At 38.1% G+C, this 57671-nt stretch carries 49 protein-coding genes and 5 pseudogenes (2 of these 54 running past the window's edge); 23 read left to right on the forward strand and 31 right to left on the reverse strand.

All coding sequences use genetic code 11. The annotated features are described in order from the left end of the window. On the forward strand, positions 1–557 hold the 3' portion of the coding sequence (gene djlA, locus ACU5DF_RS20320) for a co-chaperone DjlA (RefSeq protein WP_045103009.1). Its footprint begins 289 nt before the window's first position; 557 of the gene's 846 nt are visible here — the last part of the coding sequence; its start codon lies off the left edge, out of view; its stop codon occupies positions 555–557. Positions 558–602: 45 nt separating this feature from the next. On the opposite strand, the gene ACU5DF_RS20325 is transcribed toward djlA, so the two are convergent. The 5 genes from ACU5DF_RS20325 to leuA all read right to left on the reverse strand — a co-directional run bounded on the left by ACU5DF_RS20325 (position 603) and on the right by leuA (position 6311). Then, positions 603–1382 carry a DUF547 domain-containing protein gene (locus ACU5DF_RS20325; protein ID WP_446713979.1) on the reverse strand — a complete coding sequence of 260 codons (780 nt, stop codon included), beginning with the start codon at positions 1380–1382 and terminating at the stop codon, positions 603–605. A gap of 161 nt (positions 1383–1543) precedes the next feature. Then, positions 1544–2146 (reverse strand): 3-isopropylmalate dehydratase small subunit, encoded by a 603-nt coding sequence (leuD, locus tag ACU5DF_RS20330; RefSeq protein WP_045103007.1) that lies wholly within the window; start codon positions 2144–2146, stop codon positions 1544–1546. Between the two features lie 11 nt (positions 2147–2157). Beyond that, on the reverse strand, positions 2158–3573 hold the full coding sequence (gene leuC, locus ACU5DF_RS20335; protein WP_446713980.1) for a 3-isopropylmalate dehydratase large subunit: 1416 nt from the start codon (positions 3571–3573) through the stop codon (positions 2158–2160). A 15-nt stretch (positions 3574–3588) separates the two neighbouring features. Next, the gene (leuB, locus tag ACU5DF_RS20340; RefSeq protein ID WP_045103005.1) at positions 3589–4680 is read right to left on the reverse strand and encodes a 3-isopropylmalate dehydrogenase; all 1092 of its coding nucleotides are present in this window, start codon (positions 4678–4680) and stop codon (positions 3589–3591) included. A gap of 83 nt (positions 4681–4763) precedes the next feature. Then, a complete protein-coding gene (gene leuA, locus ACU5DF_RS20345; protein ID WP_446713981.1) occupies positions 4764–6311 on the reverse strand; it encodes a 2-isopropylmalate synthase in 1548 nt (515 codons plus the stop codon). A gap of 481 nt (positions 6312–6792) precedes the next feature. On the opposite strand from leuA, the gene ACU5DF_RS20350 reads away from it, so the two are divergent. Genes ACU5DF_RS20350 through ACU5DF_RS20360 form a run of 3 tightly spaced genes read left to right on the forward strand, consistent with a single transcriptional unit; the run spans position 6793 to position 11847 of the window. After that, positions 6793–7440 (forward strand): TetR/AcrR family transcriptional regulator, encoded by a 648-nt coding sequence (locus ACU5DF_RS20350; RefSeq protein ID WP_446713982.1) that lies wholly within the window; start codon positions 6793–6795, stop codon positions 7438–7440. Next, on the forward strand, positions 7427–8746 hold the full coding sequence (locus tag ACU5DF_RS20355) for an efflux RND transporter periplasmic adaptor subunit (protein WP_045103002.1): 1320 nt from the start codon (positions 7427–7429) through the stop codon (positions 8744–8746). Before ACU5DF_RS20350 ends, ACU5DF_RS20355 begins: the two co-directional genes overlap by 14 nt. Then, positions 8743–11847: an efflux RND transporter permease subunit gene (locus tag ACU5DF_RS20360; protein WP_446713983.1), complete on the forward strand. Its 3105-nt coding sequence runs from the start codon at positions 8743–8745 to the stop codon at positions 11845–11847. Before ACU5DF_RS20355 ends, ACU5DF_RS20360 begins: the two co-directional genes overlap by 4 nt. Before the next feature lie 33 nt (positions 11848–11880). On the opposite strand, the gene ACU5DF_RS20365 is transcribed toward ACU5DF_RS20360, so the two are convergent. After that, entirely contained in the window at positions 11881–12639 is a 759-nt protein-coding gene (locus ACU5DF_RS20365; RefSeq protein WP_446713984.1) for a DUF481 domain-containing protein, read from the reverse strand. A gap of 179 nt (positions 12640–12818) precedes the next feature. Between ACU5DF_RS20365 and ACU5DF_RS20370 the strand changes: the two genes are divergently transcribed. The 4 genes and pseudogenes from ACU5DF_RS20370 to pgi all read left to right on the forward strand — a co-directional run bounded on the left by ACU5DF_RS20370 (position 12819) and on the right by pgi (position 18416). Then, positions 12819–14216 carry a replicative DNA helicase gene (locus tag ACU5DF_RS20370; protein ID WP_045102999.1) on the forward strand — a complete coding sequence of 466 codons (1398 nt, stop codon included), beginning with the start codon at positions 12819–12821 and terminating at the stop codon, positions 14214–14216. Positions 14217–14225: 9 nt separating this feature from the next. Continuing rightward, on the forward strand, positions 14226–15308 hold the full coding sequence (gene alr / locus ACU5DF_RS20375) for an alanine racemase (protein ID WP_045102998.1): 1083 nt from the start codon (positions 14226–14228) through the stop codon (positions 15306–15308). Positions 15309–15320: 12 nt separating this feature from the next. Beyond that, positions 15321–16545, forward strand: a pseudogene (locus ACU5DF_RS20380) (BamA/TamA family outer membrane protein). Positions 16546–16763: 218 nt separating this feature from the next. Further along, positions 16764–18416: a glucose-6-phosphate isomerase gene (gene pgi / locus ACU5DF_RS20385; RefSeq protein WP_446713985.1), complete on the forward strand. Its 1653-nt coding sequence runs from the start codon at positions 16764–16766 to the stop codon at positions 18414–18416. Positions 18417–18828: 412 nt separating this feature from the next. Here the strand turns inward: pgi and ACU5DF_RS20390 are convergent, their stop codons facing one another. Further along, positions 18829–19290, reverse strand: coding sequence for a chemotaxis protein CheX (locus ACU5DF_RS20390; RefSeq protein ID WP_045102995.1), 462 nt, complete (start codon positions 19288–19290; stop codon positions 18829–18831). A gap of 26 nt (positions 19291–19316) precedes the next feature. After that, positions 19317–19766 carry a zinc uptake transcriptional repressor Zur gene (gene zur, locus ACU5DF_RS20395; protein WP_446713986.1) on the reverse strand — a complete coding sequence of 150 codons (450 nt, stop codon included), beginning with the start codon at positions 19764–19766 and terminating at the stop codon, positions 19317–19319. 190 nt (positions 19767–19956) lie between these two features. Between zur and dusA the strand changes: the two genes are divergently transcribed. The 6 genes from dusA (at position 19957) to ACU5DF_RS20425 (ending at position 26567) form a co-directional block, all read left to right on the forward strand. Further along, on the forward strand, positions 19957–20943 hold the full coding sequence (gene dusA / locus ACU5DF_RS20400; protein WP_446713987.1) for a tRNA dihydrouridine(20/20a) synthase DusA: 987 nt from the start codon (positions 19957–19959) through the stop codon (positions 20941–20943). Between the two features lie 111 nt (positions 20944–21054). After that, positions 21055–21750 carry a TIGR04219 family outer membrane beta-barrel protein gene (locus ACU5DF_RS20405; RefSeq protein WP_446713988.1) on the forward strand — a complete coding sequence of 232 codons (696 nt, stop codon included), beginning with the start codon at positions 21055–21057 and terminating at the stop codon, positions 21748–21750. A 144-nt stretch (positions 21751–21894) separates the two neighbouring features. Further along, positions 21895–22125 carry a hypothetical protein gene (locus ACU5DF_RS20410; RefSeq protein ID WP_446714285.1) on the forward strand — a complete coding sequence of 77 codons (231 nt, stop codon included), beginning with the start codon at positions 21895–21897 and terminating at the stop codon, positions 22123–22125. A gap of 134 nt (positions 22126–22259) precedes the next feature. Beyond that, a complete protein-coding gene (locus tag ACU5DF_RS20415; protein WP_446713989.1) occupies positions 22260–24083 on the forward strand; it encodes an assimilatory sulfite reductase (NADPH) flavoprotein subunit in 1824 nt (607 codons plus the stop codon). Next, positions 24083–25813 (forward strand): assimilatory sulfite reductase (NADPH) hemoprotein subunit, encoded by a 1731-nt coding sequence (gene cysI / locus ACU5DF_RS20420; RefSeq protein WP_446713990.1) that lies wholly within the window; start codon positions 24083–24085, stop codon positions 25811–25813. Before ACU5DF_RS20415 ends, cysI begins: the two co-directional genes overlap by 1 nt. Continuing rightward, a complete protein-coding gene (locus ACU5DF_RS20425) occupies positions 25806–26567 on the forward strand; it encodes a phosphoadenylyl-sulfate reductase (RefSeq protein WP_446713991.1) in 762 nt (253 codons plus the stop codon). The genes cysI and ACU5DF_RS20425 overlap by 8 nt, the downstream gene beginning before the upstream one ends. A gap of 63 nt (positions 26568–26630) precedes the next feature. Here the strand turns inward: ACU5DF_RS20425 and ACU5DF_RS20430 are convergent, their stop codons facing one another. Further along, positions 26631–27134 carry a DUF2780 domain-containing protein gene (locus ACU5DF_RS20430; RefSeq protein WP_446713992.1) on the reverse strand — a complete coding sequence of 168 codons (504 nt, stop codon included), beginning with the start codon at positions 27132–27134 and terminating at the stop codon, positions 26631–26633. A 111-nt stretch (positions 27135–27245) separates the two neighbouring features. Beyond that, complete coding sequence (gene bamJ / locus ACU5DF_RS20435) at positions 27246–27866, reverse strand: BamJ family beta-barrel-assembly machinery protein (protein ID WP_045102987.1); 621 nt, start codon at positions 27864–27866, stop codon at positions 27246–27248. A 139-nt stretch (positions 27867–28005) separates the two neighbouring features. Here bamJ and ACU5DF_RS20440 point away from each other — a divergent pair, with 139 nt between their 5' ends. Beyond that, positions 28006–28665: a LysM-like peptidoglycan-binding domain-containing protein gene (locus ACU5DF_RS20440; protein WP_045102986.1), complete on the forward strand. Its 660-nt coding sequence runs from the start codon at positions 28006–28008 to the stop codon at positions 28663–28665. A gap of 23 nt (positions 28666–28688) precedes the next feature. On the opposite strand, the pseudogene ACU5DF_RS20445 reads toward ACU5DF_RS20440, so the two are convergent. Further along, positions 28689–29021: pseudogene (locus ACU5DF_RS20445) on the reverse strand (EamA family transporter); the annotation flags it as partial. Positions 29022–29119: 98 nt separating this feature from the next. Between ACU5DF_RS20445 and ACU5DF_RS20450 the strand changes: the two are divergent. Continuing rightward, positions 29120–30241 carry an ISAs1 family transposase gene (locus ACU5DF_RS20450; protein ID WP_446711344.1) on the forward strand — a complete coding sequence of 374 codons (1122 nt, stop codon included), beginning with the start codon at positions 29120–29122 and terminating at the stop codon, positions 30239–30241. 20 nt (positions 30242–30261) lie between these two features. Here ACU5DF_RS20450 and ACU5DF_RS20455 read toward each other — a convergent pair. The 12 genes and pseudogenes from ACU5DF_RS20455 to ACU5DF_RS20510 all read right to left on the reverse strand — a co-directional run. Next, positions 30262–30786, reverse strand: a pseudogene (locus ACU5DF_RS20455) (DMT family transporter); the annotation flags it as partial. 19 nt (positions 30787–30805) lie between these two features. Continuing rightward, entirely contained in the window at positions 30806–31258 is a 453-nt protein-coding gene (locus tag ACU5DF_RS20460; protein ID WP_446713993.1) for a GNAT family N-acetyltransferase, read from the reverse strand. 60 nt (positions 31259–31318) lie between these two features. After that, positions 31319–31894 (reverse strand): Crp/Fnr family transcriptional regulator, encoded by a 576-nt coding sequence (locus ACU5DF_RS20465; RefSeq protein ID WP_045102983.1) that lies wholly within the window; start codon positions 31892–31894, stop codon positions 31319–31321. A 22-nt stretch (positions 31895–31916) separates the two neighbouring features. Further along, a complete protein-coding gene (locus ACU5DF_RS20470; RefSeq protein WP_045102982.1) occupies positions 31917–33671 on the reverse strand; it encodes a bifunctional lysophospholipid acyltransferase family protein/GNAT family N-acetyltransferase in 1755 nt (584 codons plus the stop codon). Between the two features lie 3 nt (positions 33672–33674). Then, positions 33675–34130 (reverse strand): hypothetical protein, encoded by a 456-nt coding sequence (locus tag ACU5DF_RS20475; RefSeq protein ID WP_446713994.1) that lies wholly within the window; start codon positions 34128–34130, stop codon positions 33675–33677. A gap of 53 nt (positions 34131–34183) precedes the next feature. Next, a complete protein-coding gene (locus ACU5DF_RS20480) occupies positions 34184–34639 on the reverse strand; it encodes a YHS domain-containing (seleno)protein (RefSeq protein ID WP_446713995.1) in 456 nt (151 codons plus the stop codon). 10 nt (positions 34640–34649) lie between these two features. Continuing rightward, positions 34650–35399: an NRDE family protein gene (locus tag ACU5DF_RS20485; RefSeq protein WP_446713996.1), complete on the reverse strand. Its 750-nt coding sequence runs from the start codon at positions 35397–35399 to the stop codon at positions 34650–34652. Beyond that, the gene (locus tag ACU5DF_RS20490) at positions 35399–35941 is read right to left on the reverse strand and encodes a DinB family protein (protein ID WP_045102978.1); all 543 of its coding nucleotides are present in this window, start codon (positions 35939–35941) and stop codon (positions 35399–35401) included. Before ACU5DF_RS20490 ends, ACU5DF_RS20485 begins: the two co-directional genes overlap by 1 nt. Before the next feature lie 9 nt (positions 35942–35950). Further along, on the reverse strand, positions 35951–37081 hold the full coding sequence (locus ACU5DF_RS20495; protein WP_446713997.1) for a D-alanine--D-alanine ligase: 1131 nt from the start codon (positions 37079–37081) through the stop codon (positions 35951–35953). A gap of 4 nt (positions 37082–37085) precedes the next feature. Further along, complete coding sequence (locus ACU5DF_RS20500; RefSeq protein WP_446713998.1) at positions 37086–37670, reverse strand: DedA family protein; 585 nt, start codon at positions 37668–37670, stop codon at positions 37086–37088. A 403-nt stretch (positions 37671–38073) separates the two neighbouring features. Beyond that, positions 38074–40053: a 2',3'-cyclic-nucleotide 2'-phosphodiesterase gene (gene cpdB, locus ACU5DF_RS20505; protein WP_446713999.1), complete on the reverse strand. Its 1980-nt coding sequence runs from the start codon at positions 40051–40053 to the stop codon at positions 38074–38076. A 111-nt stretch (positions 40054–40164) separates the two neighbouring features. Then, a complete protein-coding gene (locus ACU5DF_RS20510; RefSeq protein WP_446714000.1) occupies positions 40165–42432 on the reverse strand; it encodes an EAL domain-containing protein in 2268 nt (755 codons plus the stop codon). A 194-nt stretch (positions 42433–42626) separates the two neighbouring features. On the opposite strand from ACU5DF_RS20510, the gene cysD reads away from it, so the two are divergent. Genes cysD through cysC form a run of 4 tightly spaced genes read left to right on the forward strand, consistent with a single transcriptional unit; the run spans position 42627 to position 47447 of the window. Then, positions 42627–43604 carry a sulfate adenylyltransferase subunit CysD gene (gene cysD / locus ACU5DF_RS20515; RefSeq protein ID WP_446714001.1) on the forward strand — a complete coding sequence of 326 codons (978 nt, stop codon included), beginning with the start codon at positions 42627–42629 and terminating at the stop codon, positions 43602–43604. Positions 43605–43632: 28 nt separating this feature from the next. After that, a complete protein-coding gene (gene cysN / locus ACU5DF_RS20520) occupies positions 43633–45069 on the forward strand; it encodes a sulfate adenylyltransferase subunit CysN (RefSeq protein ID WP_446714002.1) in 1437 nt (478 codons plus the stop codon). Positions 45070–45090: 21 nt separating this feature from the next. Continuing rightward, positions 45091–46818, forward strand: coding sequence for an SLC13 family permease (locus ACU5DF_RS20525; RefSeq protein ID WP_446714003.1), 1728 nt, complete (start codon positions 45091–45093; stop codon positions 46816–46818). Positions 46819–46832: 14 nt separating this feature from the next. Beyond that, positions 46833–47447, forward strand: a complete 615-nt coding sequence (gene cysC, locus ACU5DF_RS20530; protein ID WP_446714004.1) for an adenylyl-sulfate kinase — start codon at positions 46833–46835, stop codon at positions 47445–47447. 61 nt (positions 47448–47508) lie between these two features. Here cysC and ACU5DF_RS20535 read toward each other — a convergent pair whose 3' ends face one another. The 7 genes and pseudogenes from ACU5DF_RS20535 to ACU5DF_RS20565 form a co-directional block, all read right to left on the reverse strand. Further along, entirely contained in the window at positions 47509–48384 is an 876-nt protein-coding gene (locus ACU5DF_RS20535; RefSeq protein WP_045102971.1) for a TIGR03899 family protein, read from the reverse strand. Between the two features lie 337 nt (positions 48385–48721). Beyond that, entirely contained in the window at positions 48722–49207 is a 486-nt protein-coding gene (locus ACU5DF_RS20540; RefSeq protein WP_045102970.1) for a DUF3299 domain-containing protein, read from the reverse strand. An 8-nt stretch (positions 49208–49215) separates the two neighbouring features. Beyond that, a pseudogene (locus tag ACU5DF_RS20545) lies at positions 49216–50476 on the reverse strand (ABC transporter permease). Continuing rightward, positions 50473–51160 (reverse strand): annotated as a pseudogene (locus ACU5DF_RS20550) (ABC transporter ATP-binding protein). Before ACU5DF_RS20550 ends, ACU5DF_RS20545 begins: the two co-directional pseudogenes overlap by 4 nt. A 36-nt stretch (positions 51161–51196) precedes the next feature. Continuing rightward, positions 51197–51859 (reverse strand): zinc uptake protein ZrgA, encoded by a 663-nt coding sequence (gene zrgA / locus ACU5DF_RS20555; protein WP_446714005.1) that lies wholly within the window; start codon positions 51857–51859, stop codon positions 51197–51199. Between the two features lie 50 nt (positions 51860–51909). After that, positions 51910–52200, reverse strand: coding sequence for a DUF2607 family protein (locus ACU5DF_RS20560; protein WP_045102967.1), 291 nt, complete (start codon positions 52198–52200; stop codon positions 51910–51912). A gap of 67 nt (positions 52201–52267) precedes the next feature. Then, positions 52268–52819, reverse strand: coding sequence for a YtfJ family protein (locus ACU5DF_RS20565; RefSeq protein WP_446714006.1), 552 nt, complete (start codon positions 52817–52819; stop codon positions 52268–52270). Positions 52820–53095: 276 nt separating this feature from the next. On the opposite strand from ACU5DF_RS20565, the gene ACU5DF_RS20570 reads away from it, so the two are divergent. Next, positions 53096–53305, forward strand: coding sequence for a stringent response modulator YtfK (locus ACU5DF_RS20570; protein ID WP_045103363.1), 210 nt, complete (start codon positions 53096–53098; stop codon positions 53303–53305). Positions 53306–53338: 33 nt separating this feature from the next. On the opposite strand, the gene msrA is transcribed toward ACU5DF_RS20570, so the two are convergent. Beyond that, positions 53339–53923 carry a peptide-methionine (S)-S-oxide reductase MsrA gene (gene msrA / locus ACU5DF_RS20575; RefSeq protein ID WP_446714007.1) on the reverse strand — a complete coding sequence of 195 codons (585 nt, stop codon included), beginning with the start codon at positions 53921–53923 and terminating at the stop codon, positions 53339–53341. 113 nt (positions 53924–54036) lie between these two features. Between msrA and tamA the strand changes: the two genes are divergently transcribed. Beyond that, complete coding sequence (gene tamA, locus ACU5DF_RS20580) at positions 54037–55758, forward strand: autotransporter assembly complex protein TamA (protein WP_446714008.1); 1722 nt, start codon at positions 54037–54039, stop codon at positions 55756–55758. After that, on the forward strand, positions 55755–57671 hold the 5' portion of the coding sequence (tamB, locus tag ACU5DF_RS20585) for an autotransporter assembly complex protein TamB (RefSeq protein ID WP_446714009.1). It continues 1878 nt past the right edge of the window; only the first 1917 of its 3795 coding nucleotides appear in the window; it begins with the start codon at positions 55755–55757; its stop codon lies off the right edge, out of view. Before tamA ends, tamB begins: the two co-directional genes overlap by 4 nt.

A 57671-nucleotide genomic window follows, 5' to 3' on the forward strand; every position in this document is an offset into this window, starting at 1 on the left:
AACAAAAACGTGAAGCTCAAGAGGCATTTCGAGAAGGAAAAGAAAGTGACTTTCCATTGCGAGATACGCTACGAAATATCCGCTCAATTACCGGTGGACGTTATGATTTATTGCAGTTCTTTTTAGAGTTACAAATTGCTGCCGCGATTGCTGATGGGGATATTCACCCTAGTGAACGTGATGTATTACATATTGTCGCTGAAGAGTTAGGTTTTACTGCTGAGCAATTAGAGAAACGTTTGAAGATGCAAGAAGCAGCGTTTCGCTTCCAGCAAAGTGGTGGCTTCTCAGGCCAAGGAAAGGGTTCTCATCAAGGGCAATGGCAACAGCCTAACTCGGCTGATCAGCTAAAAGATGCTTATAATTTATTAGGCGTAAGTGAAGATGCTGATGCTAAAACCATTAAGCGCGCTCACCGCAAGTTGATGAATGAACATCACCCTGATAAGTTGGTAGCAAAAGGTTTACCGCCTGAGATGATGGATATGGCAAAAGAGAAAGCTCAAGAAATCCAAGGTGCTTATGATTTAATTAAAAAAGCAAAAGGAATTAAATAATTTAAATTTGGAAATAAATTGAGCTTCTCAATATTTATTTTGTATTTATTTTTTATTTAGCTTCCAGTCATAATCATATCGAATGTCGCCTTTGAATGTTTCTAATTCAGGGCGATATTTTTTTAAGTGTTCAAAAAGTTTTGCTTGTGTACCGAAATCAGTAATAAACCATTCGTAGATGGAAGATAAAATAAGAGTATCTTTATTTATATCAGTCCCTTTTTTACTATTGATGAATTCCTTTGCTGCTTTTTCAAGTAACTGCTCACTGTTTCTTGAAGTAAATGCTTTTAGTTGTAAATTAGGGCAGCCTAAACTCGCGCAGTTAACGGCGTAGTGAGTTCTAGGATCGTTCCATATTGGACGAAGGATCCTATGTTCAATATCGTTCAACGTTAATGTTTTTCCCGCCACAGTAACGACTTCTTCCCCCCAAGGTCCAAAGCTAAATAATCCACCCAATTTTGTAATCGACTTAATTGGATAGTTATCTAAAATGATTTTTACAGTAATGGCGTTATAAAGATTTACCCAATAAGCGTATTGTTCTGCTTTTTTATACTCTCTTGGATCGATGCGTCGCATTTGACGTAAATAACTGTTTAAGATCTGTTCATCTGCATCTGCGATATTTTCGTAATCAAAAAGTGTGAATTCCCCTTTAGTGACTAGATATTTATCGAGTGTTTGTTGCCAGTATTGGTGTGAAATGGTGGTGGCGTTTTTTTCATTGCTTACATCCCAATAATCCCATAATTCAGATTTTGGTGCAGAGAACGCATTGAATGAGAAAAGCAAAAGTAACGAGGAAATAAGGGTTTTCATAAAAGGTACCTGACTTTTGTTTACTAATAATTATTTAGTATAGATTGCCTGTGTTTTATAGACAAAAAAGAGGTTGATACGTTCATATCAACCTCTCATCATTTCCTGAATCCTGAATCCTGAATCCTGAATCCTGAATCCTGAATCCTGAATCCTGAATCCTATTTTAAGAAACTCGGGATCTTCGCTTCATACTCTGAAATTTTATCGGCATGTTGCAACGTCAAACCAATATTATCTAAACCATTCAATAAACAGTGGCGACGGAATTCATCAATCTCAAAGCTGTATTGTTTATTGTTAGCAGTTACTAACATAGCTTCTAAATCAACGTTAATTTCAGCACCTTCGTTTGCTTCAACGAATTGGAAAATTTCATCCACTTCCGTGTCAGTTAAACGAACAGGGATCATCTGGTTATTGATTGAGTTGCCATAAAAAATATCCGCAAAACTTGGTGCGATCATGACTTGGATACCATAATCAGCTAATGCCCAAGGAGCGTGTTCACGAGATGAACCACAGCCAAAATTCTCACGAGCAAGGAGAATGCTAGCGCCTTGGTAGCGTGGTGCATTCATCACAAACTCAGGGTTTGCTTGCTCACCAGCATCATCAAGAAAACGCCAATCATGAAATAGGTGCTTACCAAAACCAGTGCGGTTTACTTTTTGTAGAAACTGCTTTGGAATGATTGCATCGGTATCAATGTTTGCCGTATCTAAAGGAACGACTAGACCTGTATGTTGCTTAAAACCTGACATAGTAAATTCCTTTATGCTTGTACTGTAACAGTTCGAATATCAACAAAGTGACCTGCAATTGCCGCTGCTGCTGCCATTGCTGGGCTAACTAGGTGAGTTCGACCATCGCGGCCTTGGCGACCTTCAAAATTACGGTTAGATGTTGATGCACAACGCTCTTGTGGACCTAAGCGGTCGTTGTTCATAGCAAGACACATTGAACAACCTGGTAGGCGCCATTCAAAGCCAGCTTCTTTAAAGATCACATCTAGACCTTCTTTTTCAGCTTGTGCTTTTACTTGCTCTGAACCCGGAACAATTAACGCTTGAACATGAGCTGCAACTTTATTGCCTTTGGCAACGGCTGCTGCTGCGCGCATGTCTTCGATACGTGAGTTAGTACAAGAGCCAACAAACACTTTATCTACATTGTAATCAGACAGTGATTTTCCTGCTTCAAGACCCATGTAAGCTAATGCTTTTTCAGCTGATGCTTTTTCTACTGGGTCAGAAAAACTCTCAGGTGCAGGTATTGGTTGATCAACGGCGATTACTTGACCTGGATTTGTGCCCCAAGTTACTTGAGGTTTAATTTCAGAGGCTTCAAGTGTTACTACCGCATCAAACTCTGCATCTTCATCTGTTTTTAGTGACGACCAGTATTCAATAGCTGCGGTTAAATCTTCCCCTTGAGGTGAGAATTTACGATCAGTAATGTAATCAAACGTGGTTTGGTCTGGAGCAATTAAACCGGCCTTTGCACCTAGTTCAATTGCCATGTTACATACCGTCATACGACCTTCCATTGTAAGGTCGGTAATCGCTTCACCACAGAATTCAACCACATAGCCAGTACCGCCAGCAGCTGTCGTTTTACCTATGATCGCAAGAACGATATCTTTTGCCGTAATGCCTTCGGCTACTTTACCTTTAACTTCGATTTTCATGGTTTTAGCACGCGCTTGTTTTAGCGTTTGTGTCGCTAATACGTGCTCAACTTCAGAGGTACCAATACCAAATGCTAACGAACCAAATGCGCCATGAGTTGCTGTGTGTGAGTCACCACAAACAATCGTCATGCCAGGCAGAGTAATGCCCAGTTCAGGTCCCATTACATGCACAATACCTTGGTATTTATGGTTTAAATCATAAAGGGTAACGCCAAATTCTTCACAGTTTTTAGACAGTGTTTCCATTTGGATACGAGCCATTTCACCAGAGGCATTAATGTCTTTGGTTTGTGTCGATACGTTGTGATCCATGGTTGCGAAAGTTTTACCTACTTGGCGAACTTTACGACCTTTTTCACGTAGACCATCAAATGCTTGTGGTGATGTTACTTCGTGCACCAAATGACGATCGATGTATAAAATTGGGTTTTCGCCTTCTGCAGCTACAGCAACATGGGCGTCGTAAATTTTTTCGTATAATGTTTTTGCGTTAGACATTGCTTCTTCCTTGAATTACGAATTCAAAATATATTCAGCGATTTTATCGCCCATTGCTGAGGTAGTTAGTGCAGGTTTATCACCGGCAAGATCTGCAGTTAATTCACCTGCTGACAGCGCTTTAGATACGGCAGCTTCAATACTTTGTGCTGCTTCTTCTTCACCTAGGCTGTAACGTAACATCAGTGCCGCAGATAAGATCTGAGCAACTGGGTTTGCGATGTTTTTACCTGCGATATCTGGTGCCGAACCACCTGCTGGTTCATACAGACCAAAGTTGCTCTCATTCAGGCTTGCAGAAGGAAGCATACCCATTGAGCCTGTGATCATCGCGCACTCATCAGAGATGATGTCACCAAAGATGTTTGAACATAGCATGACGTCAAACTGAGAAGGATCTTTGATTAACTGCATGGTCGCGTTATCAATGTACATGTGGCTTAGTTTTACATCTGGGTAATCTTGAGCGACTTCTTCTACCACTTCACGCCATAGGATAGAGCTTTGTAGAACGTTGGCTTTATCAATTGAATAAACGTTTTTATTACGTAGACGAGCCGATTCAAAGGCAATTTTTGCAATGCGTTCGATTTCGTAGCGGTGATAAATTTCAGTATCGTACGCTTTCTCTTGAGGGCCTTCGCCTTCACGACCTTTAGGTTGACCAAAGTAGATACCACCAGTCAACTCACGTACAACAACAATATCAAAACCGTTACCAGAAATATCAGCGCGTAGTGGAGAGAAATTTTCTAGTCCTTTATGGATTTGCGCAGGACGAAGATTACAGAACAGTTGGAAATGTTTACGTAGAGGAAGTAGGGCACCACGCTCTGGTTGATCGTTAGGTGGTAAGTTTTCCCATTTAGGACCGCCAACGGAACCAAATAATACGGCATCTGATTCTTCACAGCCTTTGACTGTGCTCTCTGGTAGCGGACAACCATGGTTATCAATCGCGATACCACCTACATCGTGTTGTTCACGAGAGAATGAAATTGCGTGTTTTTTCTCAATTGCATCTAGAACTTTATGTGCTTGTTCCATCACTTCAGGGCCAATTCCATCGCCTGGTAAAATTGCAATTTTGTATGTTTTATTCGTCATGTTAATCCTTTAATCTTTTTATTTAATTTGGTTAATCAGAGAAGTTTTTTCTCCTCTCTGATTTTCAATTCTTTTAGTTGCTTTTAAACTGCCGCAATTTTCTTTTGCTTAATTTCAGCAATTTGATCAGCACGGTGAATGCTATTGATTACGTGAAGTAGCGCTTGACCAGAGGCTTCGATAATATCGGTAGCTAAACCAGTACCGTGATACTTACGACCTTTATAGTTTGCGATGATATCTGCTTGGCCTAAACCATCTTCACCTTCGCCTTTAGCGGTTAAGTCAAACTTATCTAGGACAATTTCATAGCCTGTTAGTTTATAGATACATTGATAAAGAGCATCAACAGGGCCATTACCGACAGCGGCTTCACATTTTTCTTCATCACCACAAAGTAGCTTGATACTGGTTGTCGCCATTACACTGCCAGATTGCACGCTTAGGTAGTTCAACTTATAGAAATCGTCTTCATCACGTAAGTTCGCAAAATGCATTAGGGCTTCTAAATCGTAATCAAATACTTGGCCTTTACGATCCGCCAGCTTCACAAAATCTGCATATAGCGTGTCTAGATTGTATTCTTCATCTTTATAACCCATCGCATCCATGTGGCTCTTAACCGCAGCTCGGCCAGAACGACTGGTTAGATTTAATGCTTTGTTTTTAAGACCAATTGATTCAGGTGTCATGATCTCATAAGTGTTTTTATTCTTAAGCATACCGTCTTGGTGAATGCCTGAGGAGTGGCTAAAGGCGTTTGCGCCTACGATAGCCTTATTACTCTGAATTGGCATATTACAAAGCTGACTTACCAATTTACTGGTACGATGAATCTCGTCGTTTTTAAGGCCCGTATGAACACCTAAGTATTCAGAACGAGTCTGTAAAATCATCGCAATTTCTTCTAAAGAACAGTTACCTGCACGCTCACCAATACCATTAATTGTTCCTTCAACTTGACGCGCTCCCGCTTGAACCGCAGCAATAGAGTTAGCAACAGACATTCCTAAGTCATCATGGCAGTGTACAGAGATGATTGCTTTATCGATGTTTGGAACACGGTTAAATAATTGCTGAACAATACTGCCAAATTCATCTGGAATGGTGTAGCCAACCGTGTCTGGAATATTAATCGTATTTGCGCCAGCGTTAATCGCGGCTTCTACCATGCGACATAAATTATCAATCGGTGTACGACCTGCATCTTCACAAGAGAACTCGACATCATCTGTGTATTTACGTGCGTGTTTAACTGCTTTCACGCCCATTTCAACCACATCATCGTAGCTACGACGTAATTTGTCCTGAACATGAACGGTAGAAGTAGAAATAAAGGTATGAATTCGGAACGCTTCTGCGACTTTTAACGCTTCAGCAGCTGCATCAATGTCTTTAGCTACGGCGCGGGCAAGTCCACAAATACGGCTGTTTTTAATATGTTTGGCAATGGTTTGAACTGATTCAAAATCACCTGGAGAAGAGACTGGAAAACCAGCTTCAATAACATCAACACCTAGACGCTCAAGCGCATAAGCAATCTGCAATTTTTCTTTTACGGTTAAACTTGCTGATAGTGCTTGTTCGCCATCACGTAAGGTGGTGTCGAAGATTATGACTTGATCGCTCATGGGCTTGCTTCCTTGTGTATGTCATGCGCTTTAATGACGGTTATCCATAAAGAAAACCCGCCATGTTCAGCGGGTTTTAAAATTTGGTTTATGGCTTCTTTTGTTCCACAACCTACCCGCGTGAGATGTTCACGATCAGGAGGAGGTTTAGAAATAAAGAAGATACTGTTTTCATTTGAAATACATTCCATAAAAATAATTAACAAATTAATATCGTACTCAGCTCATATCGTCAACCTTTAAATAGGTTTTTTACCTAATATGAATGTTTTTCTATCTAAATGTTACAAAAAGAGAAAGGAAACGATTGCTGAGGTGAATCTAGATGAAAAAAACAGCAGATTTTTTAATGCATAGAATTAATTAATCAAATGATTAAATGTGAATGAATTAAAACATTAGCGCAAAAGTTGAACTTACCTATAATTAATCGAATGATTAATAAACGTATTAATTTATACATGTAAAAAAGGTGTTATTAATGATTAAGTCGCTAGGTAGGCCAAAAGGTGAATCAGAAGTTAGAGAAAGGCTAATTTATCATGCCCGTGAGTTATTTACTTCAATGCCTTATAACAAAGTATCGACGCGACTTATTGCAAATAATGCAAAGGTAAATATTGCGATGATCCGTTACTACTTTGGTAATAAAGAAGGGTTGTTTGAAGCTATGTTTAAAGAAACTCTTGCTCCAGTGCAAAAACAACTCGCCATCTTAATGGATAACAATACAGAGCAAGACCTTATCGAATTAATGAGAACGTATTATCGGGTTATGATGAAAACACCTACTTTTCCTAAATTAATATTAAGGACGATGGAAGCAGATGCTGAACATCAGAATTTATTGCAGAATATTATTTTAAATACGTTAAAACCGATGCAATCAATGCTGATTGATCCTGTGTTTCATAGCGATATTTTTAAAGATGGTATTGATCCAATTAAAGCTCGACTGTCGTTTATTAGTTTAATGGTTTTTCCTTTTTTGGCTCCGACTAAATTGTTAACTATGCATGGTGTTCAATTAGATGAAGCCTTTTTATCTGATTTATTAGAGCACAATATCCGTTTATTAAGCGAAGGCTTATTACAGAATGACAGAGATATCCCATATGAAAATAAATAGAAAATTACTTTTTTTTCCAGTTGTTGCACTTGGGATTTTTACCCTTGTATTAGTGACTAAATTACGTCCATCAGCAGAGGTTAAACCCTTAGAGGATCGATCAAAAATCGTCAAGGTTATTTCATTAGAGCAGAAAGGTGTTGCTCCTCTAGTTATAGGCTTTGGTAAGATAAATCCAAAATTTGAATGGAAAGCCATTGCCGAAGTCTCGGGTAAAGTCGTTTATCGTCACCCTGATTTAAATAAAGGCAACGTACTAGTAGCAGGTACAGAGGTGCTTCGTATTGATCCGCTAGATTATGAATTAAAACTTGCACAAGCAGAGGCGGATCTTAGTTCTAGTAAAACCCAATTAGCGAAAGTGGATTTAGAAGAGAAAAACATCCGAAATACGTTAAAAATAGAAAAAAATCGTTTGGCGATCAGTAAAAAAGAAGTCAGTCGAAAAATAAATCTACAAAAGAAAGGGCTGACGTCGCAATCAGATTTAGATCAGCAGAACCAGTCTTATTTAGCGCAACAAAAAGTCGTTTTAGATATTCAAAACCAAATATTATTATTACCTGATGAGCGAAAAGTCGCACAAGCCATGGTAAAAGTGAATCAAGCGAAATTGGAAGAAGCACAGCGATCTTTAGAGAAAACATCGATAACTTTACCTACTGATGTGCGTATTTCTGATGTGGATATTGAAGTTGATCAAGTGGTTAATTTACAGCAAACAATGTTTATTGCTCATGGTATTAAGACGATGGAGATGGAAGCGCAAATCTCTATTCATGATATGCAAACCTTAGCGCAAAGTGTTAAATCATTTGAGTTGGGTGAGCAAGGAATACCAAACATTGATTCGCTGCCTCTTATTGCTAATATCCAATTAAGTAGTGGTCGTTTTAATGCTGAGTGGCAAGCAAAAGTTGTACGGATCAGTGAGACGGTTGATCCAAACCAAGCGACTGTTGGGGTTATTTTAGAGATTGAACAGAATTATCGTGATTTAAAACCCAATTCATTACCGCCCTTAGTCAATGGTATGTTTGTTAAAGCCATTATTGAGGGGGAGGCGTCATTACAGTGGACTATTCCTGAGAGTGCACTGCATGGAGATAAAATCTATCTGCTAGATAAGCAAAACAAGTTGGTGATCTTACCTGTTAATATTGAATATCGTCGAGATAATAATGTCATTATTTCTGGGGATATAGAGCAAGATGATCGGCTAATTTTAAATGATCTTCTTCCTGCTATAAATGGAATGCAGCTTCGTTTACTTGACCCTAAAAAAGATCAGGAGCCTGCTAAATGATTAAATTTTTTGCTCGTCATCCTACAGCAGCCAATTTATTAATGCTCTCTTTATTACTGCTTGGCTTGGTGTCGTTATCACAACTCAAACGTGAAACTTTTCCTGAATTTAGTCCTCCTTATATTTTAGCTGGGGTTGTTTATCCAGGCGCCTCTCCTCAAGAAGTAGAAGAAAGTATCTGTATTAGAATGGAAGATGCAGTTGATGGTTTAGGGAATATCGAAGAAACCAAATGTGAAGCCATTGAGGGTTCTGCTCGTTTAGTCATAAAGCTTAACGAAAAAGCTGATATCGGACGAATGTTGGTGGATGTTCAAACTCAAATAAATTCTATTAATGATTTTCCCAAAGAAATTGAATCACCAGTGGTGCAAGAACTTGATTGGAATGAACCTGTAGTTGATGTTGCGATTACAGCAGATACCACGTGGCCAGAATTAAAAGCATACGCTGAGAAATTGAAACAAAGTTTAAAGCTTGATTATGATGTGTCTTTAGTTGAAGTGAGTGGGTTTTCAGATCATCAATATCGAGTAGAGCTTAATGAAAGTGCGATTCGTCAATTGGGCCTTAATGTCAGTGACATTGCTAATAAATTAGCACAGCAAAATGTGAAATTACCTAGTGGAAGTGTTGAAACCCCAGAGAAGAATTTTTTAATTCGCTTTGATGAGAGAAAAACCACCCCTGAAGAACTAGCAAAAACAGTGATGGGATCGTCTGAAAATGGAGCTCTGATCCGCCTTGGAGATACTGCGACTATTACCGATCGTTTTGAGTTAGATGAGCAAAAAGTGTTATTTGATGGTAAACCATCAGCGATGCTTAAGATCAGTAAAAATAAAGCTGATGATGCTTTAAGAATTAAAGATCGCGTTACTGAGTTTGTTGAATATCAGCAATCGATAGCACCTGATGGTGTGATGCTAGAAATGACCAACGATCTGTCTTCATTATTGTGGGATCGTCTAACCATGATGGTGAAAAATGGTTGGCAAGGGATCATTCTTGTATTTTTAACCATGTGGCTATTCTTCACTTTCCGCTACTCTTTTTGGGTTGCTGCTGGTCTTCCCGTTGCCTTTCTTGGTGGCTTGTTTTTAATGGCGAGTTTAGGGCTCTCTATCAATATCATGTCTCTTGTTGCTCTACTTATGGCGATAGGGATCATGATGGATGATGCGATTGTAATTGCTGAGTCCATTGCCTCTCATTTAGATCGAGGACAGAGCATTGATGATGCTGTGTATAACGGTGTCAGTAAGGTCTTTCCTGGAGTACTCTCTTCATTTCTAACTACGGTCTGTATTTTTGGTAGTTTAATGTTTTTACAAGGAGAGATGGGGGCGGTACTGAAAGTTGTTCCTCAGGTGCTTATTTTAGTGCTGTCATTGAGCTTGGTTGAAGCTTTTTTAATTCTACCAAATCATTTGAGTCACTCTTTACATAAAGCAAAAAAAGAGCAGCCAATCTCAGGTTTTAAAAAGAAAATCTTAGATCGTTTTGAACGTTTTAGAAATGTCACTTTAGTAAAAGCGGTAACAAAAGTAGTGGAATGGCGTTACGCCTTTTTAGGGGCAGTGATCGCAACCTTGTTGATCTCTTTTTCTCTTATTTCTGGTGGTGCACTGAAGTTTGTTGGCTTTCCTGAATTAGACGGTGATATTGCAGAGGCTCGAATTATTTTACCCCCTGGCTCATCGCTTTCTCAAACAGAGTTAGTGGTGGATAAGATAGTGACAGCCGCTGAAAAATTAAATATGGAGTGGAGTGATAAATACGAAGAGGGTCAGCCTCTTATTGAGCATATTACTCAACAATTTAATACCAACGCAGATGCCAATGAATCAGGGCCACACTTAGCAACGATACGATTGGACTTATTAGGTGCAGAAAAACGAAATACCTTAATTGATGATTTCATCGATGCATGGCGTGAAGAAGTAGGCGATCTGGCTGAACCAATAACCATGGTGTACAAGCAGCCTACTATGGGGCCGGGTGGGCGAGCGATTGAAATTCGAATGATGGATGATGATCTTCATACTTTAAAATCAGCCTCGATTGATATCCAAGCTTATTTAAATGAGTTTGCTGGTGTTTATGGTGTCCTTGATGATATGCGAATGGGTAAAGAAGAAGTGTTAGTAAAACTTCGTCCAGGAGCGGAAACCTATGGTGTGACAGGCCAACTGATAGCAAATCAATTGCGTGCGGCGTACTTTGGACAAACGGCTGACGAGATCCAACTTGGCGTAGAAAATATTGAAATTCAAGTGCGCTTAAATAAAGAGCAAGCAGGTAATTTACATACTTTGGAGAACTTTCCAATTATTCTGCCTACTGGAGGCCAAATACCTTTAGCTTCTGTGGCCACTTTGGATTTTCAACGTAATTATGTTCGAATTCAGCGAATTAATGGGTTAAGAACCTTAAGTGTGTTTGGTGATGTTCATGCCTCTCAAGTTAGTTCTACTGAAATATTGAATCAATTTAAAATAGAACTAGCTCCTGAGTTATTGAAAAAATACCCAGGACTACGTTTTGATTTTGAAGGGGAAGCGAAAGACACCGCCGAAACCGGACAATCAATGGGCACCGGTTTTATGCTGGGCTTATTTGGTGTGTTTGTTATTTTAAGTTTTCAGTTTAGAAGCTATCTTGAACCGTTTGTCGTAATGCTCGCGATCCCGTTAGCACTGATCGGGGTACTTTGGGGTCACTTATTACTTGGCCACCCGTTAAGTATGCCAAGTATTATGGGATTTGTCTCATTGGCAGGGATTGTGGTGAATGACTCAATCTTATTGGTGCAATACATTCGACACCATGTGGATGAGGGGGATTCTGTTTATGAATCGGTAGTGAAAGCGAGCCAAGAAAGATTTAGAGCGGTATTTTTAACTTCAATCACAACAGCAGCAGGGTTATTACCTCTGTTGTTAGAAACCAGTATTCAGGCTCAGGTTATTCAGCCGCTAGTGGTCTCAATTGTGTTTGGTATTTTTACTTCAACGTTATTGGTGTTGTTTATGATCCCTGCAGCTTATGCGATTCTGGCTGACTTTGGATTAGTAAAGAAGCATGAAGCTTTGCATTAATACGGCTTTAATATCAGATTACAAGTTCTCTTATTAGAAAGAAAAGAGCAGATTAATACTCAAGACTGAATCTGTTTGACTAAGCCCTGGAGGTACACGATCAAGATACTGTTGAGATTGTGCTATTTTTAGGGCTATCTCATCAGTAATATTATTCGTGGCACTTATTTCGGAATCCACACGAGTATTACTTGTTCCTGTTGTGATTGTTACTTCTCCCGCAAGCGTTAAATTATCTAATACCTGCCAAGATAAATTGATATTTCCTCGCAAAATCACTTCTTTGACCGTTTCAGGGAAGATCAAATCATCATCATCAATTTCATCTAAATTTGGATTCTGATAACGATAACCAGGGCCTAGCTCTAACTCAAGCAGGAGATCGTCAGTATTACTTGCTTGATAACCCATACCACCAGAGAGGGTATAATCATTAAAATAAGCACTATATTGAGTGTTTAGGCCTTTAAAGTTGGCATATAAATAATAATCAGGGCTTATTTTATAGTCACTTTGCAGGTTAATACTGAGTTGGTCTTTATCTGCTTCTCCATTTTTTTCTGATAAATAATATTTTACCTCCCCCGTATGACGGTGTTGCCCAGATGTATAGCTGCCTTCAAATCGACTATTGAGTGACTGGGAATCACTGTTACCACTATTTGATTGGTAGCCAAATTCTACTTGGCTTTCCCATGGTGAAGGGAGGGACATATCCGTGTTTTCAATGTCGCTTGCATAGGCAGATGTACTGATTGCGATCAGCCCTGTAAGTAATATTTTCTGTAACACGTATCAACCTTAAAAAAAAAGATAGCAGCTAGTATAAGTATTTTATTACATTCATGAGTTAAATTTGAGTCAAAATCTTTATTTTTAGAATGGTTAGGTTGCTATAGAAGGATTGTTATTTCATCCATGTTTCTTTTGGTTATAATGTAGAGCTAAATTTAGGATGGTGAAAAGTAGTAATGGCTGATAATCGAAATCAAAACCGCAAACATGATGCACAAGTTGATGCATTAAAAGTACCACCGCATTCATTAGAGGCAGAGCAATCAGTACTTGGTGGCCTACTACTTGATAATGAGCGTTGGGATTCTGTTGCAGAAAAAGTGGTCGCGGGTGATTTTTATAGCCGACCGCACAGACTGATTTTTGAGTCACTTAAGTCCATCCTAGAAAATAGTATGCCTTTGGATTTAATTACCTTATCTGAGCATCTTGAACGTCATGAAAAATTAGACTCTGTTGGTGGCTTTGCCTATCTAGCCGATCTTGTAAAAAACACCCCAAGTGCGGCAAACATTAATGCGTATGCAGATATTGTTCGTGAACGTGCCATGGTTCGTAATTTGATTGGTGTTGCGAATGAAATTGCTGATGCAGGTTATGATCCTCAAGGACGAACGTCTGAAGATTTACTTGATATGGCAGAGAGTAAAGTATTTGCCATCGCAGAAGAGCGTACTACTGAGAATGAAGGCCCACAAACTGTAGACACGATTCTTGAGCGGACATTAGAACGAATTGAGCTTCTATACCAAACACCACAAGATGGTGTCACAGGTGTATCCACTGGTTTTACTGATTTAAATAAGAAAACTGCAGGTTTGCAAGGGTCAGATTTAATTATTGTTGCAGCACGTCCATCGATGGGTAAAACCACCTTTGCGATGAACTTATGTGAAAATGCCGCAATGGATCAAGATAAACCAGTGCTTATTTTCTCGCTAGAGATGCCCGCAGAACAATTGATGATGCGTATGTTGGCATCTATGTCTCGTGTAGATCAAACCAAAATTCGTACTGGGCAATTGGATGATGAAGATTGGGCGCGTATTTCGTCTACTATGGGTATTTTGACCCAAAAGAAAAATATGTTTATTGATGACAGTTCAGGGCTGACTCCAACAGAGCTGCGTTCGCGTGCTCGTCGTGTTGCCCGTGAGTCGGGTGGTTTGAGCATGATCATGATAGATTATCTTCAACTAATGCGCGTTCCTGGAATGCAAGATAATCGTACTCAAGAGATTTCAGAAATATCTCGTTCTTTAAAAGCATTAGCGAAAGAATTGAATGTTCCAGTTGTAGCTCTGTCTCAGTTGAACCGTTCCCTGGAGCAACGTGCTGATAAACGCCCAATTAACTCGGATCTTCGTGAATCGGGAGCGATCGAGCAAGATGCCGATTTAATCATGTTTATTTACCGTGATGAGGTTTATAACCCAGAGAGTAACCGTAAAGGGATTGCTGAGATTATTTTAGGTAAACAACGTAACGGCCCAATTGGTTCAGTCAGTTTGACATTCCAAGGTCAGTTCTCACGTTTTGATAATTACGCAGGACCTGCGTTTGATGATGAATAAGGCTAGATCATGAGTTATATGAAAGCGGCCTCAGCGCAAATTAATATGTCTGCGTTAATCCATAATTTGAAGAAAATTAAACAACAGGCACCCCATAGCAAAGTGCTTGCTGTTGTAAAAGCAAATGGGTATGGCCATGGATTGCTAAATATAGCAAAGAGTGCTAATGATGCTGATGCTTTTGGTGTCGCTCGTATTGAAGAGGCATTACAACTTCGTGCTGGTGGTATTGTAAAACAAGTTCTCCTGCTTGAAGGGTTTTATTCTGCCGGTGACTTACCTATTTTAGTGACTAATAACATTCAAACTGCGGTTCATTGCAAAGAGCAACTTGAAGCGCTTGAAGCGGCAGAATTGGAAGGTCCTGTCGTTGTTTGGTTGAAAGTAGATTCAGGAATGCATCGTTTAGGTATTCGTCCTGAAGAGTATCAAGAGTACGTTGAGCGTCTTCATGCTTGTAAAAATGTCGCTAAGCCGCTGCGTTACATGAGCCATTTTGGTTGTGCTGATGAACTTGAAAGTTCAGTAACAATTGAGCAAATTGATACCTTCATGTCATTAACTAAAGGGTGTAAGGGAGAGCGTTCATTAGCGGCTTCTGCTGGATTACTTGCTTGGCCTGATAGTCAATTAGATTGGGTTCGTCCTGGTATTATTATGTATGGTGTTTCTCCATTTGCTGGACAATCAGCACAAGAACTAGGTTATTTGCCTACCATGACTCTTACCTCTCATTTGATCGCAGTACGTGATGTTAAAGCAGGTGAGAGTGTTGGTTATGGTGGAATATGGACGAGTCAGCAAGATACTAAAATTGGTGTGATTGCCATTGGCTATGGTGATGGCTATCCGCGAACAGCACCTAATGGTACTCCAGTATTTGTCAATGGACGCAAAGTTCCAATTGCAGGTCGAGTCTCAATGGATATGTTAACGGTTGATTTGGGACCAGAAGCTCAAGATAGCGTGGGTGATGAAGCTACTTTGTGGGGAAAAGAACTTCCCGCTGAAGAAGTTGCAGAGCATATTGGAACCATAGCTTATGAATTGGTGACTAAATTGACGTCACGAGTGAAGATGCAATATACCTAAATGAGGCCATAATTGAGTTCATTTTTTTTAAAAAGCGCTACTGGACTAGCGCTTTTTCTTATTTCACCGTTTTCAGGCATTAACACTGTAATGGCCGAAAATAGTATTTGGCCTACTTCTTTACCTGAGACAGCAATGGTTCCTTTTATGTTCTCATCAGAGAGCCTAGGCACTACGGTGGGTGTTGCTGGTGTAATGAAAGGAGTCGGCCAGCCTCAAGCTTCTTTATTTGCCGCTGGGTTTTATTCGACAAAAGGTTCCTACATGAGTTATTTATCGGCCAATAATGTACAAATTGGTCACTCATGGTTAGTTGGAGCAAATGCTTATAATGCCAATTTTAAAGATATGGATTATTACATTGGCTCGGCAGGGAATAATGATTCATCAGTTAATGACCGATTATTTACAGATAGCCTAGAAGCACAATATCATTTGAGTGCAAATTACGTACTACCAATTGGTAATGGTGAAAAAATAGGTGCGCAAGCCGCTTATCTTCCTGAACGTAAAGTTAAAAATTACAACCCATTTGAAAGTGGTGTGAGTAGCATTGAGTTCAGTCCTTTCTATTATTCTCGTCACTTATCTAATGTCTCGAATTGGAATGAGCCTGGTTCCAACTGGGGAATGAAAGTTAACCTTGATTGGGATAATCGAAATAGCGTGAGAAACACCACTCATGGAGCTCGTACTGAACTTGATATTACCTATTCTCCAGAAACCAACTCTCAAGAAAGATGGTGGACATGGGAGTTTCAACAGAGTGCATTCTTTGATTTAGGTAATTTAGGTGAGGTAATTAATAAACAAGTTGTGGCCTTAGATTTTTATGTGGCAGATACTCCTAGTTGGCAAAATGAGCAACATTCTGCCCCAGAATATGCAGGAATAAGGTTAGGCGGTTTATATCGTTTACGTAGTTTTGGTGGTGGTCGTTTTCATGGTCGTTCAGCCATTCATTATTCAGCAGAATATCGAGTTATGCCGGATTGGCAGCCATTAGAAGAGTGGCCTATTTTTAATCTTTATGATGTGCCTTGGTGGCAATGGGGTCGCGTTTGTAGATGTCGGACGGGTTGCAAATGATTTCTCGTTATCGACATTACATGAAGATATGAAGTGGAGTGCAGGCGGTGCGATACGTTTTCAAGTTGAAGGGATTGTGGTACGAACAGAAATGGCATGGGGAAACGAAGAAAGTTTATTTAGAGTGATGATTAATCAACCATTCTAATTCTTTTCGCCACAATAATGATCTCAACACTAGAGTTCTGTTGCCTTGATAGTGATAATGTTCACTTATAGAAGTTTTAATGTGACCTAACTCAAAAAGGGTGAGCGTAGTTTTGGTCATAATATATAAAGTTCACCATATTTTTTAGATTCGTATAAACGGGGAGTTCAGAAATTTATTTTTGAACCAACAAACCTACTACACGGGATATTTTTACCATGTTAAAAAACATCAACCCAACAGAAACTCAAGCGTGGGCAGACTTAACTGCACACTTTGAAACAGCACAAAATTTCAGCCTATCTGATCTATTCGCTGCGGATGCACAACGTTTTGATAAATTTTCAACAACGTTTGGCCAAGACATTCTAGTGGATTTCTCTAAGAACTTAGTTACTGAAGAGACAATGAAAAAACTGTTCGCACTAGCTGAACAAACTGAATTGTCTTCAGCAATTAATGCGATGTTTAACGGTGAGAAAATCAATAAAACCGAAGATCGTTCAGTTCTTCATACAGCACTTCGTAACCGTAGCAACACTCCGGTAATCGTTGATGGTGAAGACGTAATGCCTGCTGTTAATGCAGTACTAGAAAAAATGAAAGGCTTCACAGAGCGTTTAATTTCTGGTGAGTGGAAAGGTTACACAGGTAAAGAAATTACAGATATCGTAAACATCGGTATTGGTGGCTCAGATCTTGGTCCATATATGGTTTCTGAAGCATTAGCACCATATAAAACACGTTTAAACATGCACTTTGTTTCAAACGTTGATGGTACACACATTGTTGAAACTCTGAAGCCATTGAACCCTGAGACAACGTTATTTTTAATCGCATCTAAAACATTCACAACACAAGAAACAATGACGAATGCACACAGTGCTCGTGATTGGTTCTTAGCTGAAGCTGGCGATCAAGCCCATGTTGCTAAACACTTTGCTGCACTATCAACTAATGCACCATCAGTGTCTGAGTTTGGTATCGATACAGATAATATGTTTGAGTTCTGGGATTGGGTTGGCGGTCGTTATTCTTTATGGTCAGCAATCGGTCTTTCAATTGCACTAGCGGTTGGTTTTGATAACTTTGTTGAGCTTCTTGAAGGTGCTCATGAAGTGGATAATCATTTTGCTAATACGGATCTTGAAAATAACGTGCCTGTTATTCTTGCACTTATTGGCCTATGGTATAACAACTTCCACGGTGCTGAATCAGAATCAATTCTTCCATACGATCAGTATCTACACCGTTTTGCTGCGTACTTCCAACAAGGCAACATGGAATCAAATGGTAAATGTGTAGACCGTAACGGTAACCCTGTTGATTACCAAACGGGTCCAATCATTTGGGGCGAACCTGGTACAAATGGCCAACACGCGTTCTACCAATTGATTCACCAAGGTACAAAATTAATTCCTTGTGATTTTATTGCGCCTGCAATCAGCCATAACCAAGTGGGTGATCACCACCAGAAACTGATGTCTAACTTCTTCGCACAAACAGAAGCGTTAGCATTCGGTAAAACAGAAGAGACTGTTCGTGCTGAATTTGCAGCCGCTGGTAAAACAGAAGCAGAAATGGCAGAGCTAGTTGCGTTTAAAGTATTTGAAGGTAACCGCCCAACAAACTCAATTCTTGTTAAGCAAGTAACACCTAAAACACTAGGTAACTTGATTGCAATGTACGAGCACAAAATTTTTGTACAAGGTGTGATTTGGAATATCTTCAGCTTTGACCAATGGGGCGTAGAACTTGGTAAGCAATTGGCTAACCAAATTCTTCCTGAGCTAGCTGACGATAAAGCCGTGACTTCTCACGATAGCTCAACAAACGGCTTAATCAACGCATTTAAAGCATACAAAGCTTAATACCAATCGTAGTAAATAATTGAACATCCTAGCTGGTTAAAATGCTCGATAACTGCGTTGAAATTTTTGATTGTAGAATAACTACTTATCGAAAAGTTTCGCCTTGTTCTCAAGCATTTTCCCTACGCTATTTCTGAACACTTACTTACTGTGATTGGGATTAATACAAAAGAGCTGACTTTGGTCGGCTCTTTTTGTATCTATCGCTTTGATTTATTACAGGTAATAAAAAAGGTTGATACCTAAATATCAACCTCTTATCATTTCCTGAATCCTGAATCCTGAATCCTGAATCCTGAATCCTGAATCCTGAATCCTGAATCCTGAATCCTGAATCCTGAATCCTGAATTTTATTTCTTGCTTTTGCTCTTATAGAAGCGCAGCGTTCTAGTCTCTAGTCTCTAGTCTCTGTTACTCAAAACAGATCTCAATAAATGCATTACCCCACTCAGAAGTAAAAGGCATGATAATAATCGCGCCATCGCATTTATGAGTAATTGTATGGCCTTTACCTGAAACAACCATTGGGGTTGCCATATCAAACTCAAAGCCACTTTCTGAAAGAATACGCTTAGCACCACCGGTGACCATATTAGTGATTTCTCCCACCATATCCGTCACTTCTTCATTAATGCTGTTTGGGCGCTCACCTAGCATATTCTGCATTATTTGTAGAGCTAGTGGTTCGTCAAAAGTAATCGACATTGAGCCTTTACTCTGAATGCCAACCATGCCAATTAAGCCAGATACATCACCACGAGCAATCTCATCTTTCTTAATACGAGGTTTCTGTGGTTTTAATTCCATAGAGGCCATCGTCTTAAGTACATTGATCAGTGAAGCTAAGAATGGGTTTACAAATTCAGCGCGCATGGTAGGTAACGTCCTTAAGTAATATTTTAATTTTTATCTTTGTAATCTAAACAAGAACTACAAGTGCCATGAGTTTCAACGATATGGTTCTCAATTACAAAACCGATTTTCTCAGCCTGTTGAGTAAGTTGTTCTGTAATTTTTATATCATGATATTCAATAACATCATCACAAGTTCGGCAAATGAACAGTTGTGAAAAATGAGCCCGTTCACCAATGACACAACAAGATATATAGCTATTTATAGATTCGACCTTATGAACGAAACCCTGAGTGACCAAAAAATCTAATGCACGATAAATGGTTGGAGGCTTTGCCTGAGGTTCTATTTTTTTTAATTGTTCTAAAAGATCATAAGCACTGATAGCTCCTTGGTGAGAGGTTATCAGCTCTAAAACCGTTAATCGCTGTGGAGTAAGTCTGACCCCACGTTGTTGGCAAAGTTGCTCAACTTTTTGTTTTTGCGTACGATTCACTGGTTGGATATCTTATTAATTAAACAGATAAATCAGTTTATCATAAGTCGATATCTTTTTTCTTTATTCTTTTAAAGAATAATTGTCTGTTTAAAGTTAGCAGTATACTGAACTAAAAGAAGTAATAGGATAGCTGTTTATATTCTGCTTATGTTAGAATTGAGGTCTTGATCACTGAAAGAATGTACCTATGAGCTCTTATCCATTACAACGTTTCTCTGTCGCTCCTATGCTTGATTGGACTGACCGCCACTGCCGTTATTTCCATCGTCAATTATCAGAGCATGCTTTGTTGTATACAGAGATGATTACCACAGGTGCCATTATTCATGGTAAAGGTGATTTCCTAGCTTACAATGAAGAAGAGCATCCTGTTGCATTACAACTTGGTGGTTCTAATGTAAAAGATTTAGCGCATTGTGCAAAATTAGCGGCTGAGCGTGGGTATGATGAAATTAATCTCAATGTAGGTTGTCCATCTGATCGCGTTCAAAATGGTCGTTTTGGTGCTTGCCTAATGGCTGAACCTGAGCATGTTGCTGAGTGTATTGCTGAAATGAAAGCCGTTGTTGATATTCCGGTAACAGTGAAAACACGTATTGGCATTGATGATCAAGACAGTTATGAGTTTTTAACTAAATTCGTATCAACAGTTCATGAGAAGGGTGGTTGTGATCAATTTACCATTCATGCTCGTAAAGCGTGGCTGAGTGGCTTAAGCCCTAAAGAAAACCGTGAAATTCCACCGCTTGATTACCCTCGTGCGTATCAAATTAAAAAAGATTTCCCTCAATTAGTAGTTGCTGTTAATGGCGGTATTAAAACACTGGATGAAGCGAAAGAACATTTAGCTCATCTAGATGGTGTGATGATTGGTCGTGAAGCTTATCAGAGTCCTTACTTATTAGCAGAGGTTGATCAGCAACTTTTTGGTAGTGATAAACCTGTGAGAAAGCGCAGTGAGATTGTCGAATCAATGTATCCATATATTGAACGTCAATTAGAGAATGGTGCACATTTAGGGCATATTACACGCCATATGTTAGGTTTATTTCAAAGTATGCCAGGTGCTCGCCAGTGGCGTCGTTATATTAGTGAAAATGCACATAAACCAGGAGCTGGTATTGAGGTGGTGCAAACAGCATTAGCCAAGATCCCAACAGAGTTAGATGTCTAAAATTCAAGCTACGTATCGATAAGATAAAAGTAGAGAAAAAATAAATATATAAATTAAATAGTTTATGATGATAATCATGAACTAAAATAGCGTCGCAAATGGAGACTACGCATGAACAAATTATCCTTAGCCACTGTTATTGCTTCTGCTGCCTTATTATTGGCTGCACCAGCGTATTCAGAAGAGCAGGAATTTACTACTAAAATTGAGATCGATGCGTGGTTCCCAGATGCAAAAGTGGGCTCAAAAGAAACTGCAGTTCGTAGAAATGATGTTGATGCATCACAAGCATTTTCTGTTGCTTTTGAACACCCATACCCAATTTTGCCGAATGTAAAAGTACGTTATACGCCTGTTCGTTCAGAGCGTTTTGAATATGATCAGATTGATTACACAGGTTATTATAAATTATTAGAGACTAATGGCCTTCAATTTGATGTCGGTTTAACATTGACACAATTCACTAATGGTGAATTTAATAAAAGCGGTTCTGTAGATAACAGTAAACCTGTGAACCAAAGTTTTGATGAAACTGGCATTAATATGTATGCAGATGCATCGATCCATATTCCAAAAACGCATTTTCATATTTTTGGCCAATATGATTTTGGTAGTGGTAGTGGTACGCGAACGATGGATGGTCAAGCAGGGGTTAAATATATTCTTCCTGTTGATGCTGTCGATGTTGAATTTAAAGTTGGTTATCGAGTGATGGATCATGAGTTTGGTTATTTTGAAGAGTTTGATAGCAACCAAGCAAATGTAATGGTAGATGGTTGGTTTGCTGGATTTGCATTTGATTTCTAACCACGACTAAAGTCAGTATTGAGAATAGCGATGCAGGAAACTGAGTCGCTATTTTTTTATTTAAAATTTGCTCAATTAAAGTTTATTGACCATTCTTATATAATGGATATTACTATGATATTCATATTTGGTAAGGATGCAGGTATGACAACATTAAGTGAATTAAAATTAATGTACCAAGAAGATCAGCTAATTGAAGCTGTGATTGAACCAACGATGGCTGAAGGTGCTTGGATTGTAGAGTTTCGCCATATACGTGGAGGCTTAGTTTTACTTACTGATCTTAAAGGGGGGGAGATGAAATATAGAGATTTAGAATCCGCTTCAAAGAGTGCATTATCTGTTGGATTTAATCAGGTGAGAATTAATGATTAATTACCGTTAAGGCATAAATTCAGTAACGCAAACATTTCTTTCTTCCAAAAAGTTATAAAACATACTTATCTATTCTTTCTTGTTATAGGAAAGAGTCGCTAATCTAGCATGACGCAATGAATAGGGATGTCGTCATGTTATTAAAGGAACTCTCCGCACTCGCTAGTCCACTTAATGATCAACAAATAGGTCAATTACAGCTAGCGGCTTCAGAATTATCTTCACAACAACTTGCTTGGGTTAGTGGTTATTTTTGGGGTGTCAGCCAAACCTCTGGTGCAGCACAACCAATTAGCCAAGCCGCAGAGGCGGTATCAAGTGAGCCTGCAGGTAAGTTATCAATTATTTATGCCTCACAAACAGGTAATGCTAAAGGGGTTGCTGAAGCGCTGAAAACAGAAGCTTCTGCCTCTGGGATCAGTGTTGAGCTGTTTGATGCCAGTGACTATAAAGGTAAAAACCTCGCCAAAGAAACTCACGTTATTATTGTTGCATCGACCAATGGTGAGGGGGAAGCCCCGGATAATGCGATTGAACTGCATGAATTTCTTCAATCTAAAAAAGCCCCTAAATTAGATAACCTAAAATACGCTGTAATTGGTTTGGGGGATTCAAGCTATGAATTCTTCTGCCAAACAGGTAAAGATTTTGATGCGTACTTATCTAAGAAAGGCGCAACGCCATTTATTGAGCGTATCGATCTTGATGTGGATTATGAAGCTCCAGCAGCTGAATGGCGCAAGCAAGCCTTAGAGAAAGTAAAAGAGACCTTATCAACAGGTGATGATTCTAAAAATGGACAGGTAGTGCAATTACCAGTTGGTCAAGCCGCACATAGCCACTCTCAATATTCAAAACAAAACCCTTATACGGCAACGTTATTAGCAAGCCAAAAAATAACGGGGCGAGATTCAGGTAAAGACGTTCGTCATATCGAAATTGATTTGGAAGATTCAGGTTTAACTTATCAACCGGGTGACGCACTTGGTGTTTGGTTTGAAAATAATTCAGAGTTAGCCGCTGCAATCTTAAAACAAGTAGGTCTAACAGGTGAAGAGCAAGTTGATGTGGATGGAGAATCTATTTCTCTGCAAAAAGCCTTAATTGAAAAATATGAAATCACTTCGGCAAACCCACAGCAAGTGGCTAAATTTTCAGAGTTATCAGGCAGTAAAAAACTAGAAAAATTGGCACAAGATAAAGATAAATTACGTCACTATGCCGGTAACACTCAAGTCATTGATCTACTATCAGAAAAGAAAACTAAATTAACTGCAGAGCAACTAGTTAGTTTACTTCGTCGCTTAACTCCTCGTTTATATTCTATTGCTTCAAGTCAAAGTGAAGTGGATGAAGAAGTGCATTTAACCGTTGCTGTTGTTGAATATCAACAAGGTGATGAGACTCGATTTGGTGGTGCCTCAAGCTTTCTATCTCATCGTCTAGAAGAAGGCGATGAAGTAAAAATATTTATCGAACACAACAATAATTTCAAACTTCCTCAAGATGATAATGCCCCTGTAATCATGATTGGCCCAGGTACCGGTATCGCGCCATTCCGCTCATTTGTACAAGAGCGTGACAATCGTGATGCAGAAGGTAAAAACTGGTTATTCTTTGGTGATAGAACCTTTACACAAGATTTTTTATACCAAGTTGAATGGCAGAAATATCTGAAATCAGGCGTTGTAAATCAATTAGATGTTGCATTCAGTCGTGATCAGCAAGAAAAAGTCTATGTACAGCATCGTATCCTAGAGCATTCAGCACAAGTATGGCAGTGGCTGCAAGATGGCGCTTATATCTACGTGTGTGGTGATGCAACTCGAATGGCAAAAGATGTACATGACGCGTTAATTACCATTGTTGAACAGCAAGGAAAGAAGAACAGAGAAGAAGCAGAGCAGTTTGTAAATGATCTGCGTAAGGCGAAACGTTACCAAAGGGATGTGTACTAATGAGCGAACAAATTGAAGTAAAAACAATCTTATCAGGCACAGAGCTTGGCCCATTAGCAGATAACGAGCGTCTAAAGCGTGAAAGTCAAAATCTTAGAGGAACGATCGTAGAGGATCTTCAAGATCGCATTACGGGTGGTTTTACCAAAGATAATTTCCAATTGATCCGCTTTCACGGCATGTATCAGCAAGATGACCGAGATATTCGAGCTGAGCGTGCAAAGCAAAAATTAGAACCTCTACATAACGTAATGCTTCGCGCACGTATGCCGGGTGGAATTATTACTCCAAAGCAATGGCTAGCGATTGATAAGTTTGCAGAAGAAAATACCTCTTATGGCAGCTTGCGTTTAACCACGCGTCAAACGTTTCAGTTTCACGGAGTTTTAAAACCAAACATTAAATTAATGCATCAAACATTGAATAGCATTGGTATTGATTCAATAGCAACCGCGGGTGATGTAAACCGAAATGTTCTTTGTACTACGAACCCTGTGGAATCTGAGTTACACCAAGAAGCTTACGAATGGGCTAAAAAAATCAGTGAGCATTTATTACCAAAAACTCGTGCCTATGCTGAGATTTGGTTGGATGGTGAGAAGTTAGAAAGCACGGATGAAGAGCCTATTTTAGGCAGTAACTATCTTCCTCGTAAATTTAAGACAACCGTGGTTATCCCACCGCAAAATGATGTAGATGTTCATGCCAATGATCTTAATTTCATTGCGATTGCTGATAACGGAAAACTGGTTGGTTTTAATGTGCTTGTGGGTGGTGGTCTTGCGATGACCCATGGTGATACCGCAACTTATCCTCGTAAAGCGGATGATTTTGGTTTTGTTGCTCTAGAAAAGACACTAGAGGTAGCTGCTGCGGTAGTGACGACTCAACGAGATTGGGGTAACCGTTCAAATCGTAAAAATGCAAAAACAAAATATACGTTAGATCGTGTGGGTGTTGACGTCTTTAAAGCTGAAGTCGAAAAACGTGCTGGTATTCAATTTGAAGCAAGTCGTCCTTATGAGCTTACAGAACGTGGTGATCGAATCGGCTGGGTAGATGGCATTGATGGTAAGCATCATCTTGCATTATTTATCGAAAATGGCCGTTTATTAGATTACCCGGGTAAGCCATTAAAAACAGGTGTTTCCGAGATTGCTAAGATCCACCAAGGTGATTTTAGAATGACAGCCAACCAAAACTTAATTGTTGCTGGTGTGCCTGCTGAGCAAAAAGATCAGATAGAGAAAATTGCTCGTGAGCATGGTTTGATTGATGATGCTCACTCTGAACAACGCAAAAACTCAATGGCGTGTGTCGCTTTTCCTACCTGTCCATTAGCGATGGCAGAAGCCGAACGTTTCTTGCCTGAGTTTGTGACTGAAATCGAAGATGTACTTAAAAAACATAAACTGCCAGAAGAAGATAATATTATTTTCCGTGTCACGGGCTGCCCAAATGGTTGTGGCCGTGCAATGCTTGCTGAAATAGGTTTAGTCGGTAAAGCGCCGGGACGTTATAACTTCCATTTAGGCGGTAACCGCAGTGGTACTCGTGTACCTAAAATGTATAAAGAGAACATTACAGATCGTCAGATTTTATCTGAGATAGATGAACTTGTTGGTCGTTGGGCAACTGAACGTCAAGGCAATGAAGGCTTTGGTGACTTTACTATTCGAGCTGGCATTGTAGATGAAGTGATAGTGTCAAAAAGGGACTTTTATGCCTAAATTGCAATTATCAGAGCTGTTGTCATTAACGAAAGTTGAGCAAATTTTACGCTTATCTGAAGTTAATACAGAGCTTGAAACGCTGACCGCTCAAGAGCGAATTTTGTGGGCGTTAGAAAACTTAGAAGGAAACCCTGCGGTCTCCTCAAGTTTTGGAATTCAAGCAGCAGTGATGTTGCAATTAGTCACTGATGTAAAAGCGGATACTCCGGTTATTTTGACCGACACAGGCTATCTGTTTCCTGAAACCTATCAGTTTATTGATGAGCTAACTAAGCGTCTTCACTTAAATTTGCAAGTATTTACAGCAGATGAAAGCCCTAATTGGCAAGAAGCACGTTATGGGAAATTGTGGGAAAAAGGAATTGATGGTCTTGAGCAATACAATAAATTAAATAAAGTTCAACCAATGCGTCGAGCGTTAGATCACTTAGAAGTGGGTATTTGGTTTTCTGGTTTGCGCCGTGATCAATCTAGCTCTCGTGCAAACCTTCCTATTTTAAGCATTCAAAATGGTGTATTTAAATTTTTACCTGTGCTTGATTGGACAAATAAAGAGGTGCATTTTTTCTTAAAAGAACATGATTTACCTTATCACCCTTTATGGGAACAAGGTTATTTGTCGGTAGGTGATACGCACACTACTCAAAAATGGGAACCGGGAATGAGTGAAGAAGAAACACGATTTTTTGGTTTAAAGCGAGAATGTGGATTACATGAAGATAATGGGGAGCTAGGTGGTTCAGGAATTTAATTGCTATTACATAACATAAAAAAAGCAGCCCAATAATGAGGCTGCTTTTTATTTAGATTTAGTTTATTTCCAAAGCGCACTCAAAGAGTTAACCAAGCCTGAACTTGCATTTTGAGAGCTTAAGTATTGAGTGACTAGAGGAGTAATCAATGAGATTAATGACGGATCAAGACCTAAGCTTTTAAATGCACTTTGAACACCATCCATATTGGTGATTAAAGAAGTTAATCCTGTAGAGTCTAACGCTGAAACTCCAGGAATTAGTTGGCCTAACTCACTTTTATTATCAGAAGACAGTTTATTTTGAGCCACAGAAAGTAAAGCTCCAATACCACCAACCGCTTGTTCTGAAGTTAATGACAGCTCATTTTGAACCTTATCAGCTAATGTAGATTCATTACTTGATTGATTGTAGAGAGAAAGAGCGGCATTTAATGCAGGTCCAATTAATGCGGCACTGCTTGATTGAGTTGAAGTTGATGCTTGTGTTGAACTTGAATTGCCATCAGTTGATTTACATGCAACTAGAGCTAAGCTGCTTAATGCGATAATAAGTACTTTTTTCATTGTTATTTCCCTTAACATTATTTTAAACTTCTTAACATTCTGTCGAGTGTACGATATAAAAAAAGCGATGCCTAGAGGCATCGCTTTTTTATTTTAATCTTTTAAGAAAGATTAAACGATTTCTAGTAATTCTACTTCAAATACTAGTGCAGCATATGGAGGGATTGCAGCGCCAGCGCCACGTTCACCGTATGCAAGGTCTTGTGGGATAGCAAGCTTCCACTTAGAACCTACAGGCATTAGTTGAAGAGCTTCAACCCAACCAGCGATAACGCCAGTTACAGGGAATTCAGCAGGTTGACCGCGCTCTACTGAACTGTCAAATACAGTACCGTCAGTTAGCATACCGTGGTAGTGAACACGTACTGTTTTATCAGACGTTGGGATTTCGCCAGTGCCTGCAGTTAGTACTTCATATTGAAGACCAGACTCAAGTACAGTCACTTCTGAACGAAGAGCGTTATCAGCTAGGAAAGCTTCGCCGTCAGCAGCAGCTGCTTTAGACGCTTCCGCACGAGATTCTTCAGCACGCATGTGAAGTGCTTGAAGTGCTTCGTTGATAGCATCAACTTCGATTTCTGGCATGTCGCCAGTTAGTGAAGTTGCGATACCTTTAGCGATAGCTGCAACGTTTAGGCCTTCAAGACCAGATTGTGCAAGTTGTTGACCCATTTGAAGGCCAATGCCGTAGCTTGCTCTTTGCTCTACTGTTTCTAATTTAACTTCAGACATGCTGTCTCTCTTTCTTTATATGGTATAAACGAAAGACTAAAGGATACAGAGATCTAAGCTTAAGGTAAACTTTTGTACTTCTTTGTACTCTGATATTAGAATAAAACGTGAGCTAACTAGTTTCGCATAAGGCGATGGTATGAATGAAAAGAAAAAAATGAATATAAAACGGCCAAATTTTTCTGAGTCATTGGAAGGATTAAAGAAAAAGTGCGCACCTCTTATTGAAGTAGTCGCACCTTATTGGTCGCGTTTACCTAAATTTCATCAAACAGCGTTGCGAGTTTTAATTCCTGTCACTTGTGTTTTAGTCTTATTACCACATGGTACGACAGAAGAGACTGATAGTATTCAGCCTACAATGATCCCTGCGGATGAAATGCAAAGGCAGAGTATAAGTTTGAATCTAGAAGGTCTAAGTGAGCAAGAGGGTAATCTTAATGAAACCTCTTCATCTTATGATACTGCTCAAGAGAAAAAAATAGCTAAGTTGGTAGAAAAAACTAAGCCGATAGAAAAAGCCCCATCATCGATTCAGGGTAATTGGCAGAATTATAAGATTAAAGCCGGTGATACGCTCTATCAAGTATTTAGAAAAAATAATTTACCATTAACAGAATTAAATAAATTGGTTAAAATTGAAGGTACAGATAAGCCATTAAGTAATATAAAAAAAGGCCAGCTGTTTCGATTTAAATTGGATTCACAAGGTGATCTAGACATTGTGCAAATCGAGCGAGATGGCCAAGCGGTCACGTATTTTCGACTTTCCGATGGCAACTTTGGGCGCAGTAAATAACTGCCACCAAGCTTTTTATATTACTATCTTCCTCTTACTTTCTTTAACCAAGTTTTAGGCATAAGAGGGAGAATGATTAATGCAATGCCTATTACGGTTAATAAATCAGGCACCTCATCAAACCATATTACTCCAAATAGAACGACAAAAATTAGCCCTGAATATTCCGCTAAAGATATTTGGGTTGCAGGTGCTTTCTTATAGGCCATGGTTGCTAGACCATTGTAACTAATAATAAAGGTAGCACTTAATGCAATCCAAAAAATTTCATTGTAATTTAATGATTGCCAGTAAAACCAAGCTAACCCTCCCGAAACAGGTAGAGATAATAATGTGGTCCAAAATAGGGTGGTGATCCAGGGCAAGATCACGAATGTTTTTTAATCAATTAAACGATCGATTTGACGATCAGATTTACCTGTGATCATATACCTCCTTTAACGAGGAGAATTCGATGCACATTGACCATTTTAAAGAACACTTTCATGAAATAACAGACCAAAGACAAGGTGCAAAAGTAACCTATTGCCTTTTTGAAGTTCTATTCGGCTCAATGTGTGCTGTTATTGCAGGAGCAAAAGGCTGGTTTGATATTAGAGAATACATTCTTGGTCATCACGCTTGGTTTGAACGTAATGGTATGTTTTTAAATGACATTCCTGTCGATGATACGATTGCTAGGATTGTTTCAAATATTGAACCAGAGCAATTTCATCAATGCTTCGTCTCTTGGATGTCTTCAGTGCATTCTTTAACTCAAGGCCAAGTCGTTGCTATTGATGGCAAGACACTTCGTGGCTCTTATGATCGAGACGACCGCTCAAGTACTATCCATATGGTGAGTGCTTACGCCTCTTCAAACAAATTGGTTTTAGGGCAGTTAAAAACAGAGCAAAAAAGTAATGAAATAACAGCTATTCCAGAGCTTATTAAGATGCTTGATATTAAAGGCGCATTAGTGACTATTGATGCCATGGCATGCCAAACGGCAATAGCCAAAGTCATAATAGATAAGGGCGCAGACTACTTATTAGCAGTAAAAAACAATCAAGGCTCGCTACGCAAATCTGTTGAAAAAGCATTTTCAAATCAACGCTCTACAGTAAACAAACTCATTAACCTTGAGCAAGGTCATGGCCGTATTGAATCACGTCAAAGTTATGTATTACCAAGTACAGCTCTAGAAGGTAACTTTTCTCGTTGGAAAGGCTTAAAAAGTATCATCATGATTGAAAGCTTTCGTGCCATTAAAGGAAAACAGCCCAGTCTAGAATATCGTTATTACATTAGCTCAAAAGAATTAAGTGCAGAGCAAGCAGCAGTGGCGGTCAGAGAGCATTGGGGGATCGAATCAATGCACTGGGTACTCGATGTCAGCATGAATGAAGATGCTTGCTCTATATTCAAAGATAATGGTGCCGAAAACCTTTCCTGCTTACGACACATGAGCTTGAACATGCTCAGAGCTGAGCCCACAAAACTGAGTATCGTGGGTAAACAAAAGCGATGCATGATGAATACTTCAATGCTTGAATCTGTTTTAACGGCAGGTTTTTTCTCAGAGGTTAAAATTTAACCACTCATGCGGTTGCCCTGGGTGGTGATCACCGATTGTTCATTAGGGATTTTTCGAATCAAAATATTATATGATGCTAAAGTCATTGCTGTTCCGAGTGCAAAAATTGCTGCCCAATGGAATTGAGAGGGGCGTAAAATAATAATAACACCAATAAATCCAATCACGGTTTGAAGTACTTTTTTAGCTGAAGGTCTTTCATTAAATAACAGCATGGAAAGCGGGATCATCAATAATGGAGCGGTATAAAAAACGGCATTGGCAGTAGCAAGAGATAAATAAGTAATCGATACCACCATGCAACAACTGCCAATTAAGAGAATATGAGATCTTAATACCGTTATTTTTGGATTACTTAAACTTCTTGATGTCGAAGGTTGACGAGCCCAAAAAGGAAAAAGAAGAGTGAGAGAGACCAGTTGGCGCAGAAAAATATATTGAAAAGGTGAAACTCCACCATCAAGAATTTTTACTGCTACATCTGACAGAGATGCCAATAAATTACCTAATACAAGTAAGATAATTGCGAGGTTGACTGGCGTCATCATTGATTTCATTTTCGTATTATTTAGCTAGTCGCATATCGACATGAGGGATATCATCCTCAAGATACATATCAGAAATCACGTTAAAACCATGCTTTTGATAAAAGTGACTTAAATGTTCTTGAGCGCCAATATCAATCGTTTCCCCAGGCCACAATTGCTCACATTGTAATAATGCTTCTGATAATAATTGATGACCTAAACCATTACCTCTGGCTGTTTCTTTTGTTGCTACGCGCCCAATGCTAGGGTTTGTATAACTAACTCCTGCTGGAAGTAGACGAGCACAAGCGACTATTTCATTATTTTTAGTCCCAATTAAATGATAGACGCCTTTATGGCAATCTTTACCATCTAATTCAGGGTATGGACAAGTTTGCTCAACGACAAAGACATCAACTCTTAAACGAAGCAGTTCATACAGTTGCGCGGTAGTTAAGTCATTAAAAAGTATTTTTTGCCAATGGATCATAGAAATTATCCCGATGAAAAAAGAAGATCATCAAGATACCTATTTTCACTTTTTAAGACATTAACTTATGTTAACTTTTTTAATTCTATTTTTAATACGACTTAAGCTGATGTGAGTGATCCCAAGATAAGCCGCTACTTGATAGTCACTTAATTGTGAGTGAAGGTCAGGGTAGTTTTGACAGAAAATCTCGTAACGAGACTGAGGGGAGTAAAGTAACATAAAGCGCTCTTTTCTCTCTTTATAGACTAATTGAGTTTCGACTAGCTTTAGATAGAAAGGATGAGATTGTGCTCGCCATTGCTGCATATAAGAGATAGGTAAAGATAAGATCGTCGTTGGTGTTAAAGTTTCTAACGTATAGGGGGATTTCTCGTTATCTATTACTCCTTCAAACCCGACAACCCAATCACCTTTCCAGTAAAATTCTTTACTGAATGCCTTACCATCTTCAGTTAAATATGAAGCATGACAAAGTCCTTCTAATAAAAAATAGAAGAACTTTGAATCGTCATTTTGTTTGGCAATAACGTGTTTTGGTTTTAAATATTCTAATTTACTACTGTGAATTAGTTTTTTAATTTCATCAGAAGAGAAGTTATAGTTTTGAAATTGCTGAATAAAGTCATTGAGCATGGGTTAGTAGCTCTGAGTATTTTTAATTACTATGGTGTTTTTCAAGGTAGCACATCGCTTCTTCTTTCCCCATATATTTACTTAATGTTTTTTGTGGCACATTACTCATATCGACTACAATTAACCCATCTAGCGCGTCATTAAAATCTGGATCGACATTGAAGCAAACTAGCTTCCCATTTAATCCAATATACTGTCTAAGTAAAACAGGAAGTCCTTTCCCTTTTTCTATCCTGCTAAGTACTTTTGATAAGATTTTTAAATCACCAAGTAAAGAAAGCATATCGCCGTTCCATACTTGTCTTTTTAATGGTTTGAGTGGGGTTGTTGCAGTGACTAGTGCTGCTTTCTCATTATCGTAATGGTGAATAGATAGTGTTGAAGCAATTAATTGACGAGCCGCTAAACTGTAATCATTACTAATACTGACAGGTCCAAATAAGTGAGTATATTTAGGGTGTTGATATACAAAAGTTGAAATCCCCTTCCAAAGCAAAAGTAGTGAGCTAACATTGCGCTGATATTTTTTAGCTACGACTGAGCGACCTACTTCAATTGAGTTGTGTAGTGTCTTGATAAACTCGTATTGGTAATTAAAAAGACTACGAGAGTAGAGACCATCAATACCAAACTTTTCAATTAATTCATCAACTAACCCTAATCGATAGGAACCAACAATTTCTTGATTTTTTTCGTGCCAGATAAATAAATGGTAATAGTGTAAATCGTATTCATCTAGATCACAGGAAAGCCCTGTACCTTCACCTACTTCACGAAAAGTAACTTCCCTGATACGTCCTATTTCTTTAATAACATTTGGGATGGCTTGGCTTTTTGTACAATAGACAGTAAGCCCATTTTGTTCTACTAGTTTAGTGTTGGGTGGGAGAGATTGAATTTCATTTGTCAAAATGTCAGAATTTATGGGATCCATAATTTGATCATAATCGGTTTTAATCTGCTCTGACTCAGCAGAATGATTAATGGTTGCCAACAAATAAGTATTGAGACGTAGATAATTAATGCATTCTATAGGGGATTTAAATCCATTAAGCTCTTTATGTGAGATAGATGAACCAATTGATAAATTAATGGTATTAGATTTTTTATTGAGCAGTTCTCGCCCCAACATTAAGGTACGTAGTAATGGGTGAATTTTCCCTGCCATATAAAAAGCATTACTGTTTTTAGCATCAATATAAATTGGGATGGTTGTGGCATTATGTTTAAGTGCTAATTTTGCAGCAGAATAGCTCCAACGCTTATCGAGTAATTGTTCTTTATTTTCATTATAGGTAGAAACCTCTCCCGCAGGAAAAATAATGAGTACTCCTTCACTTTCTAAATGCCGATGAGCTTCTCGAAGTGCTTTGGCATTGGTTTTTTTTGCGCTAGCAGATTCGAATACATCAACGCCAATAAATAATTCACTGATCTCAGGGATAAGTTTTAAATATTCATTAGCTAACACTTTTACATCTGAACGAATTTTACCAATTAGGTCCGCTAAAATAATACCTTCTAGTGCGCCTAATGGGTGATTAGCAACAATAACAACCGCTCCTGTTACAGGGATGGTATTTAATTCTCCCTGGTGCAAATGATAACTAACGTCTAATGACGAGAGTGAATGGCTCATGAATTCAAAACAGCTTAAATTTTCAGGGCGGTCTTGATAGTAAGCATCAAGTTGATTTAACCCAGTAGCCCATTCAGCAAAGGATTCTCCAATGCCAAATGGGGTTACTCTTGGTAAGCGAAATGGACTTGCAATCATAAACTAAGCTCCTTTTTCTTGAAATAAAGAAGAAAGAAATCCGCTATCTGATTTAAGGTCTTTTAATGCTAAAAATATGCCTGATAACCAAACTAAACAGGCCATTCCAAATAATAAGCCTCCGTCATAACCGATGATTTTTCCCATAGCATCAAATTCTGGCATTTGGATCCCAAGAGGGGTGAAAAGATGAAAGAAAATAGCGCCACTCATAATACCTGCCGCCATGACTGCGCCTAATCCATGAAAACGAGTAAAAAGCAGAATAGAAGCGAACAGTTCAGCAATACCGATAAGATAGCCGCCATAAATCCCAAACCATTCAATCCCTGACCATTCGCCTAAGACGCCAAAGATATGATCAGTTTCATATGACCCTGAGAATTTAAAGAAGAGAGATTGAATAAATACAAAGGCGATAAATACTGATGGTCCAAATTTAAATATTTTTTCTTTCATGATGAGTTCCTTTTACTTTAATGGCTGCAATAAGTTTTATATGTTGGTAATTATTATTTTTTTAGAAGTGAAGGCCAGTTCTTATCTGCCTTTGTTATGAAGAGTGGAATATTTTTTTCCCACCAACCTTTTACTTCAGCGTCATAATTTAAATAGAGCTTTCCTTTAACAATTGTCCATTGAAGAGGATCACCAGACGCGCGGTCATTTTTTTCTGATATCGCCCATGCACAAAATCCGCCGTATTGAGGTACATATTTGGTTGGATTTTTACGAAATGAGTCTAGGTTCTCTTGTGATGAGAAGTACCAATCTGCTCCCATATATGACATTACGTAATTATCTTTTCCTTTTAATGGGTTATCTGTTGCTAATTTACCCTCTCTAAAATAATCAACGGTGTCATAACCACCGACAGCTTTATTACTAAAGAATCCAGTATAAATAGGATCAGCAGCAAGACTCGATTGAGAAAATAACAACATAAAGAAACAAAGTAATTTTTTCATAGGGATAACCTTATTGAGTATAGTTAGGTGGGCTAAATTGATGGTCATGTTTAACTTCATAAGCCGTTATCTTAGATGTTTGGCATGGTGATCCTGAAGTGTAATTCATGATGCTTTTTTGAGTATTAACAATAATATGAGTCAAACTTACGGTGCTTGCATCTTCACGATACATGCAAGCTGATAGGTGCCCTTGTTGTGGGTGATGGTGATTATGGAATGCATGTAATGATTGACGATTAATGCCTTTACTCGTCATTTCCCTATAAAAAAAATGTCGTTTTTCAGTAACAAAAATAGGATCTACAGAAGAAGAGATCATTGGTGAGACAGCATCAATAGAATGAAAAAGTCGTCCATTCCATTGAAAAGCTAAAACTTTGGGTGGTTTTTTGGCTGATTTAGCACCAAAAACTAATAAAGAAAAAGGAGCAAAATATGATAGATCGGTGTGTGATAATAGGTGTTGTATTGCATTTAGATCATGACAGGCTGAAAGGTGTTTAATTAGTAAACCTCGACTTTTTAATTCTGTTGTTGGCAAACAACCTTGGTAATAGTTTAGTAGACAAACCGTAATGCCTCGATTGTTTGTAGCAATCCAACTACCTCCTCCAAGAGGATCAATAGGCATGAGTGATTCAATATTATTTTGTTTAAATCTCCGAGGCTCGAGAGCAGTAGGGCGAGATTTCTGTTCATCTCGATTAAAAAACAACTCATAGCCTAATTCAGTATGAAACCAAGATACGGTGCACATTATGCATCTCCTCTCAGAAAACTAGAGGTCGTTGGAGCATAACCAAATGTTGAGATGGTATTGATATTCAATAAACGAGTTATCACTTTCATTAATGCATAATGGTGTGAGGCATGCAGTGAAGCAAAAGTGATCTCTCGTTCAATACTTGATTTCATAGCATGACTTTGAGTAACGTAAGGACAAACTTCAGTGATAAGAGATATTGAACGGGTTAAATATTGCTGAGGGAGCAAATTCAACCATTGAATTATTGAGTTAAGTTCCTTAATTGCGAGTTCTTTATTTGTTTCGATTAAGTGCCCACGTCGACGATTATTATAGTTAATTGCTTCCTCATCTTGGGCTGTTCTAATGGCGTAAAATAAATCGAGAATATGGCGAAAATGCTCACCAATAGAACTGTCAACATAAGGAGATGCGAGGTGAGTATAATCCCTATCACTAATATTATTTAATAGCTGTAAGCCTTGTTGTAATTCATCAATACAACCACTAATAACAGGCGATAGTTCTATTATTTCTCTTTCTTTCATTGGCATAAATACTCTCTAGTCAGTTGATGGGTATTGAAGAGTTAGATTTTTCTCTTCTTTCCACGCTGAAAATAATTCTTTCAATGTAGGTGAAACATATCCTTTTTCTTTTTGTTGTGCTCCAATTTCAAATAATGTTTTGTATTGAAACAATAAAGTAGAAAAAATCGTTTTAAGAGGCGTGTTTCTGTCCCATATATGCGCAGCTTCACTACTCGCACCATTTATTTCTAAAATAGTAAAATCCTCCCCTTTTATAAGAGAATTAATATTTTTGAATTTGACGTCTAATCTGCCGTAGTAAAAACCATCAAAGTCATCAAAAATAGCATCTAAACGTTCTGCTAATGTAGCGGTTATGTACTGGTTTCCATCTCTAAAAATTGACCCGCGGCTGTGACTGCCAGCAAAAGCTAACTGAAATTCTTGATTAAGGGCTAATACCGTATCTAATTTATTTTTATGTCGAGGAAAATAGAGGTGAGAGAGTTTTCCTGCTCGGTTATCTGATTCAATTAGTTGTTTCAGAGTTTGCTTACCATCACCGATTACACTAGGAGAGTATTTCAGAGTAAGGGAAATTACGTTTCCTTTTTTTTGATTGGGATAACGAATATAAAATAGACCTGCTTCAGCTGAGTAAGGAGCTTTCTGTTGAATTAAGAAACGAGCGTTGATAGGGAATGATTCAAAATAATGAGTCAATTGTTCTGGAGTTTGAATTAATTTGACTCCTGCTCCACGACAGCCTAGATCCGGTTTAGCGACAACAGGAAAAGTCAGGTTGTGATTATCCATCGCATTCATAGCTGAGTTGGTTTGTTGCTGAACAGAAGAGCTATCTGTTGTTATGGTGATGAATGGAGAAATCCAATTTTTGGTTGATTCTCCCGCTAACTGAAGGATATCGTGCTTGGATTCTCCGACCATTCCACTAAGTTTAATTGAAGGGTTTACAACTAAAGGTAGGGTGAAATCTTTATATTTAATACCTAAAAAGAGGCTTTGTATTACAACTGGCGCATAAAAAAACCAGCTTGGTAAAAACTCATAAGGAGAGATACTACGAAGTTTATCTTTTTCTAATATTGGCATCCCTCCATTGATACGGTCTGCTGCAATGGTGGCGATTTTTTTATTTTCCATGGTATTAATTCCTTTGTAATCGCTTTTTAGCAAAACGGTTTACGCTAAATAAAATAAAAGTCATTATCGGGATAAGTAACCACTGGTTTTCACTCGTTTTTGCCCAAGTTGTGGTGCCTAGAAAATATACACTAGGAAATACGATAGCGGTCCAAATGCCAGTCGCAGCCATTACAGCAACAAAGAATCGTTTAAGGCTAATATGAAAAATTCCGCTTAAGGTGAATCCGATGGTACGTAATCCTGGAATGAATCGAATAATGAATAAATTAAGCATAGGATTATCTTTGAGTTTTTTCCTTATATACCGTAAATGTGGGTTAGTGAGAGTTTTATAGCGAAATGGTCGAATACGTGTGGATGCTTTTCCTAGAAAATAGAGACCAAGATCTCCACTAGCTATACCAATAAATGCAGCAATTAAACCAACTGATGTAGGTAAGACGCCTTGGGCAGACAAACTTGCAGCTGTTACGATAGCTAGATCTTCCAATACATAAGATAAAAGAATAATCCCAATAAAAAGAGATAATTGGGAGTAATTCTGAACTAATAATTCATCTTGAATACTGCTAATAATGTCGTTCATAGATGTTCCAAAAATCAAGGTGGACTCGCTTGTTATGGTGTTATTGGTTTGTAAGCAAATGTATCCTATCTGTTATATATGAACTTTCGCTTCATAAATAGTTCAGATTGATTTTAGATTCAAATCATTACCATGAATGATTCGTGCGAATTATAGGCGGTTAGTAATACAATTGTCATTAAATATTTCAGTATATTTCAGTATATTTCAAATTGTATCTTTAGATTTGATTTATTACGGTGGGGGATATTTAGAATTGTGGATATGTAGGAGTTAATTTTTAGCTAGATATTCGAATTGACGATAAGCTATATTTTTATATAAAAATAGCACGGTTAAATAACCGTGCTATTGAGTGTACTAATATTGTAATTCAGTCAAACCAAAGGTTGGTTTAGAAAAATTACTTACTTAGATCAATGTTGTATACCGCAAAACCAACTTCATCAGTGGCTACACGCTTCATCGGGTATTGACCTTTCTCTTTGATGAATTTCGCAGCTTTTTCTGTTGGTGCTGTTTCAAAGCGGATATCTAATTTTTCGCCACCTTTGATAGGAGCAAAAGACCAGTTGTTATCTGCTGAAGGCTTCACTTGACCTTCTTCTTTGCTTACTCGTGAAATGTAGCTAGAAAGAACGGTACGGTTTTCATCTGGTGCATCAAACGCGATGAAGTCAGTACCAGTACCTGGGAACTTATTGCTGTAAGCACGATAATTATTGGTTGCGATAAGGAAATCTTGTTTCGCATCAATAGGCTTGCCTTGGTAAGTCAAGCCAACGATACGCTCAGAACCTTCATTGATTACTTTACAGTTACCGTCATATTTTGCAGGTTGAGTAACATCGATTTGATAGTTTACACCATCAATGACATCAAAGTTATAAGTACGGAAACCATCCCAATCAATTAATTGTTGAGGTGCAGTGCTGTTGATATCAATTTGCTTAAATTGACCAGCTGAACATTCAAGCCACTCTTTTACTTCTTTACCTGTAACCTTCATCGCAACTAGGGTATTAGGGTATAGGTATAAATCAGCCGCATTACGGAATGTTAATTGGCCTGATTCAACTTCGGTGAAGTTTGTTGGGTCATTTCCACGACCGCCTGCTTTGAATGGTGCAGCAGCAGAAAGTACAGGAGTACCATCTAAATCTGGATCACCTTGGATGAAGCGTTCAACGTAATCTTTTTGTGCAAGGTTAACAATTTGAACTGTTGGATCATCTTGAACTAGAGCTAAGAAGCTATACATTACATCGTCAGCTTTACCAATTGGTTGGTTAACGAAATTACGTGTGCCTTTATGGTCTGCTTCTAGTGCTGTGATAATTCCTTTATCTGCCGCAGCTAATGATTTTTTCTCTTTCTTATCAAAGATAGGGCGAGCTTCAGATTGACCTTTTACTACAGCCCATTTGCCATCTTTTTGTTCTAGAGTTAAATCCATTACACCAACATGGCTTCCCCAACGTCCAGGCATAACCGCAGCAACACCATTCATTGTGCCATTTTGGTTATCAATACCTTGCATATTGTCGAACCCTTTACCAGGGAATACGGCGTGAGCGTGACCAAATGCGATAGCATCAATGCCTTCTACTTCTGATAAGTAGAATGTTGAGTTTTCTTCGCCTTGCTTATAAGGGTCAGTTGAAACACCTGAGTGTGGGATAGCAACGATAACATCTGCACCCTCTGCTTTCATTTGAGGAACAAGTTCATTGGCTGTTTCAATGATGTCACGAGCAATGACTTTACCTTCAAGGTTTTTCTTATCCCACGTCATGATTTGAGGTGGAACAAAACCAATGTAACCCACTTTAATTTCGTGCTCTACGCCAGCAGTATCTTTAAACTTATGCGTTTTAATGATGTATGGCGTAAAGTAATGTTCTTTTGTTTCTGCGTCATACACGTTTGCACTAATGTATGGGAAATCAGCGTCGTTGATAGATTCAGCTAAGAAATCTAAACCGTAGTTAAACTCATGATTACCTAGGTTAGCTGCATCATAATCTAACTGATTCATCGCTTTATATGCAGGGTGAACTTCACCCGCTTCAATGCCTTTATCTGCCATGTAGTCACCCATTGGACTACCTTGCAGTAAATCACCGTTATCAACAAGAACGCTGTTTATTACTTCATTGCGTGCTTCTTTTACTAAAGTAGCAGTGCGCGCTAAACCAATTTTTTGAGATGGTTTATCTTTGTAGTAATCGTAATCCATCAGATTAGTATGGATATCTGTTGTTTCTACTACTCGTAGCTTAATCACTTCATTTGTGTCGGGTGTTGTTGTACAGCCCGAAAGAGTTAGTAAGCCTAGGCCAGCAAGTACAGCAATTGATACAGGTTTAGCAGAGAGTTTCATCGTGTTCTCCAAAGGTGATAATCATAAAAGCGTCAATAAGATAACAGATTGGTTATGTTATAAATGTAACGAGTCTCTCAATGTGTGCGGTTGATCTATTTTCAGTGTGCTTTACGGTAACTGAATCACAAGTTCAACAGGAGTCACATCGGAAGGCTTATTCGTTATTTTATTCGTCAATAGTTCAATTAAAGGGACAGGTTTAGCAATCGCATAACCTTGAGCGTAATGAATATCCATGTTTCGTAATAGGCTAATGTGTTCAGAGGTTTCTACGAACTCTGCAACCGTACTTAAAGACATTCCTTTTGCAACTTGGCTGATGGTATTAACGATAGTTTGGTCTACTTTATTTTCTGTAATATTACGAACGAAAGAACCATCAATTTTTAAAATATCGATTGGTAATCGTCGCAAATAATCAAAGCTTGCATAGCCTGTTCCAAAATCATCTAATGCAATTTTACAGCCCTCTAAACGTAAGCGTTCAATCGTTTTAATCGCTTGCTGTTCATTGGTTAATGCTGCACTTTCTGTTATTTCAAAACATATTTTTTTTAATGGGATTGAATGCTTAGTCGCGAGTGAAAAAATATAATCGGCTAAGGTTGAGTCGTTAAGTGCTTGTGCCGTTAGGTTGATAGAACAACGGCCGATCGAATCCCAATCAGTTAAATATTTATTAAGAACTTTAAAGGTGTGTTCAATTACCCATTTATCAAGCTCAACTTGCAAGCCAAATTCATTAATTAAAGGAAAAAATTCGGCAGGTGATAATGGCTGAGATTCATTTTTATCTGAAGTGAGTCGAATTAGAACCTCAAAATAGAGAGGAGAATCTTCTTGTTTTAAATCGAGATAAGGTTGACAGAATAGAATGAATTTATTGTTATCAAAGGCTGATTGGATACGACTTAGTTTGTCGATTTTTCTTTCTTCATTTTGTTTTAGTGTTACCCAATTAATGTTTATACCGTGGTCAAAATTAGCATTTGGAGTACATAGAGTAGATAGCAGTAAATCAATATCAATATTTTTATTTAGTTTACAACATACAACTTTCTGATTGATGAGTTGAATACTTTGTTCTTGCCACTGAAAGATGAATTTAGCTAATGATTGAGCTATGTCCTTTATCTCATGACGAATACTTGGGGAATTAGGTAATAAATATAAAATACCTTGAGAGAAGGGAGGAAGGTAAGCTATTCCACGGTGATGAGTAAAATCACAAATAAATTCAGATACGTTACGCATTAGTAGGGCTTTACCTTCAAACCCTAATGAATGTAAGCGATTACTAATTTCTGCTAGATCAATGTAAGTCATCACGTAATCGGTCGACTGTGATAAATCGTGGGATAATTGCGAGATACTAAATAAACCAGTGTAAGGATCTCTTCGTTCTTTTTCGATGGCGGCGCGGTTAGTAAGAAAATTTTTCACTGATTGTGCTGAGAGCAACATAATTAATGTTGTTATAGCAAATAAAATAGCAATCATACTATAGAACGTTGATGAGCTAATGATGTCTTGATTGTAATTATAAACAGCACTTTCTGCAGAGATTAAACAGACAATAGTTGAGATTAAATAAGGTTGTATGATCCCAAAATTGCCAACACCTAAACCAATAATTGGTACTAATAGTAAGCAGAGAGCATTTAAGACTAAAGGATCGTGAGAAAAGAAGGTAAAAATGATGGTTAAGCTGCATAAACTTAACCACGTATAATAAAGCCCTGTGGTTTGATTTATCTTTCTCATGTCTTTATCAAGAATTAAATAATTATTGTTAAATTCTTTAAATGGAAATCCAATAAAAGCGAACAGTAAAGGTGTTAGTAATAATTGGGATATAGAGCTACCTAGTGCTGAATAGGCTAAGTACTCAGGGCTACTCATAAAAGGGTAATTAAGCATTTCTGCAATATGTATCATGCCAATACTAGCACCAATAGGATAAAGCACTCCCATAATTGAAATGTAGTAAGTTGCTCTTAATGTGTAATCAAATTGGGTTAATGTAAAGCTTGCTTTTTTGTAAATATAAATAAAGAAAAGAGAGGTCATCGGATAGAAAAGAGAAAACACGAGTGCAACATCAAGTGGCCTGTTTGAAATAAAAATATATTGGTATAACAGTGCGAGCACAATTGCAGGAGTAACTTTTTTTCCAAACCGTAACTGAGATGCGGTAATAAAAGCGGCGGTAATGGAAATGATATGGACACGATCGGCTTGAGAGACAAAGAATTGAGAGAGCTCAAAAGTAAATACGGTAACGACAGAGATTATAAAGGAAAATAAGAATTTTTGAGTGAGGGTTTTTAAGTTCAATCTCATTGTATAAGTGCCCGTTATTAATGGAAATGGCATTCTATATGCCTTTTAATCGCATATCGAACGATATCTCTCCTTTTTTATCATTTTTATAAATGAAACCTTTTTATTTATAACCGTTAGCATTAAATCGAATAAAAAATGAAATTTTAGAATTTCAGGTAATAAAGCAACCCGTCTATAGTGACTTTATTGGAATGAAAAATAGCCATCGCTAGAAAAGAGCATTGATGCTTGTTAGAGCAATTAATGCCGTTAGTGATGTCATTGCCAAATTTAGCCTAAAGGACAAAACACACATGGACGCAAAACGATTAACCCACCTACAACAGCTAGAAGCTGAAAGTATTCATATTATTCGTGAAGTTGCTGCTGAGTTTGATAACCCAGTAATGATGTATTCGATTGGTAAAGATTCTTCTGTGATGCTGCACCTTGCTCGTAAAGCTTTTTATCCTGGAAAAATTCCATTCCCTCTTTTACATGTTGATACTGATTGGAAATTCAAAGAGATGATTGAATTTCGTGAGAAAACCGCAAAGAAATATGGTTTTGACTTATTAGTACATAAAAACCCTGAAGGTATGGAAATGGGAATTAACCCATTTGTACATGGGTCATCAAAACACACCGATATCATGAAAACTCAGGGTTTAAAGCAAGCACTAAACAAATATGGTTTTGATGCGGCTTTTGGTGGCGCGCGTCGTGATGAAGAAAAATCTCGAGCTAAAGAGCGTGTGTATTCGTTTCGAGATAAAAACCACACGTGGGATCCAAAAAATCAGCGTCCAGAGTTATGGAATACCTATAACGGCCAAGTAAATAAAGGCGAAAGCATTCGAGTTTTCCCATTATCGAATTGGACGGAGTTGGATATTTGGCAATATATCTATTTAGAAAATATTGAAATTGTTCCACTTTATTTATCTGAAAAACGTCCTGTGGTTGAACGTGATGGCATGTTGATCATGGTGGACGATGAACGTTTAGAGTTAGAAGAAGGCGAAGAGATCCAACATAAAGACATTCGCTTTAGGACCTTGGGTTGTTATCCATTGACTGGTGCTGTGGAATCAACCGCAAATACCTTACCTGAAATCATTGAAGAGATGTTGGTTGCCACCTCAAGTGAGCGTCAAGGTCGAGCGATAGATCATGATTCATCTGGTTCCATGGAACTGAAAAAACGCCAAGGCTACTTTTAATATCAAGCATCTAAGGAAGGATTAAATAATGAATAGTGCAGTAGAGCAACAATTAGAAGAGCTTGGTATTGAAGCTTATTTAAAAGAACATCAATACAAATCATTACTTCGATTTTTAACTTGTGGTTCGGTGGATGATGGTAAAAGTACCCTCATAGGCCGATTACTCCATGACTCAAAACAAATCTATGCAGATCAGTTAGATGCTGTTCATGCAGATAGTCAGCGCGTCGGCACAACAGGTGAACGCCCTGACTTGGCATTGTTGGTTGATGGCCTGCAAGCTGAGCGTGAACAAGGCATTACTATTGATGTAGCGTATCGCTATTTCTCAACTCAAAAACGCAAATTTATTATTGCGGATACGCCGGGGCACGAGCAGTACACACGTAATATGGCGACTGGTGCATCTACCTGTAATGTTGCGGTTATCTTGATTGATGCGCGTAAAGGGGTACTTGATCAAACTCGTCGTCACTCTTATATCGCGAATCTTCTTGGTATTCGTCACTTTGTGGTTGCAGTAAATAAAATGGATTTAGTGGATTACTCTCAATCTCGCTTTGAAGAGATTAAAGAAGAGTATTTAACCTTCTCCAAAAAGCTAAATAATCCAAACCTAGATATTTCTATCCTGCCGTTATCAGCTCTAGAAGGAGATAACGTGGTAAATCAGAGTGAGGAGCTATCTTGGTATCAAGGTACGCCACTTTTAGAAGTGTTAGAAAATATTGATATTGATTCAGACAGAGGTAATGGTGAATTTAGATTCCCTGTGCAATATGTAAATCGTCCAAATCTAGATTTTCGTGGCTTTGCAGGAACCATTTCAGCAGGTGGAATTTCTGTTGGTGATGAAATTGTTGCTTTGCCATCGGGTAAAAAATCAAAAGTGGCACGCATTGTTACCTTTGATGGTGATTTAGATTCGGCCCAAGCAGGCCAAGCGGTGACATTAACGCTAGAAGACGAGATAGATATTAGTCGTGGTGATTTGTTAGTGAAGGCGAACTCTAGCTTACAAGCAACGGATCAATTTAAAGCTGAGATTGTATGGATGACAGAAAAAGGGTTAGAGCCAGGTCGCCAATACGACATTAAAATTGCAGGTAAGAAAACGGTAGGCCAAATTGATGCTATTCATCACCAAGTAAATATTAATAGTCTGGATACGTTTGAGACTCAAGAATTGCCTTTGAATGGTATTGGTTTGTGTGACGTATCATTGACTGAAACGGTGAGCTTAGATCGCTATAAAGATTGTGCCGATACTGGTGGCTTTATCTTTATTGATCGCTTAACGAATGTCACGGTAGGGGCTGGCATGATCCAAAACCTTTCTGAATTGAGTGATGCAAAACCTATCAATGATAATGTCACTGCTTTTGAGGTAGAATTGAATGCGTTAGTTCGTAAACATTTCCCTCACTGGAAAGCACAAGATGTTTCTAAGCTTTTAAGTTAATGGCTTAAAAAGGAATACTCTATGGCATGGGAGCAAGGATTCGTTCTGGCTTTATTAGCTCTTATTATTGTGAGTCTATTAGCAAGTAAATTAAAACCAAGTGTGATTTTTGCAGGGGCGGCGTTTATTGCTTTTATGTTAGGGATGATTGATTTACCTAGCTTGGCAAAAAACTTTACTAACTCGTCACTGTTAACCTTGGTGTTATTGATTTTAAGTTCTTGTGCCTTAGAAAAAACACGTCTTATCAGTTGGGTAGGGCGCTATATTTCAGAAGGAAGGTTAGGGAGTGTGGTAGGCAAATTGGGTCTATCTACTGCTATTCTTTCTTCTTTTACTAATAATACCGCCGTGGTGGTGTCGTTAATTGGTGCGATAAAGCGTAATCAACGCCATGCTCCTTCCCGTCTACTTATTCCTCTCTCTTATGCTGCAATCTTAGGTGGCACACTGACCTTAATAGGAACATCGACCAATTTAATTATTAATAGTTTTGTGGAAGACGCTGGCTTACCGAGTTTAAGTTTCTTTGCACCAACAAGCATTGGTATCGCGGTACTGCTTGGTGGTTTGTTAATTTTAATTCCATTAAGTTATTTGTTACCTCAGTACGATGAGGGGCATCAAGATGAATTACCCTATTTTTTAGAAGCTAGAGTACAAGGTGGTTCACCATTAGTAGGAAAGTCGATTAGCGAAAATAACTTAAGAGCATTGCGTAAGCTTTTTTTAGCAGAAGTCATTCGAGAGGGAAAAACTATCTCTTCGGTTGACCCTGATATGGTGCTCTTAGCGGGTGATAGATTACTGTTTTGTGGTGATATTGAAAGTGTCACTACACTACAAGAAATTAATGGCTTAACGCTTTTTGGTCAGCATCATTTAAATGGTCAAAATTTAATAGAAGTCATCGTGAGTCAATCCGCGTCTATTCGTGGAAAAAGTATTAAGTCTTCTAAATTTAGAGACCGTTTTGATGCCGTGGTTGTCGCTATTCGACGAGGTCATGAACGTCTTGAAGGAGGTTTAGGAAAAATTGAACTACAGGCTGGTGATACGTTAGTTCTAGTGCCAGGAAAAGATTTTGAACAGAGTAAGCAACAGCTAAAACGTGAATTTGTCATTATTAGTGAACTCGACTCTGCAGCAAAATTGGATGGTGATAAAAGTGCCTTGGTTTTATTGGGTTTTGCTGGTGTTATTGCTGCGGAATTACTGAATATATTTCCGATAATCAAAGGCTTGTCGGTTTATCTCTTAGCGTTATTAGCGCTCGGCGTGATTAATATTGGAGAGCTACGTCGACGTTTTCCTATTGATATTGTCGTTATCGTTGGAGCGGCACTTTCGATTGCTCAATTAATGTTGTCATCAGGTTTATCTGTACAACTTGGTAATATGTTTATGGAGTTATTTAATGGTTGGGGAGTGATGGGTGCCTTGATCGCCGTTTATCTGATTACTTTAGTATTAACAGAATTGATCACTAATAACGCGGCAGCAGCCTTGGCGTTTCCTATTGGCTACAGCATGGCGTTAGGCTATGGGGTTGATCCTATGCCTTTTATTATGGCGGTATTATTTGGAGCCAGTGCCAGTTTTATTTCTCCTTATGGATATCAAACCAATTTATTAGTATTTAGTGTGGGTAACTACACGCTGCTTGATTACGTAAAAGTGGGATTACCGATGTCGATTATTTATTCGGTGTTAGTACTTACGTTAATCCCTTATTTTTTCCCATTTTAATTCAAGGATGAAACATGACAGTCAAAGACGTTGTGAAAGATGAAAATATTGTTTGGCACCAGCATTCTGTAACTAAAGAAACGCGCTCTAAATTGAAAAAACAGAAGTCAGCAGTACTTTGGTTTACTGGGTTGTCAGGCGCAGGAAAATCAACTATCGCTGGGGCGTTAGAGATTAAATTAGCTGAACTTGGTTACCATACTTACCTATTAGATGGGGATAATGTTCGTCACGGTTTGTGCCAGGACTTAGGCTTTTCGGATCATGATAGGCAAGAAAATATCAGACGTATCGGAGAGCTTTCAAAGTTGATGGCAGATGCAGGGTTAATTGTATTGAGTGCATTTATTTCGCCTCATAGAGCAGAGCGTCAAATGGTGCGAGAGTTATTACCAGAAGGCGAGTTTTTAGAAGTCTTTGTGAATACTTCTCTAGATGAATGTGAAAAAAGAGATCCTAAAGGCTTATATAAAAAAGCACGAGCAGGAGAGATAAAACACTTCACAGGAATTGATTCAGAATACCAATCCCCGGTAAACCCTGAGATTGATTTACCTGCCGGAAGTGAATCTATTGATGTGTTAGTTGAACAGTGTTTAGGTGAGTTAAGAGATCGAGAGATAATTTAAATTGCTTTGAAGCTCGTAATAATAAGCGCCCAGGAGGTCATTTTTCTGGGCGTTTGTATTTTTATGCGGTGATAGAAATACTTTTTTTTGCATCAGTTTCTACAATAAATTTCTGACTGAGTAAACTGATCAAGTTGTCATAATAACTATCGTTAGATTTATTCCCCAGTAATTTACATAGCTCTGCACCTGTTGGACTAAAGCGATAATAGATAAGGCGAGAGCTTTTCTGCATAGGTTTTATTGCTAGGCTTTTCCCTTGATACTGTAATGGCAAAGCGGGTTCAAATTCTATTTCACCTGACTCTAGCTCTGTTCCAAGTAATAAGCCTAAATCTATTAAGAGCAGTAAGCTTGAATAAGGGAGTTTATAATTGCCTAAATGTACTAGTTGTGGGCCCTCTGTTTTATATAGATTAAATAGGGTCCCAGCGCACTTATAACCAAGCAATAATTTTTTACTATTGTCTTGTCCAAAACTACAAGCCAGTGATGCTGCGCGTTGAAATGTTTGCGCCTCGCGTTGCGTCATGTCTTTTAATACTTTTAAGGCTTTCATAGATGTAGAGCCTGGGGTGATTACTTCTTGTTTGAAAATTTGGCTCCATAGACGTTGCATTGAGGGATCGTGGATGTCTTTAGCCATTTCAAAGAAACGATGAAGCCAATCTGGATCAGGGTCACCTGCGGTTTCATCTTTACAGTAGTCGTGAGCAAACTTGATGATCTGTTCTAAATTTTGCTGTTGTTGCTCTCGTAATAATTTTTCTCTGTATAGTGCGCGCTTTAACAGAGTTTCTTCAGGCTTTTGAGCTTGCAGTTTTGCTCCTAAACCTTGCTTAACTGCGATTTCTTTTAGGCGCCGAACGCTACTCACAACATAATGTTCTTTTTTATGAGTGTCATCTTCAATGATGATGCCTTGCTGTGTATCCATAAGTGCACCTAATTTCGTGGTTTTTCTACGTAATAAATAGATTATCTAATTAGACATATTGGTATAACTAATCTTTTATAGTATCGGTATTAGAAAGTAAAAACTTTAACCTTAAAACAAGAATTAAGAAATAATTAGAAAAAGACAGGGCTTAAATGATAAGTTTTTGTTAAAATAAATCGTTTAATTGTTTTCTTAGGGAAGAGGTAATGAAAGGCTTAAATATTAAAAATGTACTTATCAGTATTACGTTAGTAGGAGTTTATGCAAGTACACTGGTTTATTTATCTAATTATATTTAATTATTTAAAATAAACCAGTGATTTAAGTATGTTAATTATTCATCATCATATTCTTCTAAGCGAACCCCTTCAATGAGATATCCAGTTTCTGCAAGCTCACTATTGATGGTTTCTGTTTTTAGCTTTCCTACGATATAAATAACATCCCATAGCTGCTGTATTGGGGCACCTTTTTCAAACTTTACATAGATGATTTGGTTTGGTGGTGGTGGTGGAACGTGAATACAAGCACCAAAGTAAGGCACTAGCAAAAACTCGGTGATCATGTGGTCATCACCTTCTAGTGGAATAACAAAACCTGGAATTTTTACCATGCTGCCATTCAATTCTTGTCGAACTCCGCCAACAATAGATTGTTGCATTTTCGTACCATTATGATTGACCTGTGGCATACCTACCGCATCAAATTGATTTCTTTCTTTCTCGGGAACTAAATCAATCCAATCGAGTTTTAATACTTCATTACTAAAAGCGCTGAAGGGCAAAAGTAATAATAAGCAGAGTAAGAATTTATTTTTCATGTTTATCCTTAAAGTCTAATTGTCATACCATCACTCAATGAGTGTCGATACGCTTGAATGGCTGGAATAACCCCGATAATAAAACCAGAGCATAGAATAAGCGCTAATAGTTTTAATTCGTATAAGCTTGGTAATGTAAGCTCAATGGCAATACCATAATATTGTTGAATTATGGGCTGTAATAGAGATAGAGATAGATATAAACCCAATAGGCCTATAATGATCCCAAAGGTTGTTATTACGACGGCTTCACTAATAAGTAGTGCGAAAATGTGTTTCGGTTGAGCTCCCATTGATCTTAGGATGGCCATTTCTCGTCGTCTTTCTTGTAAGCTGGTTAATAAGCTGGTGAGCATTCCCATTAAGCCTGCAATAACAACAAAAACAGAGACGGCCAATAAAGCTTGTTCTGCCATCGACATCATTCCCCATAATTCATGCAATGCGATACCAGGAAGAATGGCGCTTAGCGGTTCTTTATTATAATCATTAATATATCGTTGTAGCGCAAAGGTTTGAATTTTTGAGTTAAGCCCTAGCATGAACGCGGTAATTGCTTGAGGTTCAAATTGATGTTGTTCCAATATTTCCGCATCTGGTGTACCTCCTAAATGAGCACCACTTTCCCAACCAACATGTATCGCTTCGATTGCACCTAAAGATACATGCAAGGTTTTATCTACTGGGGTTCCGGTTGGTGCTAAAATACCAGTAACGGTAAAGGGTAAATTATCATGACGAGTAAAGGACTTATCACTAATTCCATGAGCGATAACTAATTTATCACCTAGTTTGTAGCTCAGTTTATTTGCTACATCGGCACCGAGTACGACATCAAATAAGTGTGAAAATGGTTTACCTTCTTTCAAAGGTTAATGGTTGTTTTTTTCCGTATTGATAAAAACGAAAATAATCTTGATTAGTTCCCATGACTCTAAAGCCTTTATGGGAATCACCTAGAGAGATTGGAATTGACCATTTTACTGATTTTTGATTGCTGATCTCTTGATAGCTTTTCCAGTCAATATTGTTGGTGGCATTACCAATGCGAAAAACAGAATAAAGCAGTAGGTTAACCTGACCTGAACGGGCACCAACAATTAAGTCGGTATTAGAAATAGTATTGGCAAAGCTTGTCTTTGCTTGTGTTCTAATTCGTTCAACTCCCATTAATAGCATGACAGAAATAGCGATAGTTAATACCGTTAATACGACAGTAGTTTTTCGGTTTCTTAGGCTTTTCCATGCTAATTGAGCAATACCAATCACAGCGTATCTCCTGCATTATTTAATGTTCTTAAATCAATACAACGATCAAAAAGAGACTCCAAACTTGGGTCATGACTAACAAAAAGTAATCCTGCGCCCACTGCTTTCACATTCTTCCATTAAGAGTTGAATAAAAGCAAAGCGAGTTTCGTGATCTAATGCTGAGGTAGGTTCGTCAGCAATGATCAGTTTAGGTTTACCAATGAATGCTCTTGCTGCTGCGACTCGCTGTTGTTGACCGATACTTAAGTCAGTAATTGGTTTACTAAAGTGAGAACTTGGCAATTGAAGTTGATTTAGTAGACGCTCAGCTTCTTTTATTAGATCTTGTTTTGAGAGTTCTTTTTTTGATGAGAACTGGTATGGCAAAATAACATTATCAATAACGGAAAGATAAGGCAGTAAATTAAATTGCTGAAAAATATAACCAATATTATCTGCTCTAAATCGGTCTCGTTGATTTGAGGTCAATTGATTGATGTCAGTACCATTAATACTCACCGTTCCTTTGGTAGGGGATAAGATCCCAGTAAGGAGGCTAAGTAGAGTTGATTTACCACTGCCACTTGGGCCTTTGATAAATACCTTGGTTCCTTGTTGTTGCAGATAACTTGGAATATCAAGCGTTCGCTCTGTTTGATTTGGCCAGCAAAAAGTGAGGTTTGATAATTCAATAATATTCATAAAAATTATGACGGCGTTGCCACCGTCATACCTAAATTATAGAGCTAGAACTGCTTTTTTAGCGGTTAACGTTGCTGCTTTCTGTCCTGAGTTACCTAGATACTGAACTGTCATTTTTTGCGTGTGAGAAAATACACTAAACCACTGTGTTTCTATTTGATTTAATTCCGACATTGTTTCGCAATGATATTCATATTGAGCAGTAAATTCACCATGTTCACCTTGATGTTCTTCATGGTGAGAATCATCATCATGATGGTCATGGTCATGGTCATGGTCATGGTCATGGTCATCGTGGTCTTCGCTTTTCATATTATGAGAAACATGTATATCCGAAATTTCACAGTTGGCAGACTCTGGTAGAGAGAAAATTGCATTTGGCGTTTTTAGTTTAGCAATAGCTTGCTCTAATAACTGTTCTTGTTCTTTGTTTTTAGGAGTGTGTTCAAACCCTACAACATCAGAGCCAGGAGCGGTGATTTCAAAAAGTAAATGTTCGCCATCTTGAGCTATATTGGTTTCAACTACACCATGAACGTGTGCGTCGTGTTGGCGATGCTCTGAGTGTTCAGAATGATCAGAATGATCGTGTCCATCATGATCGCCATGATGATCAGCGGCATAAGTCATTAGTGGTACTGAAAATAATGTAGTAGAGATGATTAGTCGTAGTGCATTTTTTTTATTACAGATAAGCATGAGTGCTTCCTATTATCTAAGAGTTATAAATGTGATGTAATTTATTAATGTTAGACGATAGAAAAAGGAGGTGCTCGAGAGTGAACGGTAATCGAAAACGGAGAGCTATTTTCTACAGCAGAGAATTCAAAATGAATAATAGGTTGAGGAATAATAGAGGGGGAGCTGACATGAATAACAAGGCCAGAGCCAATAGAATGAAATAATTGGCAGTTGTGGTGTTCATGATGCTGTATGTTGGAATCAATTTGGTGATAAGCAACCAAGACACTAAATAGCGCTAGAGTAATTGCTAAACTCCAATTTAACCAACGCTGTTTAGTAAAAAAGTACGATTGCATTGTACCACCCTAAAGAAATTTGAGTGGTAAATGTAATAATATAACAATTTATAAGCAAGCCATTTATTTATAGCTGAGCCTGAATTAAGCTAATAACTTGTTCTATTTCGTCAGAAGATAGTTTGCCTTCTTTTACAAAAAGTACATTCCCTTTTTTATCCTGAACAATGATAGCAGAGCTTTCAGGTTGAAGATCCCAAGCTGTGGCTACCTTGCCATTTTCATCAAGAACCATCGATGACCATGAAAATTCTTTTTTACTTTCTTCAGCCGAAGATTTTACAAACCCACCAGTTCCCCAAATAGAATCGTCTTGATTAATTATTGTTGTAGTTTGATATTTTGATTCAGGGAACTTTTCTAGGGTAATAGCACTCATAAGATCAGCGTTCATTGCTTTAGCACCACTTCGACCAGCAATGGCCTGTAATACTCGAACTTTCCCTTTTAATTGTTCACTGTTCCAATTTTGGTATACAGCAGAATCGTTGGCATAAGTAATTTCACCGTATTGTTCAACAGATACTGAAGGTACATTTTGGTTTAATGAAATATTGTGAGCAAAAGAAAGTGATGGTAACAGGAGTGTGCTAAGAGCGAGTAGTTTTACTGTTTTCATTTTTATTATCCTTGGAAATGAGTGTTTGTAGTGTAGTGCAGAGACCAAGAAAAAGCGATTCGACCAGTTATAGCTGAATCATTATTAAGTTAAGTTTCTTACTTTTTCTTAATAGAAAATTAAGTACCCAACTTGCTGTATGTTGTATTGCATTCTATAATGTTACTTAAATGTTTCAGAGAGCGTCGTTTTTAGATAAGACATTGTTGTTTATATGCAGGATGTTTTGATGGACTACTAATGAAAACCTTATTATGGATTATTGAGGTAAGAGCTATGTTTAGAAATTTTAAAGCTTATCGCCCACTGCAGGTGGCACGTTTCGTAAAAACTTTATTTAAAGGGAATTTATATATTGAAGGTGTAGGTTCATTTGAGTTTGATGGTGGAAAAATACTGATGCCAAAACAAGAAAATAGAAGAATGCTATCAGTGATGAGTGAAGTAAATCAACATATTCGTCAGTTATCCATTATGCCAGCCTAAATGAAAGAGGTGCTCATTACGAGCACCTCTTTGCTATATGAAACAGACCCCTGTTCCTCCTAATCCACAATACCCATCAGGGTTTTTTGCTAAATATTGTTGATGGTATTCTTCTGCAAAATAGAAAGGTGGTGCTGATACAATGTCGGTGGTAATCAAACGAGTGATGCCTTGTTTACTTAAAGCTTCTTGGTATTGTTGTTGTGTCTTTTGAGCTATCAATTGTTGTTTATTTGAGTTTGTATAAATTACCGATCTATATTGAGTGCCTATATCATTACCTTGACGCATGCCTTGAGTTGGATCGTGCTGTTGCCAAAAAGAGTGTAATAATGCTTCCAAAGATATAACCTTAGGATTGTAAACAATTTTTACGACTTCAGCGTGTCCTGTCGTTCCTGTACAAACTTCTTTATATTTAGGGTCTATTGTTGTACCGCCACTGTAGCCAACCGCTGTGGAGTATACTCCGGATAACTGCCAGAAAAGGCGCTCAGCTCCCCAAAAACATCCCATTCCTAAATAAATCACTTCATGATTTTGAGGGCAGGTTTCTATATTCACTTGAGAGACAAAATGTGGAGGTAAAGGTATTATATTGGTTTTATTCATGATCATGTCGCATCCTTCAACTGAATCATATGGAAGATTTTTCTCTTGTGCTACTCTACAAACCGAGTAAATTACAATTACATAAAATGCATGATTGAATCAATAGAATAATTATTAATATGACAAAGAAGTTATCCCTTTTTATTACCTCTTGCTTGTTTATTGCTTCACCTTATGTGCTAGCTGAGACGGAATTGAGTATTGAGGGTTTAGATGGACCTTTATTGAGCAATGTAGAAGCCTATACCTCAAACATTCCAGAAGAGGATTATTCGACTTCTCTTCGCTTTCAATCTCGCCTTGAAGAAAATGTTATTAATGCCTTAAAAGCCCTTGGTTATTACGAACCAGTCGTCACTTTTTCTATTGATGGAGAAGCTGATGACAATGAACTGATTATGACAGTAAAACCGGGTAAGCCTGTTTATATTTATCTCAGTGATATCGTGGTTACAGGGGATGCTAAAAAAGATATTGACTTTATAGCAGCGATTGAAAAATCAGGTTTAAATCTAGGTGAAGTTATTGACCATGGAAAATACGCCAGTTTAAAAGCGACCTTGCAAAATTTAGCTTTGAGAAAAGGGTACTTCGATGGGGAGTTTGTCACTAGCCGTTTAGAGGTAGCCCCTGGTAGGCGTCAAGCAATGATACGTTTACATTATAATAGCGGTAATCGTTATCATTTTGGAGTTACAACTATCAATGGTAGCCAAATTGAAGAAGTCAGAGTTCGAGCTATCATTCCTTTTAAAAAAGGCGATCCTTATTTAGCAAGTCAAGTCGGGCTTTTAAATCAATCCTTATCGAATACTGAGTGGTTTTCTTCTGTTTATGTTGAACCAGATCTTGATGCTATCGGTTCTACCCAGTTATTACCTATGACGGTTCACCTCTCTCCACAAGTAAGAAATCAATTAGAAACAAGTCTTGGTTATGCAACAGATGTTGGTGTTCGAGGTAAAGTTCGCTGGAAAAAACCGTGGCTTAACGATGCTGGCCATAGTTTAGATACTGCACTGCAAGTGTCTAAACCAGAACAAGAAGCAACAGTCTCTTATAAAATTCCATTAAAGCAAGTGTTAAACGATTATTACATTGTTAAGTATGGTTTAAAGAATATCGATAACCGAAATACTGATAGTTTAGAGTCTAATTTAGCCTTTGAAAGGCATTGGATTTTTGACTCAGGTTGGCATAGAACAATTTATACGCGTTTTCTTTATGAAGAGTTTACTCAAGGTATTCAAGATGGAACTGCCTTTTTAGTATTACCTGGTGTTTCATTTGCCAAAAGCCGTTCTCGTGGTGGCACTATGCCTATGTGGGGAGATAAAAAGTCTTTTACGATTGAAGCGACAGATCAAAGCTTATCTTCTGATGCAAGATTACTAAGGGTACAGGCACAAGGAGCGATAGTTCGGAGTCTTGGACAAAATCATCGAGGTGTTGCTCGAAGTGATATGGGAGCAATGTACACCGATAATTTTTATAAGTTGCCGCCCTCAATACGATTTTTTGCTGGGGGAGATAACAGTATTCGTGGCTATGGTTATGAAGAAATATCACCTAAAGATGAAAGTGGTTTCTTGACTGGTGGTCAATACATGGCAACTGCAAGTTTAGAGTATCAATACAGAGTTGTGGGTAATTGGTGGATTGCGACTTTTGTTGACTATGGTGATTCTTGGATTTCTACACCTGATTGGAAAAGAGGAGCAGGTATTGGTGTTCGATGGGCTTCACCTGTAGGGCCTGTACGTCTTGATTTTGCTTGGGGCTTTGATGCGAATCCTGGTGACGAATTTAAAGTCCATTTTACATTGGGTCCAGAAGTATGAGTTCCATAGAAAAAGAAATTGCTTTGCAAGAAATACAACAAGTAAAGAAGAGTAAATTTAGCCGTCACTGTTTGTGTTTAGCTTTCTTCCTACCAATAACAATTCTCGTGATTATGCTGTTTATTGGAGCGTTAGTCTTTACCAATTCAGGGTTGAAATTAGCCTTGTGGGGAGTTGAAAAAGCCATCCCAGCACTACAGATTGAAAATGCAGAAGGCAGCTTAATTCCTGCATTTACCTTATCTGGTATCCACTATAGAAATGATGAGTTGTTAAAAATAGATGCTAATAAATTGCATTTTTCTTTTACTGCTAAATGTTTATTAGAACCATCATTATGCATTAATGACATTACTATTAATGGATTAAGACTCGACCTCCCTAAGATCCCCAAAAGTACAGAAAAACCCAAAGAAGCACCAGTTGAACAAAAACTCCTTTCAATCCCTATTCCAATAAATATCGACAGTATCAATATTAATGATCTTGATATTAATATATTGGGGAATAAGGTACGTTGGAAATCGTTTAACACTGGTCTTCGACTTTATCAAAGTGATTTGACACTGACACCATTATCATGGGAAACGATCACTGTTGAATTAGCACAATCTGAGAAAGAAGGAAAAAAGGTAGAGCCTCATGCAAATCAAACATCCTCTGTAATTGAACTTCCATCTATTTATATACCTCTGAATATCTCCGTTGAAAAATTTTCGCTGAGTGATTTTACGTTAAAGCAAGAAACCCCTGTAATTATTAATCAGTTGAACTTTACAGCAACAGCAAAAGAGTATGACGTTGGAGTAACTGATTTTTATTTAGACATCCCTGAAGCGAATATCAATCTAGATACAAAAATAACACTCACCGATGATTATCCGTTATTTATTGATGCTTTATTTAAGGTAAAGAAAACTGAATTAAAAGGTCATAATTTAAAATTAAATGCTACAGGTAGTGTGGCAGACTTAAAAGCCTCATTACAATTGAGTGGTGGCTTAAAGGCTTATATAAAGGCTCATGTTCAACCATTAAAAAAAGAGCTTCCTTTTGATATTCAACTTTCGAAAGGAAAACTTTATTGGCCGTTGCAAGGAAAAAAAGAGGTAACGACTCAGCTTATATTATTGAATGTGAAAGGTGATTTAAATCGATACCACTTTTCAACTAAAGCTAATGTTGAAGGCGTAGATATCCCAACAACAAAAATTGACTTAAAAGGAAAAGGTAGTTTAGAAGAGATAGAGCTATCTAAACTGCTAGTAAACACCTTAGGAGGAACTGTTTCTGGTACCGCTGGAGCTAGTTGGGCATCATTGGTTGATTGGAAAGCAGATATACGACTACAAAATATCCAGCCAGGACTTCAATGGAGTGAGGCTGAAGGTAATGTTAGTGGTGAATTATCAACTACGGGGTATTTAACTCAACAGGGAGGCTGGATTGTTGAGTTTCCTAAGGTTGATATTAATGGCATATTCAGAGAATACCCATTGGATATAAAAGGTGCGTTAAAAGCTCAAGATGTAAATGGCTCAGGAATGGTTAATTTAAATATACCTCAACTAGCACTGCAACATGGTAATAATGGTATTGCAGTATCTGGGGCCTTAGATAAAGAGTGGGATCTCAATATAGATGTTAATTTCCCTGAGTTGTCTGATTCTGTTCCTAATTTGTATGGAAAGCTAACAGGAAGAGTAGAGTTAGAGGGTAAGTTTGCTGAACCAACAATTAATCTTAATCTGGATGCTCTAGGACTTGAATGGCAAAAAGAAGTTAAATTAGAGAAAGCTTCAATTAAAGGTTATGTAAGTCCAATTCCTGAGATTGATGCCAATTTAAAGATTGAATTGTTAAATGGACAATACCAAAAGCAAGTATTACATAAACTGTTAGTCAAATTTTAT

Source organism: Aliivibrio wodanis (assembly GCF_052920805.1).

Coding starts and splice junctions, on each gene's coding strand:
- ACU5DF_RS20360 (WP_446713983.1), top strand. CDS start 8,743: ATGATTAAATTTTTTGCTCGTCATCCTACAGCAGCCAATTTATTAATG.
- ACU5DF_RS20570 (WP_045103363.1), top strand. CDS start 53,096: ATGTTTAGAAATTTTAAAGCTTATCGCCCACTGCAGGTGGCACGTTTC.
- ACU5DF_RS20325 (WP_446713979.1), bottom strand. CDS start 1,382: ATGAAAACCCTTATTTCCTCGTTACTTTTGCTTTTCTCATTCAATGCG.
- ACU5DF_RS20500 (WP_446713998.1), bottom strand. CDS start 37,670: ATGAACGACATTATTAGCAGTATTCAAGATGAATTATTAGTTCAGAAT.
- ACU5DF_RS20540 (WP_045102970.1), bottom strand. CDS start 49,207: ATGAAAAATAAATTCTTACTCTGCTTATTATTACTTTTGCCCTTCAGC.
- ACU5DF_RS20525 (WP_446714003.1), top strand. CDS start 45,091: ATGGCATGGGAGCAAGGATTCGTTCTGGCTTTATTAGCTCTTATTATT.
- ACU5DF_RS20370 (WP_045102999.1), top strand. CDS start 12,819: ATGGCTGATAATCGAAATCAAAACCGCAAACATGATGCACAAGTTGAT.
- ACU5DF_RS20355 (WP_045103002.1), top strand. CDS start 7,427: ATGAAAATAAATAGAAAATTACTTTTTTTTCCAGTTGTTGCACTTGGG.
- pgi (WP_446713985.1), top strand. CDS start 16,764: ATGTTAAAAAACATCAACCCAACAGAAACTCAAGCGTGGGCAGACTTA.
- cysN (WP_446714002.1), top strand. CDS start 43,633: ATGAATAGTGCAGTAGAGCAACAATTAGAAGAGCTTGGTATTGAAGCT.
- tamA (WP_446714008.1), top strand. CDS start 54,037: ATGACAAAGAAGTTATCCCTTTTTATTACCTCTTGCTTGTTTATTGCT.
- leuB (WP_045103005.1), bottom strand. CDS start 4,680: ATGACGAATAAAACATACAAAATTGCAATTTTACCAGGCGATGGAATT.
- ACU5DF_RS20560 (WP_045102967.1), bottom strand. CDS start 52,200: ATGCAATCGTACTTTTTTACTAAACAGCGTTGGTTAAATTGGAGTTTA.
- msrA (WP_446714007.1), bottom strand. CDS start 53,923: ATGATCATGAATAAAACCAATATAATACCTTTACCTCCACATTTTGTC.
- bamJ (WP_045102987.1), bottom strand. CDS start 27,866: ATGTCTGAAGTTAAATTAGAAACAGTAGAGCAAAGAGCAAGCTACGGC.
- dusA (WP_446713987.1), top strand. CDS start 19,957: ATGAGCTCTTATCCATTACAACGTTTCTCTGTCGCTCCTATGCTTGAT.
- ACU5DF_RS20485 (WP_446713996.1), bottom strand. CDS start 35,399: ATGTGCACCGTATCTTGGTTTCATACTGAATTAGGCTATGAGTTGTTT.
- ACU5DF_RS20510 (WP_446714000.1), bottom strand. CDS start 42,432: ATGCCATTTCCATTAATAACGGGCACTTATACAATGAGATTGAACTTA.
- ACU5DF_RS20535 (WP_045102971.1), bottom strand. CDS start 48,384: ATGGATACACAGCAAGGCATCATCATTGAAGATGACACTCATAAAAAA.
- ACU5DF_RS20440 (WP_045102986.1), top strand. CDS start 28,006: ATGAATGAAAAGAAAAAAATGAATATAAAACGGCCAAATTTTTCTGAG.
- ACU5DF_RS20495 (WP_446713997.1), bottom strand. CDS start 37,081: ATGGAAAATAAAAAAATCGCCACCATTGCAGCAGACCGTATCAATGGA.
- ACU5DF_RS20475 (WP_446713994.1), bottom strand. CDS start 34,130: ATGAAAGAAAAAATATTTAAATTTGGACCATCAGTATTTATCGCCTTT.
- ACU5DF_RS20405 (WP_446713988.1), top strand. CDS start 21,055: ATGAACAAATTATCCTTAGCCACTGTTATTGCTTCTGCTGCCTTATTA.
- ACU5DF_RS20415 (WP_446713989.1), top strand. CDS start 22,260: ATGTTATTAAAGGAACTCTCCGCACTCGCTAGTCCACTTAATGATCAA.
- ACU5DF_RS20565 (WP_446714006.1), bottom strand. CDS start 52,819: ATGAAAACAGTAAAACTACTCGCTCTTAGCACACTCCTGTTACCATCA.
- ACU5DF_RS20465 (WP_045102983.1), bottom strand. CDS start 31,894: ATGCTCAATGACTTTATTCAGCAATTTCAAAACTATAACTTCTCTTCT.
- ACU5DF_RS20450 (WP_446711344.1), top strand. CDS start 29,120: ATGCACATTGACCATTTTAAAGAACACTTTCATGAAATAACAGACCAA.
- leuC (WP_446713980.1), bottom strand. CDS start 3,573: ATGTCTAACGCAAAAACATTATACGAAAAAATTTACGACGCCCATGTT.
- ACU5DF_RS20410 (WP_446714285.1), top strand. CDS start 21,895: ATGACAACATTAAGTGAATTAAAATTAATGTACCAAGAAGATCAGCTA.
- leuA (WP_446713981.1), bottom strand. CDS start 6,311: ATGAGCGATCAAGTCATAATCTTCGACACCACCTTACGTGATGGCGAA.
- cysD (WP_446714001.1), top strand. CDS start 42,627: ATGCTTGTTAGAGCAATTAATGCCGTTAGTGATGTCATTGCCAAATTT.
- ACU5DF_RS20425 (WP_446713991.1), top strand. CDS start 25,806: ATGCCTAAATTGCAATTATCAGAGCTGTTGTCATTAACGAAAGTTGAG.
- ACU5DF_RS20390 (WP_045102995.1), bottom strand. CDS start 19,290: ATGCGCGCTGAATTTGTAAACCCATTCTTAGCTTCACTGATCAATGTA.
- cpdB (WP_446713999.1), bottom strand. CDS start 40,053: ATGAAACTCTCTGCTAAACCTGTATCAATTGCTGTACTTGCTGGCCTA.
- cysI (WP_446713990.1), top strand. CDS start 24,083: ATGAGCGAACAAATTGAAGTAAAAACAATCTTATCAGGCACAGAGCTT.
- ACU5DF_RS20350 (WP_446713982.1), top strand. CDS start 6,793: ATGATTAAGTCGCTAGGTAGGCCAAAAGGTGAATCAGAAGTTAGAGAA.
- zrgA (WP_446714005.1), bottom strand. CDS start 51,859: ATGCTTATCTGTAATAAAAAAAATGCACTACGACTAATCATCTCTACT.
- ACU5DF_RS20430 (WP_446713992.1), bottom strand. CDS start 27,134: ATGAAAAAAGTACTTATTATCGCATTAAGCAGCTTAGCTCTAGTTGCA.
- alr (WP_045102998.1), top strand. CDS start 14,226: ATGAGTTATATGAAAGCGGCCTCAGCGCAAATTAATATGTCTGCGTTA.
- leuD (WP_045103007.1), bottom strand. CDS start 2,146: ATGTCAGGTTTTAAGCAACATACAGGTCTAGTCGTTCCTTTAGATACG.
- ACU5DF_RS20460 (WP_446713993.1), bottom strand. CDS start 31,258: ATGATCCATTGGCAAAAAATACTTTTTAATGACTTAACTACCGCGCAA.
- cysC (WP_446714004.1), top strand. CDS start 46,833: ATGACAGTCAAAGACGTTGTGAAAGATGAAAATATTGTTTGGCACCAG.
- ACU5DF_RS20470 (WP_045102982.1), bottom strand. CDS start 33,671: ATGATTGCAAGTCCATTTCGCTTACCAAGAGTAACCCCATTTGGCATT.
- ACU5DF_RS20480 (WP_446713995.1), bottom strand. CDS start 34,639: ATGAAAAAATTACTTTGTTTCTTTATGTTGTTATTTTCTCAATCGAGT.
- ACU5DF_RS20490 (WP_045102978.1), bottom strand. CDS start 35,941: ATGCCAATGAAAGAAAGAGAAATAATAGAACTATCGCCTGTTATTAGT.